This is a genomic window from Staphylococcus sp. HMSC62A08, from assembly GCF_001839105.1.
In the GTDB taxonomy this organism is placed as follows: Bacteria; Bacillota; Bacilli; order Staphylococcales; family Staphylococcaceae; genus Staphylococcus; species Staphylococcus caprae.
In genome coordinates this window covers 186,461-244,131 of the sequence record NZ_KV840027.1, presented here as the reverse complement: position 1 = coordinate 244,131, position 57,671 = coordinate 186,461, and the positions used below count along the sequence as shown (strand labels likewise).

Here is a 57,671-nt window from a genome sequence, read left to right as displayed (position 1 = left end):
TTTTCAGTCGCAACTGTATCACGATGTTCAGTAATATATTTCTTCTCTGCATCACTAACCATCTTATGGTGTTCAGGTAAATCTTTAGCAATAATCGCCCAAAGAATAGCCATGACGATACCAATCGCACCGAAGATATAGAATACCGCTTGCCAGTTAAACGCATTAACGATAGCAATCGTAATGATTGGCGCAAGCACAGGACCAAAGTAAGAACCTGCTAATAATGCACTAGATGCTCTTCCTTTTTCATTTTTAGCAAACCAGAAAGAGTTAAATACGGCATTAGATGGATACATTGGGGCTTCCCCTACGCCAAATAAGAATCTTATAAAGTATAATAATCCATGGTGTTTAATCATTCCCGTTAAAATTGTGAAAGCACTCCACCATACAAGTGCAATCGTAATCATCTTACGAGGTCCAAACTTCTCAGCTAACATCCCTGATGGCACTTGCATAAATGCGTAACCTAGCGAGAAGAATGAGGCAAGTAGTCCGAATTGTGTTTTGGTTAAACCTAAATCTTTCATCATCGGAGCAGCGATATATGAGATATTAGACCTATCCATATATGCAATAACGCCAATGAAGAAGAACCCTATTGCGAAATACCAACGTACATTACTGCGTTTTTCTTTCATATTTGTTTCCTACTTCCTTTAATATTATGTTGTTTCTATTTAAGATGTCGTTAAGTTTCAGAAATTCCCTATGATGTCTGTTGAAACTTTCCTTTTTAGAACAACTTGAGTAAGTTGTAGCGCTACAATTTTTTATAATATAGCATGTTGTGAAAACGGTTACAATAGTTTGAACGAAATTTCTTGAAAAAATGTATATTTTTCGTATATTTCACCACTCGTTTTTGAGTTTGGTTAAATTGATCGTCTTGTATGATTTCATGAAGTTCAAAACTATAATTTTACAGAAAATGAATCGTTTAAAATATAAAGTATATTATTAAATATTCACTATGAGTAAGTGTTTTGCAAATTTATACATTATTAATTCTTTTTATTTTCTTTCAATAGCATTTGATGTATATAGATAAAAATAGTAATATATACATTAAGAAAAACGGTTACATATCTTTGATAAAATTTTATATCAATCCACTGGAAGTGCCTTTGTTTAGGGCTGAGAGTAAAGAATAGACTTTATAATTCCTAGAACCTGATCCAGTTCATACTGGCGTAGGGAAGTGGCGATGCGAAAGTTTTAGGATTTATATACATAATCTAAGCGCTATTTCCCAATTCAGGGAGATAGCGTTTTTTTATTTGTGGATTTGGGGTGATACACATATTTATTGCAGTTACTTACGATAAAGTCCTTACTGCTCAAGATTTAGAACATTATTTAGATATTGCGGAAGGTATTGATGGATTATTATTTCGAACATCAATGCCTCAAAAAGAATTAAAGCAATCGATGATTCACTTAATGAATCAAGGGTTTGCTAAAGAAAAAATCATTGTTCATAGCGATATTGCTTTATTAGAAGATTTAAATCTCAAACGCATTCATTTTAAGGAAAATGATGAAACAGCATTTTCATACAAAAAGACACATCCTGACATACAAGTGAGCATGTCGACCCATGATGCCAAAAGTGTGCGTCAATGTATTGATAGCGGGTTGGATTATGTATTCTTTGGTCATATCTTCCCTACGACGTCGCATCCAAATGAATTACCACGGACAAATGACGAAATTGAAGAGGTGTTGAATCTCCCTATTCCTATCTATGCCATAGGAGGTATTTCTCAACATACAATTGCTCAGGTATCACAAAGATTCGCGGGAATTTGTGCCATTTCATTTTTCATGAATGCGTCACTCGAGGACATAAAAGAATTAAAAAGGAAGTGGTTGAAACATGCATGATGTACTTATTATTGGTTCAGGTGTCATCGGCATGTCGATAGCAAGACAATTAAGTGCAACGCAATACGATGTAGCTATTGTAGATAGAGATGTCCCAGGTAAACATGCGTCATATAAAGCTGGTGGGATGTTAGGTGCGCAAAATGAATTCACCGAAGAAAGTGATTTATTCAAACTAGCGATTGAATCACGAGGAATGTTCCCACTTCTTAGTGAATCATTAATGAACGAAACAGGTATTGATATTCAGTTTCAAGATTCAGGCTTAATTAAAATTGCGCATAGCAAAGAAGATGTTGAATCCTTGCAACGTCAATACAACTTTCTAAAGCAAAACGACCCTAGTGTTAAACAATTATCATCTGAAGACCTCATGCACTTAACGAATGGAAACGTGAAGCCCTCATATGCAGCGATTCATATTCCACATGATGGCCAAATCAACGCTAACGCTTACACCAAAGCATTACTAGAGTCACTCAACATGAGACGCATCTCGCGCTATCATCACACTGAGGTACAGTCTATTGAAAGAAATAATGGTTATTACTCAGTTTATACTGACCAACAACCTCTTATTGAAGCACGTAAAGTTATCGTTGCTGGGGGCGCTTGGTCCTCTCAACTTCTTAAAAATTACAATCTTCATAGAAAAGTGATTGGCGTGAAAGGTGAAGTTCTGTTATTGGAAAATGACGAGCTCAATCTTTCAGAAACATTATTTATGACGAATGGTTGTTACATCGTTCCAAAGCAACCTAATCGGTTCTTAATTGGTGCAACAAGCGAGTTCGATAACTATTCGGTTGGTACTACTAAGAAAGGGTTAAACTGGTTATTCAATCATGCGTGCGAACGCATTCCAGAACTTAAACATAGTCGTATTCTTAAGGAATGGTCAGGCGTTCGTCCATATACAGACAATGAAGTGCCTATGATGGATCAAATCGATGATGGCTTATTTGTAATCACTGGACACTATCGTAACGGTATCTTATTGTCACCTATTATTGGTCGGGATATCGCAAATTGGTTAATTTCAGGTATCAAACCACCTCATTATTCAAGTTTTAGCGTATCAAGGAGGAATAACTATGAAGTGTATCATTAATGGCGACACGTTTAGTTTCGACCACGAACAATCAATACATGATGTACTCACATCACTCGAATTAGATCCAACACGCGTCATCGTTGAATTTAATAAAGAGTTAATCAAACAAGATGCATACCATGAACATACAGTCAGAGAAGATGACCGATTAGAATTATTAGAAATCGTTGGAGGCGGATAATATGTTTAAAATTGGAAATTTAGAATTACACTCTCGTTTATTATTAGGTACTGGTAAATTTGAAAATGAAGACATTCAATCAAAAGCGATTGAAGCATCAGAAACAAATGTGTTAACTTTCGCAGTTCGACGCATGAATCTATATGACCGTAACTTACCTAACCCACTTGCCGATGTTAACCTAAAAGATTTTATTACATTTCCAAATACAGCTGGTGCTAAAACAGCTGAAGAAGCAATTAGAATCGCAGAAATTGCAAATCACGCTGGGGTTTGCGACATGATTAAAGTAGAAGTAATTGGAGACGACGAAACACTACTTCCTGATCCTTTTGAAACATATGAAGCATGTAAAGTACTCTTAGACAAAGGCTATATCGTATGCCCATATATCTCAAACGACCTCGTCCTAGCAAAACGTTTAGAAACACTCGGTGTACATGCAGTGATGCCACTTGCCTCACCTATTGGTACAGGACGTGGCATTAATAACCCACTCAATCTAAGCTATATTATTGAAAATGCAAACGTACCAGTGATTGTAGACGCAGGCATTGGGTCTCCTAAAGATGCTTGTCATGCGATGGAGTTAGGCGCTGATGGAATTCTTCTTAATACAGCAATCTCTGCTGCAAAGGATCCAGTCAAAATGGCTGAAGCAATGAAGCTTGGCATCAATGCTGGAAGATTGTCTTACGAAGCTGGTCGAATTCCAGTGAAATATACAGCACAAGCTTCAAGCCCTACTGAAGGATTAGGATTCTTATAATGTCACGTTATGATCGACAAACACGCTTTCAACCGTTTGGCGAAGACGGACAAACAAAATTATCTAACGCTAACATCCTAGTCTTTGGTGCTGGAGCGTTAGGCACTCATATTATCGATCAACTTGCACGTATGGGTGCCAACCATATTGCCATTATTGATATGGATATCGTAGAGATTTCAAATTTACATCGTCAGACACTTTATGATGAAGAAGATGCGTATCACCTCACTTCTAAAGTCCAAGCTGTGAAAGAAAAAATTAAGAAAATCAATTCAAATATTGTTATATCTACTTACGATGTTGAGGTAAATTCATCAAATATTGAAGATATTATAAATGAAGTGCAACCTGACATGATTATCGACGGTATGGATAACTTTAAAGTTCGCTTTTTAATTAATGAAGTGTGTCATAAGTATCAAATTCCGTGGGTCTATGGTGCTGCTGTAGGTAGTAAAGGAACGATTTATGGTATTGATCATCAAGGTCCTTGTTTGAAATGTCTCATGCAAACGATGCCTGAAACAGGAGAAAGTTGCACTATCAATGGTGTACTTCCTCCTATTATTTCAATCGTAGCGAGTTATGAAGTCGCTGAAGCAATTCGCTATCTTGCTGGAAAAGGCTTTTCCAAACAATTAATTACAGTTGATGCGTTTGATATAAACTATAAGGCGATGAACATAGATATTCTGAAAAACAAAGACTGCCCGGTGTGTGAAAATCAACAATATGACCTACTCAACTTGAAAAAGGACAATCAAATCGAATCTATGTGTGGCCAAACGTTTCTATTTAGATTACCGAAACACGCTTTCGACTATGCTAATCATTTCCCAGGAAATGTTATTAAATCAACTTCATTCGCGAAACTCATTCAATACGAAAATTACGAATTTACGCTATTTAAAGATGGCCGTATGAATGCTTACGGTATCCAAAGTGATGAAGAAGCACAAGGTATTTATCATACATTATTAAAATCAATACGTTAGTTTCATTAGAATTTGATGTATCTTCGTTATTAATTTTAAGCATTTACTGTTAATATTGGTTATAATAAACAAACGATGCTCGACCATTGCTTGATTTAAAGGAGAAACAAATTTTACATGGAACATATTATTACAGAATTTATTAGTAAATGGGGCTACATGGCAATATTTATTTTAATCTTATTAGAGAACGTTTTACCTGTTGTTCCTTCTGAGATTATCTTAACGTTTGCTGGATTATTGTCCGTGAAGTCGCATTTATCTATTTGGACGTTATTAATTATCGCCACAATTGCTTCGTTTATCGGTCTATTGATTTTATATTATATTTGTCGCTTAATATCTGAAGAAAGATTATATCGCTTTGTTGATCGCCACGGAAAATGGATGAAATTAAAAAGTAAAGATTTAAAGCGTGCGAACGACTGGTTTAAAAAATATGGTGCATGGGCCGTGTTCCTATGTCGTTTCGTTCCAGTATTACGTGTACTGATCACTATTCCAGCCGGTATCAACCGCATGAATGTGGTACAATTTACTATTCTTTCATTACTCGGTACGACCATTTGGAACTTCGCACTCATCTTACTTGGACGAGTGTTAAGTGATAGCTTCAGTGCACTAATGAATGGCATTCACACATATTCACGTATTATGTATGTCATCATTATTATCGCAATTATCTATTTCGTCATACGTTACTTCATGAAGCGTCGCAAAAACGTTAAATAAAACTCAAGCTGAGTATGCCATTACTATTTTAATCGGCTCGCTCAGCTTTTTTAGTATGAATTTAAATTCTTAGGACGCATTCATTGAAAAAGTAGCGTATTTTAAAGATAATTTATGTAAGCGCATTATTAAATGCATAAGTGGTGGAAATATTAAACAGAGGTGACTAAGCATGACTCCTATTACTGAAAGTGAAATGAAACAAAAATATTTAGATTTACTCTCTCAAAAGTTTGATAGTGCTGAGAAATTAGCGACGGAAATCATTAATTTAGAATCCATTCTAGAATTACCAAAAGGAACTGAACATTTTGTCAGCGACCTTCATGGTGAATATGAATCTTTCCAACACGTTTTACGTAATGGTTCAGGAAACGTGAGAGCCAAAATTAATGACATCTTCGAAGATAAATTATCTCAACAAGAAATTAATGACTTAGCAGCCTTAGTATATTATCCAGAAGAAAAATTAAAATTAGTAAAAAACAATTTTGATTCAATTGGCAAGCTAAATGTATGGTATATCACAACAATCGAACTTCTCATTGAATTGATTACATATTGTTCATCTAAATATACTCGTTCGAAATTACGTAAGGCCTTACCAGAACAATTCGTATATATTATTGAAGAACTACTTTATAAAAGTAACGAATTCCACAATAAGAAACCTTATTATGAAACACTCGTTAACCAAATTATTGAATTAGAGCAATCAGACGACCTTATTATCGGATTATCATATACGGTTCAACGTCTAGTCGTCGACCACCTTCATGTTGTTGGTGACATTTACGATCGTGGTCCTAAACCAGATAAGATTATGGACACACTTATTAATTATCACTCAGTCGATATTCAGTGGGGAAACCACGATGTATTATGGATAGGCGCTTATGCTGGTTCTAAAGTATGTCTGGCTAATCTACTTCGTATCTGTGCACGTTATGATAACTTAGATATTATTGAAGACGCTTATGGCATTAACTTACGCCCTCTACTTACTTTGGCTGAAAAGTATTACGACGCTGAGAACCCTGCTTTTAAACCTAAGAAACGTCCTGATAAAGAAGCAAGCTTAACAAAACGTGAGGAAAGCCAAATCACTAAGATTCATCAAGCGATTGCGATGATTCAATTCAAGCTTGAAATGCCTATTATTAAGCGTCGTCCTTCTTTCGAAATGGAAGAACGTTTAGTATTAGAAAAAATTGATTATGATAAAAATGAAATTACAGTTTACGGTAAAACATACCCTCTTAAGGACACATGTTTCCAAACTGTAGATCCTAATGACCCTGCAAAACTTTTACCAGAGGAAGAGGAAGTAGTCGATAAGTTACTCCTTTCTTTCCAACAATCTGAGAAATTGAGACGTCATATGTCATTCTTAATGCGTGAAGGTAAACTATACCTTCCATATAACGGAAATCTACTGATTCATGGTTGTATCCCAGTTGATGAAAATGGAGAAATGGAAGCTTTCGAAATCGAAGGTGAAGAATTAAGTGGTCGTGAATTATTAGATGTCTTTGAATATCATGTGCGTAAGGCTTTTGATCATAAAGATATCACAGACGATATTTCTACTGATTTAGTGTGGTATTTATGGACTGGTAAATACTCTTCCCTCTTTGGTAAGCGTGCAATGACAACGTTTGAACGTTACTTTATTGAAGATAAAGCGTCTCATAAAGAGGAAAAGAATCCTTATTATCATTTACGTGAAGATGTTGATATGATTCGCAAGATGCTTAAAGACTTTGGCTTGAATCCTGATGAAGGTCGCATTATTAATGGACATACGCCTGTGAAAGAAATCGATGGTGAAGATCCTATCAAAGCTGACGGTAAGATGTTAGTCATTGATGGTGGCTTCTCTAAAGCCTATCAATCTACAACTGGTATCGCTGGATATACATTGCTTTATAATTCATTCGGAATGCAATTGGTAGCACATCAGGAATTTAATACTAAGGAAAAGGTCTTGTCAGACGGTACTGATGAGTTATCAGTAAAACGTGTGGTAGACGAAGAACTTCAACGTAAGAAAATCAGAGACACCAATGTCGGTAAAGAACTACAAGACCAAATTGATATCTTAAAAATATTAATGCACGACAGATACTTGAAATAAGAAATACTTTGCACTTTAGCGCTTAGTATTTCTTATGCAATGGGCAAAGTCCATTGTCATCCTTCTAAATGTTAAAAAGGTCATCACACTTTCTGTGGATACACTTCCCAGAAAGCAGATGACCTTTTTTATATTCATATTTAATAACGTTTACGCATGATAAGCATTTCTTAAGATACCGTATACACCTGTATCATGTTGCGGTAATTCTCTACTACTACGTTTAAACGTCACTTCTTTATCATCATTAATATAATAAATTAACATGTCATTGTCAGTCAGCTCATGATATTCTTCTGCTGGCACTTCTACGATATTATGCTGCGTAATATAGTTATTAAACCATCGTGGACTATGATTTTCATCAAATAAAATATGATTACGAATCGGTCCACTCAAGTTATTTCTCGCCTGCTCATCATTGAAAGAAACAGGCATCATATCTACATTACTCAAACCAAACTCCGGTACCAGTTCATTAAATGCCAAACTATTGAAAATGAATGACTGCGTCATCAAGATACATTTGTTATAGCGAAGTAAGTCAGAGTATATACGATCATTACTTGATAATAAATTACCTTTAAAGACTTCAAACCCCGCTTCATGTGCTTTTTCAGAAGTATTTTCAAATAGATTAAACATCATAACAGGAATTCCATGATCTCTTAAATTCACTCCTAAATGGAATGAAAACTCACTTTCACCCACAATGATAACACCCGGTGGTTCATTACTCGCAACACCAAATAATTTACTTAGCGGTGTAAAGCTAAATCCGTAAATCACCACAGTAATAAAAACCAATCCGAACGTTACTGGCGTTATATACTTAGCCATGGCTACTTTATCGTCCATAAATAAACTTGAGAAGAATTGCGCTACGGTAAGAACTACAATCCCTCTTGGCGCCATCATTGCAACAATGGCACGTTCTTTTTTAGAAATTTCAGTTCTAAACGTTGAAAATAGTACTGAAATCGGTCTAACTAATACAATCATGACTAAACAGAAAATAATTAATTGCCATGATAATACGTTTAATAATACATCTTTTGAAAGTGAAGATGTAATTAAAATAAAGACTGTACTGACTAAAATCGATGACGCATTATCGATAAAATGGTCAGATTCTTTGAAAATTAAATCATGACGTTTCTTACGCGCCATATTTAATCCAAAGATTGTTACTGCTAATAGACCCGATTCAGAAAGTATTTCATCACAAATACTAAATGTTAATAGAATAAATATGAGTTGAATCGGAGGCATCAAACTTTGTGGAATCATATCGCGACGGATAGACCAATTGAATAAGTATGATGCGCCAAAGCCGATTACGACGACGGCTATCATTTTCAGAACAAAGAGTAGAATAACGACGAAACTAATACCTTGTTCGAGAATTTGGAAGATATAAAACGCTGTTAACGCAAGCATTGGACCGATTGGGTCTAGGATGATACTCTCCCATCGTAATATGGAATCGACATTTTTCTTCACTTTCGCCTGCTTGAGTAAAGGTTGAATCACAGTTGGACCTGTAATTAAAAAGAGTCCCCCCATCACAAATGATACGGATAATGGGAAATTGAGAATGGTATGTAACGCAATAGCGCCTAATATCCATGCGATAATTGCACCAACTGTAATGATTCGAATGACTGCTTTGGAGATGCCCTTCAGTTCCCTAAAGTCCAAATTACTACTACCTTCGAATAGTATAATTGCGACGGCTAAAGAAACAATCGGACTAAACACGTCTGAACCAAGCGCTTCCTTAGGATTAGTCAATCCCAGAATTGGACCGACTAACAATCCAACAATTGCCATAACTACAATGGAAGGCCATTTAATTCTGTCAGCTAACCATTGACTGAAAATCCCTAATGCTAAGAATAAAACAATCGTTAGCATAATGGGTAAATTCAATGACATACAAACACCTTCTTATATTTTTACTTGTATTCTATATTCAATATTGCCTAATACTATCAAAAATGGTGGACTCATGCATTACCATTTGCTTAAAACTTTTGTAAATTTATATCTTTAATTCAACAGTACAAAATTAAACTTAACATAATTTAAAATTTCAAACGTGTGATACACATCAATTATACATGAAACACAAATAATCGTACGTCACATTTAGACAATCGTACATATGTGATGAACTTTACTGTTTATTTTTTTATCTTTATCATCTACAATAGATGAATGTGATTTTTAAACTTTTTAAAAGAAAAGAATACATATAGAATATATCAATTTTGAAGGGATATGCATGTTTAATGAATACTGTTAAAGAATCCATCATCGTGGCATTTGCATTTGTTGGTGTGGTGGTTGGAGCAGGATTTGCGACAGGACAAGAAATATTTCAATTTTTTACAAGTCATGGCGTTTATAGTATTACTGGCATACTGATCACTGGTCTGATTGTGACTTTAGGCGGAATATTTGTTTTAAACACTGGCTACCGTCTTAAATCTCAAAATCATTCTGAATCCATCCACTATTATTTACACCCAGTCATTGCAAAACTATTCGATATCATACTGACTGTGTTTTTATTTTCACTCGCCATCATTATGACTGCAGGTGGCGCTTCAACAATAAATGAAAGTTTTGGTATACCATTCTGGTTAAGTTCTCTCATACTCGTCGTGCTCATTTTGCTTACTCTATTTTTACAATTTGATCGACTTATTGCAGTACTTGGAGGCGTCACGCCATTCCTAGTTGCAATTGTAGTCATGATTGCGATGTATTATTTTATTACAGGACACGTGGATTTTACTGCGGCAAATGAGTACTCCAATCATAATAAATCTATTTCACCCGGTTGGTGGTTCGATGCGATTAACTACGCAAGCTTACAAATTGCTGCTGCGTTTAGCTTTTTAACAGTGATGGGCGGCAAACTGAAGTTCCAGAAGTCGACGATTTATGGCGGTCTGATTGGCGGTATCATCATTACGTTCTTATTATTAATGATCAATTTAGGTCTAGTCACTGAATTTAACAAAATTAAACATGTGGCATTACCATCGCTACTCTTAGCGAAGCAAATCTCACCTTCAATTGGCACAATTATGTCTGTCATTATGGTATTAGTGATTTACAATACGGTTGTCGGCCTGATGTACGCATTTGCTTCTCGTTTTAGCCGACCATTTACGAAACGTTATTATAGTTTAATCATCGTGATGTCTATCATTACGTTCATATGCACATTTATTGGTTTTATCTCATTGATTGGTAAAGTTTTCCCTATTATGGGGTTATTCGGTTTTATCTTACTTATCCCAGTGATTTATAAAGGTATTCTTAGAAAATAAATTTAAGTCAGGCGAGTTCTTTAGAAACTTTGCCTGACTTTTTTTATGAAAATAGATTGTGGCATAAAGCATCATTCTTAAAAGTTAAACTGAGTATTGATGGCGACACGCCTGCAGGAATAGCATGCGTCTTGAGACTACTTAAAGTCAGTTGATTTTTAAAAGACAGGCTACGCAGTAGCTGATTGATATTGAGCTCATAAAATGGCTCAACATCTAATCATCCTTGCGGCAAGGGAGCTTAAGCAATACGAAGTATTGAATAGAAAAATAGTAGTAAGAAGGATCCTAATTGAAATTATTTTCGAGAAGTTATGTCTCAAATTCTTACATATTTTTAGTAGACCTTCATCCAATGTATTTTTTCATTTTCAAAATTAGGATAATCAATTTCGGGAATATAGAGGATGGAGGTGTCTCAAATGACAAATCAATTATTTATTAACAATGAATTTATCGAAAGTAAATCAACTGAAACGATGGATGTCATTAATCCTGCTACAGGAGAAAAATTTGATACAATTACGTTCGCGACTGAAGAAGTCAATGAAGCGATTGAAAAATCTAAACACGCACAACTCGAATGGGAACGTGTCCCTCAACCGACTCGTGCTGAACACGTTAAATTACTTATTCCTCTATTAGAACAAAACCGTGATGAAATTGCACAATTATATGTGAAAGAACAAGGAAAAACACTCGCCGAAGCCTATGGAGAAATCGATAAATCAATCACATTTATCGACTATATGACAAGTTTAAGTATGAGTAACAAAGGCGAAGTGCTACAAAATAGTGTAGAGAATGAAATCATTCAATTAACTAAGAAACCAATTGGTGTCACAGCAGGAATTGTGCCTTGGAATGCACCGATTATGGTCTTGATGCGTAAAGTTATTCCAGCTATCGTGACTGGCTGTTCCGTCGTTATTAAACCAAGTGAAGAAACGACATTATTAACATTACGTTTAGCTGAGCTCTTCCGCGCTTCAACGATTCCCGCTGGTTTAATTCAAATTATTCCAGGTACTGGCGAAACAGTTGGCACTCAACTCGCTACTCATAAGGATATCCAACTTATTTCATTAACGGGTAGTATGCGCGCAGGTAAATCCGTCTATGAGCATGCAGCACAAACAGTTAAGAAATTAAATCTTGAATTAGGTGGTAACGCTCCTGTACTCGTCACACCACATGCTGATCTAGACAAAGCTGTTGACTATATCGTTACTGCTCGTATTAATAATGCAGGTCAAGTGTGTACTTGTCCAGAACGTATCTTTGTTCATAAAGATGTCCATGATGCATTTTTAGAAAAAGTAAAAGACAAAATGGGTCAACTGACTGTTGGAGATCCTTTAGATGAAAATACAGATTATGGCGCAATCATTAACCAAAAACAACTGGATAGTATTCATGAAAAAGTGGAATCTGCTGTGAATAATGGCGCAACATTAGTCATGGGTGGTCATCAATTAGACCGTGCTGGTTTCTTCTATGAACCAACGATCCTAGACCATGTAAATACTGAAGATAGTGTATTTAAAGAGGAAATATTTGGTCCTGTATTAGCGATTACCACTTATGAAGACTTTGACCAAGTCATTGAAGATGCTAATGATACAAATGCTGGTTTATCTTCATACATCTTCTCTGAAAACTTACAAGAAGTGATGACCGCTTCAGAGCGTTTAAAATTCGGTGAAGTATACGCAAATTGTGAAGCCGAAGAAGTCGTTAACGGTTATCATGCCGGTTGGCGTGAATCAGGCTTAGGTGGTGCAGACGGCATCCATGGTTTCGAAGAATATTACAACACTACCGTGAGCTACTTGCGCTATAAATAAATATTAAAGCAGAAACGTATTATTGGTCCCTCATTTTAAATTAAATTGGAGGGGCTATTTTATTTGGGAAAATATAATTTATCACTTATGTTTATCTTTTCCCTTGTTGATTGATAAATAAAAAAGCATTACACATATACTTCAAATCGAAGTTCAATGTGTAATGCTAGGTATTTTTAATGATTTAATGCTTTATCTAGAGATTGGATATCTTTTTTCATTAATGATTGATAAGTGATGGCGTCATCATTTTGTTCTTTTTTCGTGAGTACTGCTAAATTATGAAAACTTAAAGGTTGGGTGTCAGTTTCCTTTTTAATCACATCTGTAATTTTAGAAGTGATGTTCTGTTCATATAGTACATATGGAGATTTTGACTTTTTAATCTCCTTCACAATGCTTAATATCTTCTTCTGACTCGGTTCTTCGTCATTCATTCCATTCACACCTTCTTGTTTAAAATGATATCGATGTGCGAGGTAACCTAATGAGTCATGTGAAATGATTACTTTATCACGTTTCGGATTTTTAGTGATCCTTTTCATTTTATTATCAATATCTTTGATTTCTTTATCTAACTTTTTGTAGTTCTTTTCATAATAAGACTTATGCTTAGGGTCTTGTTGAATTAATTTATCTTTGATTTCCTTTGCAAATACACGGTCTAATACTGGATCTAACCATATATGAGGATCATTACTTGATTCATGGTGGTGTTGATGTCCCTCATCCTCATCATGATCATCAGAGTGAATCAAGTCTTTTTGTTTCAAACCATTTGCAAGAGCTAATTTCATGTTTTTATTTTCCATAGATTTGGTGATTTTCGCAGAAACTGGGTCTAAGTCATCATTTGAATAAATAAACAAATCACTTTTAGCAATATTAATCATATCTTTTTGCGTTGAAAAATAAGAATGTAAATATGCACCTGGAGGATAGATAGATTCAACATCTACGTACTTTCCGTCGATTTGTTGAGTAAAACTTTGAAACGCAAACACAGTTGTGTATATTTTCATTTTATTTTGACTACTAATATTGTCTTTTTTATGATTCATACTTTTACTACATCCACTCAGTATTAATATAATGGATAAAGTCATCCAGATGATTGCCTTTCTTTTCAAAATGAGACCCCCATAAAGCGTAATTATTTCGTTTATCACTATATCGGTTACTTATCAAAAAAGCAATAGCTAACGATATATTAATCATGTGGCGTATTCAAAATGTTTCAAAAATCATGAAAAGTGATATTTATATGTATATACATTTTTAAAGGAGTGAACGTAAATGGCTGAAGAAATCAAACAAGGTGACCATAAATTTTATGTTGGAGAAGATGAAAATAACCCACAAGCAGTTATCACTTTCAAAGAAGTAGACAACAACGAAATTGATATTGATCATACAGGTGTATCAGATGAATTAGGTGGACAAGGTTTAGGTAAAAAATTAGTCAATCGCGTGGTTGAATATGCACGTGACAACAACTTAAAAATCATTGCATCTTGCCCATTCGCTAAAGACGTTTTAGAAAAAGATGACCATGCACAAGATGTGTATTTAGGTTAATAAAAGTAACAAATAAATAGTAATTCAGTTTCCAAGAAGTGTATTCACCTTCTTGGAATTTTTTATAGATATTAAAGCTTGCGTATTAAATGTTTTGGTAGTATATTAATTATACTAGATATAAATATTAAACAATGATGACTTTTCATCATAGGAGGTAAGACGAAATGACTACATTCCATTCTACTGAAGCAACTCAAGTTACAAATATTACTTTAAACGTTAAAGATTTAAATAAAATGACTGAATTTTACTCTACTGTGCTAGGATTTACAATTAAAGCACAACATGCGCAACAAACTATATTGAATGTAGGTGCTAATGGGCACACCCTTACTCTTCAAGAATTACATGACGGCCGCCAACCTGGCTTTAGAGAAGCAGGTTTATTCCATATTGCTTTTCTTTTACCTACACGTAGAGACTTGGCAAATTTCTTATATCACGCAATTCAATTAAATATTGCCGTGGGTGGAGGTGATCACCTTGTAAGTGAAGCTTTATACTTTGCTGATCCAGAAGGAAATGGAATTGAAGTTTATCAAGATCGGCCTACTGATGAATGGCAATGGCGTGATGGTTTCGTGAAGATGGATACGCTAGAAGTTGATGCTAACGATTTAATTGAACAACGTTCGACTGATGGATGGCAAGGATGGCCAAAAGATGGAAAAATCGGTCACTTACATCTTAAAACACATAATTTAGGACAAGCACGTGCATTTTATATCGATGAACTAGGATTAGAACATATTTCTAACTTCCCACAAGCGCTCTTTATGTCTACACAAAAATATCATCACCATATTGCAGCCAATACATGGCAGTCAAATCAAAAAAGAGAAGCGAACGAAAGCACTTATGGTTTAACACATATTGACATATATATACCAAATTCAGAAGAAACACAAGTTACTTCACCCGAAGGATTTGATATTACAATTCATGGTGATACAAACGTGGTTCCTGAATAGATTTTTTATAATTATGTATAAATAAAACTGCCTACAAAGTTCAATCTTTGCAGACAGTATAAAAAGAGGGCATTGCGCCCTCTTTTTTATTTGAAGTTTTCATCTTAATTAATACATACCATTGGGTTGGTCACTTGTATCGATGAAGATATTTTTAACTTGTTGATAGTTTTTAATAGCATCTTTATATACTTCTCGACCGATACCAGATTTTTTATAACCGCCGAATGGTGCACCTGCTGGGATTTGATTGTAAGTGTTAATCCAGATACGTCCTGTTCTCATTGCTTTAGAAACATTTAACGCACGGTTGATATTTGTAGTAAAGATACCACCTGCTAGACCGTATTCTGAATCATTTGCAATATCAATTGCTTGTTGTTCATCATCGAATTTTTCAACAACTAATACTGGACCGAAGATTTCTTCTTGAGCAAGTTTATGTCCATTATCTTTTAATTCAATGATTGTAGGTTCAAAATAATAACCTTTATCTAGTTCATTATCAGTAATTCGATGACCGCCAGTGAGGATATTCGCTTTATCATCTTCTTCAGCAATTTTTACATAACTTTGAATTTTTTCTAATTGGTCTGGACCAGTTTGAGCACTCATTTTCACATCTTCATCAAATGGATCGCCCACTTTGATATTTTCGAATGCTTCTTTTAATTTAGGTAATAATTTATCATATATTGAAGATTGTACGAGTAATCTTGAACCGGCGCTACATACTTCACCTTGGTTAAATAGAATACCTAATTGTACGCCTTCAACCACTTGATCTAAGTTTGCATCATCAAATATGATGTTCGCACTTTTACCACCTAGCTCTAATGTTGTAGGTACAATGCGTTCAGCTCCAGCTTTAGCTACGCCATAACCTACATCTGTTGAACCTGTGAATGATAATTTATCTACACCTTCATGGTTAAAGATTGCGTCACCTGATTCAGATCCTTTACCAGTTAATACGTTAACTACACCTTTAGGTAGTACTTCTTGGAAGATTTTTGCAAGTTCAATTAAAGATAACGGTGTAGAAGATGATGGTTGAATAACAACTGTATTACCTGCAGCTAGTGCTGGACCTAATTTCCAAGATGCTAATAAGATTGGGAAGTTCCATGCTACAACTGCACCTACCACACCAACAGGTTCATTGACTACTAAACTCATTGTATTTTCATCAATTTCATTAACTGTGCCTTCATCAGTAGTTAATACACTTGCGAAATATTTAAATTGTTCAGCTGCTTGAGGCACATCAATAGTAGAAGTTTCACGGTAAGGTTTACCATTTTGTAATGATTCTACTGTTGCTAAGTGTTCAGCTTTTTCATGAATGCGACGACCAATTTCTGATAAATAGTCTGCGCGTTCTGCTTTAGAAATTTTACTCCAACTGTCAAATGCATCATGCGCAGCTTGAACTGCTTTATCTACGTCTTCTTTACCTGCGCGAGCAACTTTAGCTAAATCTTCACCATTCGCAGGATTTGTTACTGTGATTGTTTCACCACTACCACTTGCTTGGAATTCGTTATTTATAAACAAGCCATAATTTTCGTCGATATAATCTCTAACGTTAATATTTGCCATTTTAATCCATCCTTTATAGTGATAATTAATTTATTGAAACTATCTTTCGTAAATTTTGAATCTATGAAAAAATGTAAACGTTTACTTTTCGTATTTTTAATTCTAACCTCTTTTAATCCATTTTCAAAATGATGTGTTTATACTATTTCTAAAAGAAGTCACATATGTGATATACCCACTTAGCAATGTGTTATTCACTACACAAAATTTTTATATTTTATTGAAAAAGAAAAATAGATTCTAGAAGTTTGAGTTCTAGAATCTAAAGATAAATATAGCATTTTATTCTATCCAACTAATGACATCATCTTTACTTTGACGGACTTTACCGTGCGCGGGCTCTTCAGCTCTATAGCCAAAACCAACCATGACTGAAATACCAAAATGTTCAGTATCAAGAATTCCTTCTTCTGATAAAATTTCAGTAACTTTATCTAAATCAAATCCTTCCATTGGGCATGAATCTACACCTAATAGCGCCGCTGTAGTCATCATATTTCCTAAAGCGATGTATGTTTGTTTACTTGCCCAATCATATAATGTACGCTCATTGTCATTAATATGGAAGTTTGTTTGGAAGTTATCAAATTTTTCCTCTACTGCTGGAATGGTACTTTCTTCATATTCTTTAACGCCTCGGATAAGATTTTGAACATAATCTGAGTGAGATGTTACATTTTTACGTGCAAAAATTAATACAAAGTGACTTGCGGTATCTAATTGCTTTTGAGCACCCCAACTATAAGGCTTTAATTTATCTCTCAATGTTTCACTTTGAACTACTACAAAATGCCAAGGTTCTAAACCTAAAGAACTTGGTGACAATCTACCTGATTCCAATATTGTTTCAAAGTCTTCATCGCTAACCTTTTTAGATGGATCAAATTGTTTCGTTGCATGTCTAAATTCAAACGCATCAATAATCTTTTGATTCATACTGCTCATTTAAATGTTCATCCTCCTACTAATCGATTCTTTTCATAAAGAAAGTATAAATGACTTTTATACACAACAAAAGTAATTGGTTTCTTTCTTAAAAAGTGACACGTTTATTATTAATGTGAATATTTTCACATTTTTCTTTCTCGACTAATAGTTCTTTCTTGATTTGTGAAAACTTTCACAATATAATAGGTTTGTAAGTTTTAGTCTTACTTAATTATTTTTTATCTAGATAACTTATTGTTATTATTGTTTTTTTTATTTTTTAGAAATGGGGTTATTTTTAATGACAAGAATTATGTTTTTCGGTACACGCGAATATGAGAAAGAAATGGCATTAAATTGGGGTAAAAAAAAATAATATTGAAGTGACAACTTCTACTGACCTTTTAAGTAAAGATACTGTAGATCAACTTAAAGACTACGACGGTGTCACTACAATGCAATTTGGTAAATTGGAAGATGAAGTTTACCCTAAATTAGAAGCTTACGGCATCAAACAAATCGCTCAACGTACTGCAGGATTTGATATGTATGATTTAGATCTTGCTAAAAAACATGGTATTGTTATTTCTAACATTCCTAGTTATTCACCTGAGACAATCGCCGAATATTCAGTTTCTATTGCTTTACAACTTGTGCGTAAATTCCCAGCTATTGAAAGACGCGTACAAGATCATAACTTCACTTGGGCTGCACCTATAATGTCTAAACCTGTTAAAAATATGACCGTTGCGATTATTGGTACAGGCCGTATTGGAGCTGCAACTGGTAAAATCTATGCAGGTTTCGGTGCAAAAGTTGTTGGCTACGATGCATATCCAAATGATTCTCTAGATTTCTTAGAGTATAAGGATTCAGTTGAAGAAGCGATTAAAGATGCAGATATTATCTCACTTCACGTTCCTGCTAATAAAGAAAGCTTCCATCTATTTGATAAAGAAATGTTTGCGAAAGTTAAGAAAGGTGCTGTGCTAGTCAATGCTGCTCGTGGCGCTGTTATTAACACACCTGACCTTATCGAAGCTGTGAACAATGGTACTTTATATGGTGCTGCCATCGATACTTATGAAAATGAAGCCGACTACTTCACATTCGATTGGACAAATAAAACAATTGAAGACCAAACATTGTTAGAACTCATTAGACATGAAAACATTTTAGTGACACCTCACATCGCGTTCTTCTCAGACGAAGCAGTACAAAACTTAGTTGAAGGTGGCTTGAACGCAGCATTATCTGTGATTCAAACAGGCACTTGTGATACACGTTTAAATTAATATATTAAAAAAGGTGAGATATAGCATTAATATCGCTGTCTCACCTTTTCATATGCTTATAAATGCTTTAACACTTTTTCTTCAATCGTAGTTAAAACGCCTTGTTCATCATTTGATGGCGCTACACTATTCGCAATTTCAAAAAGTGAGGCATCACTACTATTGGCCATTACGTAACTGTGTTTGGCTAGTTCTAACATGTCTTTATCATTATTTGCATCACCAAATGCCATTAATTCATCTGATGACATTTCCCACTCATTAAGTAATCGTGTTAATGCTTGTCCTTTTGTCATATTTGGCATAATCACGTCTATACTGTCATGACCACTAGATACAAGTTGAATGGTATCTTTAAAAGTCTCGTTCAATGCTTCATCAACATGAGGATGCGTTCTACGATTAATATTAAATGCTATCTTCACATAATCATCTTGAGGTAAATCTTGCAATGAATCAATTTCTTCCAACTGATGATAATAAAAATGAGCGTCTTCTTTAAACGTGTCGGAAGTGTTCCTTAAAATATATGCGCTTTTTATACCACATACTATTAACTCTTTCATGTTGTGATCAATATTTAGATAATCGACCACATTTTGAAATTCTTTACGATTAAAGCTACGGTAATTATATAATTGATCCCCTTTATAAATGACTGCTCCATTTTCAGAAATAAAAAACATATCTCTAACACCAAAGATTGACTTTAACTTAGCATATTGATTGCCGCTAGCCGCTATAAATTGAATATGGTTGTCCCTTAATTTCTTAAAGATACGCTCAAAGCGTGTTTCATCAAATTGCTTGTTTGAATCTAAAAATGTGCCGTCCATATCTACTGCAATTGCACTTATCATATTTCTTGCATCCCCTTTATGTGAACAACTTTATCCTCATTATATCTTTGAGATTAAGAGTAATGAAGTTCATGACAAGACACTGAAACTATATTCAACTTTTGAAAGACATTTCACATCATAAAAAACAAACACGTGGTGAGACAGACATGTCATTTAGTCAAATGATTTTCGTTGCTCCACACCCAACTTGCATGGTTTGCAGAATTTCATAAAAAGCTGAGATACCAAATGATATCCCAGCCTCGTACGTCTCGTTCAACATTAATTCACTTGTGTTGCTACAAATATTTTACGTTTTTCCCAGACACCTGTTTGTTCATTATAATCATCGCAAGTGATTAATGTTAATTGATTCTTCTTACCTTTATGTTCATCTAATACTTTCACTTCTGTAGGATCGACATCATGGATTTTCGTCATTTTATACTTTCTAACTTCGTTACCTACTTTGAAATATACTTTACTCCCTTTCTTAGCAGCCTTTAAATTTGTAAATTGATAATGTGGGCGGTCAGTAAATGTATGACCAGCGATTGCAATGTTTTGTTGATCAAGTGATTCATCACCTTCTGCAAAGCTTACACCTCTATTGAGTTGCTCAGGCGTGGCAGGGCCTGGATATACAGGTTCTTTAATTTCAGCGTCTGGCACTTCAATGTAACCTGCCATTTTAGATTTATCTTTTGGAATTGTAGGCTTTTTATGTTTTGTTGAGACATCCTTTTTTTCATCTTTATCATATTGTTCGATTTTATTATTATTATCTTTATCATGGAAATAATTATCAATATGTGGCTTTGCGAACAAATAAATTGCTAGGATGATTAACAATATGCCTATGAACGTCATTAAATGACTCATCCATTTTTTCATTTCAGTAACTCCTTTAAATTATATTTCTCAATGAATAAATATGATTTTAAATTTAGTATAGCATTATTTTTCAACACCAACATGAGTGACTTAGTTTAACTTGCTGATAAACATTTTCTTTTTAAACATAATGTAATAAAACTTAACAAGTTATTGATTACTCATGTAAATTGGTTTTTAATGAAAAGAAATATGAAAAGAGAGATGTAAATGATACGATTTGCTAGAAAAGAGGATTTACCTGATATTTTAAATATTTATAACGATGCCATCATCAATACTACTGCTATATACACTTATGATCCTAAAGAATTAGAAGAACGCGTACAGTGGTTTGAAGCGAAGGCAATGGCCGATGAGCCCATATGGGTCTATGTTAAGGATAACCATATTGTAGGATATGCAACATATGGTTCCTTTAGAGATTGGCCTGCGTACCTTTATTCGATTGAACATTCTATATATGTAGATCCCAAATATCGTGGTCAAGGTATCGCTTCACAATTATTAACCACACTCATTCAACACGCTAAAGACAACAATTATCGCACGATTGTAGCTGGTATTGATGCTTCAAATGAAGGAAGTATTCAATTACACAAGAAATTTAATTTCACTCACGCTGGAACAATCACGAATGTAGGATACAAATTTGAAAGATGGTTAGATTTAGCATTTTATCAGCTAGATTTATACAAATAAAAAGAATGAAGTTGAGCTATAATAAACTACTTAGTTCAACTTCATTCTTTATTTCTATTTTCAATAACAAAACGAATATAGTAGAACATAAATACAAGAATCATACTTAGCGATAACGATTTAAATAATAAGTTAACCCATGTTCCCTCCGTAGTTCCCAAATAAGTTATCGTCGTGTTAATGATGAATGCAATAAAGATAAGAAACAATCTTAGCATTGCATCAGCCCCTTTTAAGTTATTTTAGATTGGGGCCCTTGTTTTGTAAAGAAGCGTTTACTGAATTTATTCATTCGCGATTTATAAAGGAGTGCGAGGGACTTATCCTTGTTGATACTAAAAAAGCACTTAAGCTTTGTTTTTTCAAACAAAACCTAAGTGCTTTAAATTTCAATTTATCATTTATTTATTATTCACCATATTGTCAGCTTCACCGAAAATTTTACGTTTAATTTCTTCGCCAGTTGGTGTACCTGCTAAGCCACCTAAACCAGTTTCACGAAGAGATGCTGGCAAGTTACGGCCAACTCTGTCCATTGCACCAATTACTTCGTCCACTGGAATACGACTTTCTACACCAGCTAATGCAAGGTCTGCTGAAATTAATGCGTTACCTGAACCAATTGCGTTTCTCATTACGCAAGGAATTTCAACTAATCCTGCTACTGGGTCACAAACTAAACCTAATAGGTTACTTATTGCAAGTGCCATCGCATGACCAGATTGTTCTGGTGTACCTTTGAAGATAGCCACTGAAGCTGCAGCTGCCATTGCTGATGCAGAACCTACTTCTGCTTGGCAACCACCTGTTGCACCTGCAACACTTGCATTATTCGCTACAACACGTCCAAATAATGCTGAAGTGAAAAGGAAGTCTACCATTTGATCTTCTGTTAAATCGTGTGTTTTTTCTAGTTTGAAAAGTACGCCGGGAATAGTTCCCGATGAACCAGCTGTAGGTGTAGCACAGATAATACCCATTGCTGCGTTAACTTCATTAGTAGCAACAGCGCCTTTCACAGCCTCAATCATTTCTCGGCCAGATAGCGCATGATTCTTTTCATTGTAGTCACGAAGTTTAGCTGCATCGTGTCCTGTATAACCTGTAACACTTTCTACACCTTCACCTGTTGTTCCTTTTTCAACAGCGTCACGCATAACTTCAAGATTTTGTTTCATGCGTTCACGTACTTCATCGCGTGATATGCCTTCTCTTTCCATTTCTTCGTTGATCATAATATCAGCGAATGTAATGTTATTTTCAACCGAATAATCTATTGTCTCTCTAATTGAATCAAACATTTTAATCCCCCTCTAATTGATATAGGAAACGTTTAAGTCACTGTATTTATCTCTAATTTTATTTAATGTTGATTCTGAGATTGCTTTGTTTAAAGGTAATACGACTAAACAATTATTGTCGCTCGTTTTGACTGTTTCATCACCAAAATCAACTTCCATATCTGTAATATCATTAATTAGGTGATTGACTTGTGCTTTATCTATTTCGCCATCGATTTCTAGCATTGGAAGCCCGTTATTAATTTCCACTTCTAAACCATTCACATTAATACCTTTGAGTTTGATTGTACCACCGCCAATTGAAATACCAATGACTTCAATATGACGACCATCCTTAGTGTCAGCTTTAATATAAGCACAGTTAGGATGTTGCCCAATACTTTCCCCGTCTTCTTCGATAATATCTACATCTATATGATCTTCTTTAGCAATATCTAAAGCTGATTTAATTCGATTATCAAATGTGCTATAGCCCATAGCACCACCTACTACAGCAACGTCTGTTCCATGTCCTTGATGCGTTTTAGCAAATGATTCATAATAATGAATTTCTAAGCTTTTAGGCACATCTCCTAAAACAGCTCGTGCTGAGTTACCTATCTTTACTGCACCAGCAGTATGCGAACTTGATGGTCCCATCATAACTGGTCCAATAATGTCAAAAGCGCTTTGGTAATCATAGCTTTTAGCCATTATTAAACACTCTCCTTAACTCGATTCTTTTTCCCTGGCAATTTAAAACTAATATTCATTAAATCAAATTTCTTGATAAGTGAACTTAGAACAAATGCAAGTACTACACTTACTATACCCACTGCAACAATTGTTATAACTGAAGTTACTGCATTATTAAAACCAAATAATACAATCGCACCTGCGATAGGCGTTGCCATACCTTTTACGTTAATAACTAAGCCGCTAAATGTAACGATACAAGCATTTACAACTCCGATAATTGCATTTGAACCGAAGAGTTGCAATGGATAACGTGCAATTAAATCTATTTGAGTTAATGGTTCAATAAATACTGCGAATGCATTTGTTTTCTTACCAATGTGTAGTCTGCTGAATAAAACTGCATTGGCAAATGAAGCACCTGTACATGTTAAGGCACCGATTGCCATTGGTATACCTGTTAAACCTAATAAACTTGTTAAAACCATTGAACTTAATGGTGTCATACCTGTAACTGGGATAACTAGTCCTAATATAACTGCTAATGCGTATGGATTGTCATTACCTACAGAAGAAATAGCTGAACCAATTTGTTTAAGAACAGCGATGACCCCTGGTGAAATCAGATTTGCTAAACCAAATGTAATTGCTGGAGCCAATAAAATAACAACAATTAAATCTAGTCCTTCTGGAACTTTCTTCTCAATGAATTTAATTCCAAAAGCAACAATATATGCAGCTATGAATGCTGGTAATAATTTCTGATCATGTAATACTAAACCAACGATAACAGCAAATACTGGAGATACGCGTAAGTTTAAACATGTTAGAATACCTACTGCAATTCCGCTTAAACTTCCTGCTAAATCACCAATTTCTTGAAAAAATTTAATATGAAATACGCCACCAATAGCGTAACTTAAAAACGCTTGTGGTAAATATGTTGCACAAGCTGCCCCTGATAAAGCTTGTAAACCTTGTTTACCGTATGGCGCAAAATTTAAGAACAATGTCATAATAATAAGTACAAGTACTAGAGTCCCTACTCCTAGGATTATATTCATTTCCCCAAAACCTTCTTTCTGTTTTTTTAGGCCATAGCTATCGTACACCCTTAAGAAAGCGATTTCAATAATTTTTTGTATAATAATTTAGTCCATATTGTGAAATTATTCACTAATTGCAATTATTATCACTTTAAAAAGTTTAAAATAGAATATATTTTGTTATTTGATTCTATTTAATACATTTTACACCATAACCCAAATAAATGTAAACGCTTTATATAATTATCCCCTCAAATTTCAAAACATATTAATTATGTCTTATTACAATGTATAAAGTAACTAGTATACAACATTTAGGCGACTTTATTATTTTAACGCTTCAACTCTATTTATGTAACAAATTGCTCACAATTTTTAAGGGCTTCTTGCAAATTTCTTGTGCAATACGCCCTTAAATATGAATGTTTATTTTATATATAACTTTTTACATCGATATTCATTGAATAAAAAGCAGAATTTTATCTTAACTTCTCTCTTACCTATCACAATAAAAATATTTTTGACCATTTGGAGGTCCCCTAACCCGATAGCTGCACATTACATTAACCTTTATTTATATTTTTTAGATAGTTTCTCAGCTAAAGTGTGGTTCCTTTGACTAAGAGAATACTCCAGTCTAGTAAGTATCTCAGGCAATTGAAATATTAATAATAACAATTTACTCATACTCGATAATAGTTCTTTTGAAGAAACGATAGATAGTGACTCTATTTGTTCAATAAAAGGTGCATGTCTACAATGTGCACTAATAAATATTTGTAAAGGAAATATCACTTTACTATTTTTATGAAGGTTAAAAAATGCTTTAATGATGTGGTTTGAATATTTAATTTCTAAAATATTTTCGTGGACTGAGAATTTTAAGTCACATCTTTTCATTTCAGAGAGTAGCTTTTGTAGTACATATAAAAAGATAGGAGCACTTTCGTTATTTTGTGGTATATTCATTTCTTTTACCAATGTATCTTGATCAAGGGGGAATGGTAATTTTAGTGGTCGTTTCGTTTCTTTTATATTTAATTTTGTCATTCTTGAATAGGCGTTTATCATCTCATGCATTTGATGAGAGGGATAAAATTGAAGAAAATTCAACCTCTCCTCTTCATTCATTTTTAGCGTTTCATCTTTTATTTTGATAAAAATCTCTTCATTTTTCTTGTTAAGATCTTGAGTATGAGTCAGGGGATAGTGTCCGAATTGTATTGCTTTTTGAAGTTGATTTGAAGTAGGAAGTGAAATATCGTAGCGCTCAATTGTTAATAATAAATCAGGGTATTCGAGTTCATTCATATATGCAAATGTTCTTGGTGACATGCGATATAAAGACTCACATAATTCTCGTTTTGAAATTAACATTTAATCATCCTCTCGGTGTCTTATTATCGTGCTGCTATTTTATTTTCAAAATTATATTTTTATTAAACTTTTTAATTTATTTAATGTCAACGTTCATTTTCAAGGAAATATTTATTCTCTTAAGTCACATCAACAAAAAATCATTTTTGGTCTATTAACTTTTTAAAAGTCTATTTTCTACACGATTTTAATCAACGGTTTTCCATATTTAGCAATCACATAAATCAAAAATTAAAAAACCATCGAATCCTCAAATCCGATGGTTTCCACCCTTTTATTTAGAAATTTTTAATAAATCCTCTGTTAAGTGCTTAGTTTGGTGATAAATTCGTTGATAGATATCATTTTTTTTTTTTTATTGCTTTTGCTTTTCTTTATTAGGTTTAAATATTTCTTCAACTTTAATAAAGGATGCCACACATGCTTCTATACTCTCATACCATCCCAATCCATATGCTGCTAACATTGCGGCACCCATACTTGGTCCTTCTTCATGTTTCAATTTCTTAACTTCCATATTGAAAATGTCGGCTTGCAGTTGTAACCAAAACTTACTTTTAGCGCCTCCTCCAATAGATGTAATCGAGTTAATCTCATGTCCCGCTTCTCGCATTAATTTTATAGAGTCATATAGTGAATATGTAATACCTTCAACTACTGCACGTGCAAAATCGGCTTTAGTATGTTGTCCACTTATTCCTATAAAACTCCCTCTAATCTGCGCATCACCATGGGGTGTCCGCTCACCTGCTAAATATGGCGCAAATAATAGCCCATTGGCACCTAGTTTTGATGTTTCTGCATTTTTTAAAATTGTCTCGAAAGAATCATTTTCAAAGAAGGTCTTCTTTAACCAATTTAAACTATAGCCAGCAGCTAATGTGACTCCCATCGCATAATACGTATCTGGAATACTATGATTGAAGAAATGAAGGTTATGATCATAAGCAGTGACATGATTATATTCGACATTTAACACTACGCCAGATGTTCCAACACTACATAAAGCTTCCTTATCATTAATGACTCCAGCGCCTATCGCACCGCAAGCATTATCGCCACCACCTGCATAAACTGCAACATCACTCTCAAACCCAAGTTCTTTCGCAAGCGATGATTTAATATATCCAACACATTCGTGTGAATGAACTAATGGTGGATAGATATCATGAATGTTAAATCGTGCGCCAACTTCTTTCGTCCATTGATTCGTTTGTGGGTTTAAAAGTAATGTACTCGCAGCGTCACTGTATTCCATATGTATTTGATCAGTAAGACAATATCTTAAGTAATCTTTAGGTAGCATAAATACATGCACTTGTTCCCAAATATCAGGTTCGTGCTGTTGAACCCACAACATTTTAGGTAACGTAAAGCCTTCTAAAATAGGATTATAATTGAGTCGCTCTCCGTATATTTCTTTAATTTGGCGACATTGTTCTGAGTTTCTCGTATCATTCCACAGGATTGCTCTTCGTAACGGCTTGCCTTGTTTGTCCAATATGATTAAGCCATGCATTTGTCCTGAAAAAGAAAGACCTTTAACTATCTTATTCTTTAACATTTGGGAGCTTGTTATACGTTGGATGCCACGTTTCGTGGACTCGTACCAATCGTCAGGATTTTGTTCGCTATATCCAGGTTGGTCTTGGAATAATTCTAATGGTTCGCTGACTGTATCTAATACTTCTCCTTGATGATTGACTGCAATAATTTTAATTGCGCTTGTTCCTAAATCAATGCCTAATACAACTTCTTCCATCTTTTGTTCACCTTCTCATTCAAGCAATTATGTATAAGCGTTTTCTTTATATCTCTATCATAAACGCTCTGTCACAGTATGAAAACGTTATATTAAAAAAGTAGGCACATTTGTGCCTACTTTTATTGGAATAAATACTAATGATATTGAGCTGTTACTTCTTTGTAGGTTGGGATTGATGCTTGAGCGCCTTTTCGTTGAACTGTAAGAGAAGATGCCTGGTTAGCAAATTGAATCGCATCTTCAAGGTTGCTCAAATCCGTTTCCAATCGACTCACAAAAGCACCAATAAATGTATCTCCTGCTGCAGTCGTATCAATGGCTTTAACTTGATATGCCGGAACAATGTGAGATTCATGTTGCGTAGCAAAGTACGTACCTTGTTCACCTAGCGTGATAAGTACTGTTGAAATACCGCACTCAAAGAAGTAATCTACCGTTTGTTGCATATCGGCTTCATTTTTTATAGAAATTCCAGATAATCGTTCTGCTTCAGTTTCGTTCGGGATAATGATGTCAGTGAGCGAAAGTAGTGAATCTGGCAAATCAATTGCAGGCGCAGGATTAAGTATCGTTGTTACACCATGTGCTTTAGCTATTTTGAACGCTTGTTCAATGGCTTCAATTGGAATTTCTAATTGAGCAACAACAAAATCTGCTTCTCTAATCGCTTGCTCACCATGATTGACATCTTCAGCATTTAAAGTCATGTTCGCTCCACCATAAACCAGAATTGTATTCTGTCCTTCATCAGTCACAGTTATAAATGCTTGTCCTGTTTCTTCATTTTCAGAAGTTAAGATGTAGTCAGTATTGATAGAAGCTTCTTTAAAATCATCGATGATAAAATCTGCGTTTCCTTCTTTACCCACTTTGGTTATAAATGTCGTATCTGCTTCTAACCGTCCAGCAGCAATGGCTTGGTTCGCACCTTTGCCTCCACCAAATTCTTGTTGCGATTGGTCAATATGTAACGTTTCTCCCGGTTTAGGAAAACGTTCGACATTAATAAATTTATCGACATTTGTAGATCCTACGATTACCACTTTATTCTTACTCATTCGAATGGCACCTTCTTTATATATATTATGATTTTTAAATTTTTGAATACTTTAAAACGTTACGTTAGATTCCAATATAATATTTGAAAAAGGTGTCGTTTCACCTGTTCGTATATTTCCTTTATTCAAAGGCGATTGTAGCATTTCTTTCATTTTAGAATGCGGTATAAATTCAATGATTACATGTTCATTGATTAACTGCTTAATTGCTTTTAATTGTTTCGAATTATGCGTCTTTATCTCTTCGGCTAAATATATTTTTTGAATTTCTACTTCAGTTAGCACATTTTCTAACACATCAATGAAACGAGGCAAACCTTTCGTGACAGCTATGTCTATACGCTTATCATCGTTTGGTATGGGCATACCTGCATCATTAATTGTTAATAAATCATAATGACCTAACGTTGAAATTGCTTGTGAAATATGACTATTTAATACTTCTGTCTTTTTCATAAATATCAATCCTTCACTATATTATTTAATAAATACTGTCACAGATGCTGCGATAAGTATTAAGACTAACCCGACAATGGTAATCATCAATTCTTTTGGCGTTTTCTTCTGATTTAAAAAGAAAATTCCAGTTAATGTAGCTAAAACTACAGATGTTTGTGAAAGTACGAAGCCAGTAGCAAGACCATTCATATTGGGTTGAGCTGAAATTAAATATGTTAAAGCTGCAAATGCAAAGAAGAAACCAGAGATAATCTGTTTCCAACTTACCGCTTCTTTAAAGGCATTGCCTTTTTGCATATTCATCAATGCATATATTACAGCGACAAGTACCATTCCAATGGCTTGTGGTAAAAATGCTTTTAGCCCACCAATATCAGTTGCTTGTGGTGCTGCTGAATAAACCCAGTAACCAATTTCTCCAATCAGTAATAAAATCACTGCTTTTCTAAGATTCTGACTATATTCTTGTTCACTTTTTTCAGTCCAAACCGTCATTCGTGCACCAATTAAAATGACAATCAGTGCAACAAAACCTACCACTTTATTCGCTACGCCGGGCCAATTTCCTAATGCGAAAACGCCCCATAATGAAGCACCTAATAATTGAAAAGCAGTTGTGATTGGCATTGCTCTAGAAGAACCTACTAACTCGAATGCTTTAAATGTAATGATTTGTCCAAATGCCCATCCAGCACCTGAAATAATTGAAAATACGAGCGCCATTCCTCCAGGTATGCCAATTCCTTTTACTAAGGCTAATACAATAGCAAAAATGAGCGTACCCACTGTCGCCCCGAAGATTTGGTTAACTGGACGTCCACCAAATTTAGAGGCAATTGTTGGGAACAGCCCCCAACCTAATAATGGTCCTAATCCTATTAATAACGCTATGAAATCCATAAGCCACCTCTTAGTCATCAAATTTATGTATGTAAAACTTTTACTCAATCATCATACTATTTCTATATTTGACTGTACACGCTTACAAAAGATGTCATAAAAAATTCGCAGATGATTTGAAAATTTGTTTATAAAAGGCTATTTAAGCTTGCAATCAGAAATAAGTCACTTTAAAATTAAATGTTTTTATCAGAGAATTTCATTTCATAAAAAATACACCTTCAAAGTGAATTCAATTTCATCTTTAAAGGTGTATTTCGATACACTATATTCAATTTTAACGGTTACCTACGTCAGAACCTACATCAACCGTTTTTTTGTTCTTATCATAAACCGCACCTTGGACACTACCAAAGTTAGGGTCATTACGTTTTTCTTCAACACCATAGCCGAGACTCTTGAAGATATTAATATCTTCATCGCTCATAGCATTTTCATAGAAGATTGTTCCACCATCATTATAAAATCGTGGTTTATCAATCGATTCTTGAAGTGTACCATTACCATTTAAATAATCCACAATTGTTTCGTCTAATATAGTTGGGATTTTGTTACCACCTGGCGTACCAATACCCATGTAGAAATTAGGTCCTACTACAATTGAAGGTGAAATAAATGATCTTGGTGCTTTATGTGGCTCCCCATAGTTAGGGCTAGATGAATCTTTTGAGAAGTCTCCTAATGAGTTATTCATATAGAATCCTTCTTTCATGAAATCACCTGAACCAAAGTAACTTGAGAGCGTATTCGTTGTACTTGCTAACTTGCCGTTTTTATCGATAACAACAAAGTGAGTCGTACTTGTATTATCAGTTCTAATTTGGTTGAAATCACTACTATTCTCAGTATTACCGCCTACATTAACTTTATTTAATTGGCCTAGTAAATATTCATCAGAAAGACTTTCTTCATTACTTGCCTCTGAACCGTTTACGATATCACGGTTTTGATACATCAAGTCACGTGATTTAATCATAGCTGTGATAAAATTCGTGCGGTCTGCATTATTTTGATTTTCTTTTTCATCTACTTTAAGACCTTGTAATGTTAATGTACCACCTAATGGATTAGATGCTGAGTAAACTTTGTTATTTTTATATGTCGTGCTAACGGGTTCTTTAGATTCTGTTTTAAAGGTCGTAAAATCTTTTTCAGTCAATTCATTTTTCAACTGTTTAGATACACTTTTACCGACATCTTCATAGAAATAATCTGGACCTTTATCGCGAATTTTCTTCAAAGTGTCAGCAAGCTTATTTTGTTTAACAACGTCACCTTCACGCACCGTTTTACTACCTTTGAAGAAAGGAGAAATACGGTCAATTTTAGATCCATAAATTTTCAAACTACGTTCTAACTCTGAATCTACCTCGAATCCATCTTCTGCTAGAGGAATAACATAGTCGAAGATTTTCTTCTCGTCCATCTTACCTTCTTTTTCATGCATATCATGCATTCCTCTTACAAATCCTGGCGTACCAATTTTGTCACCTTGCTTGAAATTATATGAAGACATTGTTTTGTATTCATATAGTTTAGGCACTTCACCATCTTTACCGTTATATGATAGCGTCGCACCCCCACCACCTAAACCTGAGGAATGAGGTTCAGTGACAGCAAGTGCATACGCAACACCTTCAGCCGCGTCAATGGCATTACCGCCATCTTCAATAATTTTATTACCTACTTTAGTGGCAATAGCGTTATTAGAGGCAACACCATATTTCTTTTGGTTACCAGATTGTTTATGGTTCGCTATTTTATTTTCATACAACGTGTCTTTATCCACTTTCTTTTCAGTCGTAATGAAATAAAAGAGGAATGAAATCACAATCGTTATAACTAAAATGACGCTTAAGGTCACTTTATTATATATATTCATATTTAGCTTGCCCCTTTTGAAAGATATTGCTGTTCTCCAGTTTTTAATTCATCTTGCTCGTATTTATCTAAACCTTCATTTGCTTTGGCAAATGTCACTAATAAAAAGATGACAATGACTAAAACGACAACAACGATTGGTAACCAATGTTTTTTAATATTCAAAAGTATAACCTCCACTATTATCAGATTTTAAGTTAATTGATTTATCTTTGATATTGTTATGGAAACGAATATGATCCATTTTGCTCATATCATCTTTAGAGATTCTACCGTCTTTAGACTGTATTGGAGTGATATGGAATTTGTTATTTTTTCCGTTCCAATCTTGTTGTACAATCATACCTTTTTGATTTTTAGATAAGAAGTCATCTGAAGTTGTATTACCTAAGCTGTAGAAGATAGGTGTTTTCTTATACTTTTCCACCTTTTGAACTACTGAATTATGACCGATAATGACATCCGCACCTGTATCAGATAATGCGTGTGCATATTGTCTTTGTCTATCCGTCACGTTACGTTCATTAGGAATTCCCCAATCAACATTCACAACGACATAATCATTATTCTCTTTCAATTTTTTAATCAATGGATAAAAAATTTCAGGATCTAAACTAATTGATGTCGTGTTTTTTAAAGGCTTCGTATAATTAGATTCAATATCAGTAAATGATACATTTGCAATTTTCTTACCTTTAATCTCTTGTTGAACGGTTTTACTATTGATTGGGTTCGAACCATTACCTGTTAAGAAGTTATAACCTGCTTGAGATTCTACTCGTCTCATCAACTCTGTCGCTTGAATATTATCAATGGATTGGTTGATGAGGTTCACACTCTTGATATTTTGCTTACGTAAGAACATGATGTTTTCTAAGTTTTTATTAAGTTCTTCTTTTTGATCTTTTGAAAATTCATTAACCAATAGAGAAGCAGTAGAAAAATCACTATTCTTCAAAGTGTCTTGAATACCTGAGAAAACTTCATTGAGATTATTTTGGCGAATGTGTTTATTTAACGTAATGTTACCTAAATATGTAATTCGAATACTATTGCCACTTTTAGCATCACTTTTAACAGGATTGACATGTATTGCTTTTATAGCAAATACCAATAAAACTAAAGCTATTAAAAGGACAATCGCCGTGTAAAGCGTGTTTCTTCTTTTATGTCGTTTCGACTGTTTAAGTAACCACTCACTGGGCGATAATCGTTTTTTCTTTTTCATTATTACGCGCTCCTTGTTCGTGATTAGTTGATAAAGCTATATAAGAATAAGATGACATAAGTAATACATGTTAATAACATCGTTGATGATAATGTGATTACGACACCTTGTTTTTGAATTGTATTTGCAATGATACCTGGGATAACAACACCAATACCTGATACTTCTACCATTTCAAATGGTGTCAGAGGATAAAGGAGGTCAAATATAAATTTCAGTACCATACCTGTCAAAATCATGGCAGCGAATTTTCTTCTACCATATAAAATCACCCATTGACTAATACCGTTATTAACAATAAAGAATGTTAAACAACTAATAATTAATACCGATAATAACATTATGGGCTGATCAAAAATTAAAGCTAAATAACCAGGAACAACAAGTCCTGCCGGGTTAATCCCGAATTTCTCAGCAAAAATCAAACTGAGAACTACACCTACGAATAAGGAGAAATATAACTCTGAACCTATCATTTTATTCTATCCCTTCTATGAATTCCGCTATTCTTCCACCCGGGCCGTGGATATTTCCGACACAAAAGACAAGTGCATTTTCAGATTCATGCATAATTCCTTTTTCAATTTCTGAGAATTCTTGTCCTTCGTAATTTAAATATTTCTTTTCTGGCATTTTTTGCATAAGGTTTGAAACCAATTGCGTACTTTTACCAGTACAAATTAATACATCATAATCAACATCTTCTAAGAAATTCTCAACAAATAATTGTGTTCTATCTATTCTATCCGAACGACAATTAAGAATAATGATTTTCTTATTGTATGGATAATTATATGATTCCACTTTGTTCAAAATTGCCTTTGTAGATTTGGGTTCGTTTGCTGCAAAAGCATTAACAAACACATTTTTTGTGTTATTTGCATGGAAATATTTAATACGCACCGCGCCTGGATCCGCTGGGGCATTTAACATACCTTGAAGTGCTGTCTCATGATCGATACCAACAGCTTCTGCAATACCTAAGACAATGGCAACATTATCAGGGAAGACTAAGTAGTCAAATTTTCTTAAGTATGATTCAGGTATTTCATCTTTATCTACGACGATTAATTCCGAATTCCGCTTTTTAGCTTCTTTCGCAAAGAAATCAGTATATTCATCTTTCATTACAACTAATTTACCGTTGTAAGGAATAGTTGCAGTAAAGGCTTGAGCCACATCTTGAAGTGTAGGACCTAGTACGTCCATATGGTCCTCCATAACATTTACGATGACGCCAATATTCGCCTTTACCAAGTCTTTTTGGAACGTTATTTGGTAGTCAGGGTTTACAGCCATACACTCATTAACAAGTGCGTTTGCTTTTTGCTTAACAACCTTACGAATAATATCACGCTGTTCACCGATATTAGCACCTTGAGGTTTCCTAATTACATCGTATTCTTTCTGTGTGAACCAGTACATCATTCTTGCATCTGTTCCTGTCGTTTTACCAATTACTCTGTAATGGTCTTCTCGAAGGATACTGTAAGCCATCCGAGTAATTGTTGATTTCCCACGAATACCATTGATATTAATTCGTATAGGAATTTTATTAAGTCGATTCGCATGACGTCTTTTCTCTTTATACCGAGCCATAGAATCAACAGGACACACACTATAATGAGAATCAATCCATCTTACCTCGCTTTTCTGTGTAATATTAAATTGTTAATGGAAATGATAAACAACTGATTTTAAATTAATTAACTCACAATCTTTACAAAAATTTAAAACGTTTCCATCAAGTTAAAGTCTAAAGAAAAATTTAATCAAAAGTCAATATAATATATATAATTCATCTAAATTTGTTACAAATTTTTTATTCTCTAACTAATAGTAGACTATCATGTAGGTATTGACTCAGTTTTAACTCCTTTAATGCAAGATTAAGATAATGTAAAGAAATGTAAATTTTTATGCATGTTTTCTATGGTTTTTGCTTATTAAATATTAATTTTCGTATTTAAATTGTACAAATCTTAAATTTTCATCATTATTTTTTGTAAAGTAATAAGAACTTTACTTTGAATTTACATTAGATTAAAGATTAGATGTTAAGTTGAATATGAAAGTTACTACGACCTTAGGAGGATATGGATGGATAAACCAGTAAAACTCGCTGTTGGCATCTATCTTGCAATCATTTTAGTCATTTGTAGTTGTTATCTTGCTTTTATACTAATCGGTAGTTTACAAGGTAAAGATATGAGTAACTCTGTGTTAGATAGTGATCACTCTCGTATCAACAACACATCTAGAAATAGTGATGAAGACGTAAGTTCAACATCAAGTAGCTCAGATTCATCTCATTCACATTCATTCACGAATACTAATTACCAAACAGTAGATTCAAATAAATCTCAAACAAATAATCACACTCAAAAAAATGCGAATTCAAGTTATCAGGTATATTGATAACTGAATTCGCATATTTTTGAGTGTAATAATTGAAATTGTTTAGGTGTCACGTGATACTTTTCTTTAAAGACTTGTATAAAATAACTTGTAGTTGAAAAACCACAACCCATAGCAACTTCAGTGACATTGTTAGAAGTAAGTGTGAGTTGCTTTGCGGCTTTTTCCAAACGATAGTGGAGTAAATATTGGAAAGGCGTGAGGCCTACATATTTTTTAAATAATTTAATCGTTTCAGAGTTGCTGATTTTCGATATTTCACTTAAGTCACGCATACCTATTTTATGTTCATAGTGCTCTTGAATATAATTAATGCAGTCTTTGACTCTTGGGTCGAAGAAATAATCATTAATACTCTGGTCTCGATCAATGAGCGTGATCAGTTGTTTTAAACATAAATAATACTCACTTAAAATATTGAGTTGATAGTGTGCTCCCCTCTCTTCAAATAATGCCCCCACGTGTTTAACCTTTTCAATTAAAATTCTCTCATCTTGAATTTCTGTAGTTAATTTCATAAAAGGATGGAAGTCTATTTGATTTATAATTTCATTTACATATTTAAAGTTGACGTAATCAGTTGCATCGGGCAAACCAATATTCCAACAATAAAATGACGCATCCTCTTCTTTATCTTCGATTTCATGTACGATATTCGTATTGATAAATAATCCTTCATTCTCCTTCAATATCACGTTTTGCCCAGCAATTTTGATATTGATCTTTCCGTGAGTTACCACCGTCAATTGCAAATCATTATGCCAGTGTAACGGTATATAACCTAAAATCGTTTGATTAAGTTTTGTATGTAAGATTACATGTTGCCATAATACATCTGGATATTGAATGACTTCTTCTAAATTGTCTTTCAACTTAATATTTATTGTCATGGTTAACAACCTCAATATATTGATACTTTTCATCGAAATAGATATATATTTTTTATTATATACCATATATGATGTGATTAATCATCGTTTTGGAGGTGACAATTTGCTAAGTCACACGGAATCTAGAATAAAAGGTATTTGCTTTGCAGTGATAGGCGCAAGTTTATGGGGCTTAGGCGGCACTGTTTCCGACTATTTATTTAAATATGAAGGCATTCAAATAGACTGGTACGTGACTGCGCGCTTAATCATCAGCGGGTTATTTTTATTAATGATATTTAAGATTATGAATCCTAAACAATCTGTATTTATTATTTTTAAGCACCTCTCCCGTGTAGTGACGCTACTTATTTATAGCTTATTTGGAATGCTAATTGTTCAATATGCCTATATGTCTTCAATCAATACTGGTAACGCAGCTGTTGCCACACTACTTCAATATATTGCGCCTGTTTATATCATATTGTGGTTTGTATTTAGAGGAAAAGAGCAGTTAAAAATATTTGATGTCTTGGCAATGATTTTAACACTTGTTGGTACTTTCTTACTGCTAACGAATGGTTCTGTATCGAAGTTAGTCGTTGCACCTTCAAGTTTATTTTGGGGCATTTTAGCTGGACTTGCTTTAGCATTTTATACTATTTATGCGAATCAATTATTGAATAAATATGCATCTATTCTCGTTGTCGGATGGGCAATGATTATTTCTGGCCTTGTGATGAATCTACGTCATCCCATTTGGCACGCTCATTTTTCACAATGGCATAGTTCTACTATCACGTTTTTAATTTTTGGTATTATTGGAGGCACTGCATTAGCCTTTTATCTTTTTATTGATAGTTTGAAATACCTTTCAGCGAAAGAAACGACATTGTTTGGAACAATCGAACCTGTCGTAGCCGTTCTCGCCAGTAGTCTTTGGCTAAATATCACATTTAAACCCCTACAAATTTTAGGAATGCTATTGATTATGTTACTCATTCTCATCCTTTCTTTGAAAAAGCAACCCGAAGGTACATAATGAGCCACATACACATTCATAGTCCGTCATAATTAAATATGTAAAAGCTCACAAGAAACATATTCAAATGTCTATTGTGAGCTTTTCTTTATCATTTGTCTTTATTAATAATACTTTTCAGTTGTTCTAAGAAACGTTGGCGTTCAGGTATTGGGAACATCGGATAAATATGAAACAGATTATACCCTTGAATAAACTCGTGACTGATACCTTTTTCATTCAACATATGTGAAAGCTTTACTGCATCAGGGTACAACGTTTCTTTCGTACCAATTGCAATTGTAATATGCCCTAAACCGTCTAAATCTCCATTGATTGGAGAGATTTTATAATCATCTAGCGACGTGTTACCAGCCCATAACTCTACTAAATATTTACTTCCTTCTATACCTAACATTGGGTCTTCTTTTTCATATTTTTGAGCTTCAGGATTGCTAAATGTCGCATCTAATACCGGTGAAATTAATACAATATGACTAGGTTGTGGCATGTTATCTTTTTTAAGTTTCTGAGCAAAGGCCAACGCAATTTGACCACCTGCTGAATCTCCCATGATCGTCATTTGGTTTGGATCATCTACTTTATTAAGTAAATGAGGATAAAGTTTGTTTAATAATTCAAATGTTGTACGATGATCTCTGTGCGGAACCTTTGGATAAATAGGCATGACAACCTTTGCATCTAAAATATCTGCCATTAAATCAATATATTCAAAGTGAGAATCTAAAGGATCTTGAAACCATGCCCCACCGTGAATATAAAGAATCGTACGTTGATCACGATTGCCTTTGTCATTGATGATATAAACTAATGAACCGTAATAGTCCTTAATTTGGACTTTATGTCTAAATTCATAATCTGTACCATTATACTTTCCAGCCGTTACATATTTGGTTTCCTCTAAAGCAGCTTTGGCATCTTCAACATTTTCAAATGTCTTCTTCATTCCTGACATACGTATCATTTTTTCCTGTAAAAAGCTCTTATAGCTTCTTTTTTCTTTTACTCTTGCGAATAAAATTGTGCCCATAATCGTAGAACCTATAATAGTAACTAATTTTTTAAACATGGGCTTTCTACCTCCTCGTTTTCTATTTAATTTAATTTTAAATCAAAAATAGAAAAACGTTGAGCAATTGGCTTCATCTTAAATCTGTTTGGCTATTTAAGATTGATAAAGCCATTACCTAATACGTCACGTACATCGTGGATGACGAGAAAGGCGCTCTCATCATAAGAATTGACGATTTTTTTCACTGTACCAATTTGACTTTGAGAGACCACCGCATATAGGACATCTGTGTTATTTTGTTGATAAGCGCCTTTACCACTAAGCAATGTGGCGCCTCTTCCAGTTGCTTGGAAAATGTCAGAGCTAATTTCTCTATTGTATTTTGAAATCACGGTTACAGCCTTTTTAGGATTGAAACCTTCAACTACAAATGCCATTGCTTTTTCCACTATGAAAAGCATGACTATCGTATAGAGTACATTTGTAACTGGCAATACAAGAAGGAAAGATAACACAACTAAAGCATCTAGTATCAATAATGCTTGAGAGGTTTTAACTTCAGAATATTTACTGATAATTCTCGCGATGACAGAAGTACCGCCTAATGTGCTTTGTGCAGCAATCACTAGGCCTGAACCAATTCCTATAAGTAGACCGGCGAATACAGAATTAATAAAGTTTTCATGAATACCTAGTCCAAAATGTTCTGTTAAATCAAGAAAGATAGAACTTGCTGTGATCGTTATCGCTGTATAAATAGCTGTTGTACGACTTAAAAATTTCCAACCCACAACAATGAGTATGGCATTAATGATGAATGAACTAAGCGCAGGTGAAATTCCTAATGTATAGTTTAAAATAAGTGAAAGTCCGATAGCGCCACCCTCACCTAAATTACCAGGAATAACAAACATATTAACGCCAAGCGCTATAATAAGCGTACCGAGTAGACAGAATATAATATTTTTCAAGTGTTCTTGACGGCGTTTTTCTCCATTTGAGCCTCCTCCATGTCAACTAAGATTTTATTTGTTTGATTTTTCTTATTCTTGAAAAGTCACACGTATTTAATAGTAACACGAAGTGTTTGACTGCCCAATCAATTAGGGTTGAGCGCAAATTCATATAAGCGCACTTTCACCTCATACATATAATACCAACACGTCAAACAAGGCTGAGATAAACAATAATATCCCAGCCTCGTATTATAAGAAGTGAAGTCTACTCTTACGCCTCCCTATACTTATTTTTATTCAATTGCGTCGTACATTAATTGAAGTTGATGTTCAAAGGTTTGCATATCAATAAAACGACCTTGTCTATGCATCTCTTTACCATTCATAAAAATCAAGTCAACAGGAACTGTGAAAATAGAAAGCTCTCCAGCAATATCTTGAACTTGCGATTGGTTAATAACCCCTAGTTTTGCATGCGGATATTCATTTAACAAATCTTGAATTTGAGGGAGTACTGCATGGCAAACACTACAATGCTCTCTCATGACATGAATGACCACAAGAGGATACGTTTGAATCAGTTGATGAAATTCTTCTATGCTTTGTATGTTTTGAACCATGGTAAACACCTTCAATCCTATAAATTTATTAACTATAGTAGTACGAGTTACTTTTATCTCTTACTGAATTTATTCGCTTTTTAGAATATCTTGAAATACTTGCGGCATTTTTGTAATTTTTTGTTGCTCAAGATGATAGAATCCACCCATTTGAGATCCTACGCAATGAATTTTGTCACCTGAAGAAATTTCAAATTTAAAGATCCATTTCAATTTACTCGCTTGCACTAACCAACAACGACCGATGGGACGATCATGTATCGTAACAGGCACTTTATACTCTATTTCAGTCTTCATCAATATTGGAGAGATGTGATTTTTCAACATCTCTGAATAATTCATATGTTGATTGATAAATACTGTTCGTAAATCTTCAAACCATCTGACATACACAATGTTACTGACAATCCCCATTGCATCAATATCATAATTATTCACTTCTATTTCTTTCTCAGCTACTAATTTACCTTCTTCACTCATGATGATTACTCCTTATCTATATATTCACTTCTATTTTAAATGTTTAGATATTTATTTTCATTAAAAGTGCTAACGAAATGTTTATGACATCATTTGAAGAAGCTTTGTCATAAAAATAACTCAACTTTATTCTTTTATATCATGGTATAATTATTGTGAAATAATTCACAATAATAGGAGGTTTTACTATGAAAGCGTATAACTATGTTAAACCTGGCGTTGCGGAACTCATCGATAAAGAGAAGCCTGAAATTAAAGAGAGCACTGACGCTATTATTAGAATGGTAAAGACAACCATTTGCGGAACAGACTTACACATTATTAAAGGTGATACACCTGAAGTAACTGCAAATACGACCTTAGGACACGAAGGTATCGGTATTGTTGAATCAGTAGGTAATAATGTAAATAACTTTAAGGTTGGAGACAAAGTTATCGTCTCTGCAGTTTCATCTTGTGGTAAATGTTATTACTGTAAAAAAGGGATTTACGCACATTGTGAAAATGATGGTGGCTGGATTTTAGGACATTTAATCAATGGTACCCAAGCTGAATATGTTAAAGTTCCTTTTGCAGATAATTCTTTATATCACGCACCCGCTTCTTTACCTGACGAAGCACTCGTCATGTTATCAGATATTCTACCAACTGGTTATGAAATTGGCGTATTAAAAGGTAAAGTAAAACCTGGTAGCACTGTCGCTATCGTCGGCGCTGGTCCAGTCGGATTGGCCACTTTATTAACTGCTCAGTTCTTCTCTCCTTCTAAAATTATTATGATTGATTTGGATGATAATCGTTTAGAAACAGCTCAATCACTAGGTGCAACACACGTTGTTAATTCCAAAAATGCTGAAGAAGCTATTCAAAAAGTAAAAGAACTCAACCCTCGTGGCGTGGATGTCGCTATTGAAGCTGTAGGTATTCCACAAACATTTGATTTATGTCAAAAACTTATAGGTGTAGATGGAACCATTGCTAATGTCGGCGTTCATGGTCTACCAGTTCAATTCGATATTGATAAACTTTGGATTAAAAATATCAATGTCACAACAGGTTTAGTTTCAGGTAATACGACTGAAGAATTATTAGAAGCTTTAAAAAGTAAGATTATTCAACCTGAACAACTCGTCACACATTATAGTAAGTTAAGTGACATTGAAAATGCATATGATTTATTCAGAAATGCTACAGATCACAAAGCAATTAAATTATTAATTGAAAATGATATTACCCCAGCATAGGGCGAACTCTTTTTTACAACATTAAAAATAAGCATTTAATTCTTACTCAATCATTTTGTTAAAGATGACCAAGTTTGAATTAAATGCTTTTTATTTAGTTAAATTTCTCAATGTTACTTAAAGTAGAAGTACAAGTAACCAATAAAAATAGGAATTGTTGTCAGAGAGTTATTTAGCATATGTACCATCATACTATCCTTCAAATTTCGCCTTCTATTATAAGTAATATAGAGGGCGCATCCCATTAAAAAATATAATCCGTAGGAGAATATATTTGATGATAGATGTTGTGAACTGAATACCATTGATGAGATGATTAAAGGCAACCAGAAGCGACTTTTCATAAATAAAGTTTCTTTGAAAATTCCTCTAAACACAAGCTCTTCAAGATAAGGTCCTATGAAACAAATACATAATACTGTTACAAGTACAATAGTAGGATGAGGTAAATGACTTTTATCTACAAGTGAGCTAAGACTTTCATCTATTGTTTTTTCATTCTCTGTGTTTGTATCACCTGTAAAATAGAGCATTAAAAGGTTAGCACTAATACTACACATAATCACTAGGAGAAAGAAACCTAAATTAATTAAAATGTCTCTTGCTCTCATTTTATAGTGTTGATATTCATATGTACGATGTAAATAATATGACCGCACACCCCATACAATAAGTAATGCTATCCCTAGAGTAAGCATACTTATGGCAATCGTATACCAATCATTTAGACGCAATGATAAGGGAAGCGCAACTAATGATATGCCTACTGGTATTTGTATAGCAATTGACATGACAAAGATGATTAAAACATTGAGGATTTTATTACCTTTGTGCCTTTCATTCGACTTTTTGTCTAACTTGGAATCAATCATGCCCCATATCCACCCTTCAACTTGTTATGACATACATGTGACTTATACCTCTACATTGCAATTTATCAATGCTTATGTCAATAAAGATGTAAAAAAACAAGCTAAGACATCAATACTCAGCTTGTTTTTCCAAATTGACAGTACACTTATATTAAGTGCTTCCAATCCTAGCCATCTTACAGCGGGCTTACAACACGGGTCTATCCCACTTCCAATTAGCTATTATTATTTAATTGTCATAATGACCTTTCCAGGATCAACGTCTTTAACATCTTCAACATTTAAAGTACGCGCTCCTAGATTTGTAATAATCACTGGCGTAATGATACTTGGAGCATTTTCTTTCAAGTAAGCTAGGTCAATCTTCATTAGTGGTTGACCTTGTGTCACTGTTTCATCGGCATGGACTAGACTTTCAAAACCTTTGCCATTTAATTTTACAGTATCAATACCAATATGAATCAATACTTCCACGCCTGAATCTGATTCTAGACCAATTGCATGTTTCGTAGGGAAAACGGTTTTCACTGTACCATCGAAAGGTGCGACGATTTCACTCTTTTCCGGAATAAATCCTACACCATCACCCATCATCTTTTCAGAGAACACCTTATCAGGAACCTCAGAAAGTGGGATGATGTGACCATGGCCAGGCGCAAAGAGTTCTGTTTCACTCACATCTTCGACATGAATCGGTTCATCAGAAACATCTTCAGTCACTGTCGTTTCACTAGGTTTAGTAATTTCACCACTCATAATTTTAGCCATGTCATGCTTAATCTGGTCTGATTTAGGTCCGAAAATGGCTTGCATATTATTACCAACTTCTAGAACACCTGAAGCACCTAAAGCTTTTAGACCTTGTACATCTACTTTAGATTTATCTTCTACTTCAACTCTTAAACGCGTGATACAAGCGTCTAAATGTTTAATATTCTCTTTGCCACCCATAGCTTCTAAAACGGCAAATGGAAGTTCACTTGTTGAGGTACTCTTGGTAGCAGTTTGTTTATCTTCACGGCCAGGGGTCTTAAAGTTAAATTTAGTGATAAGGAATCTAAATACAAAATAGTAAATGACTGCATACACTAAACCGACTGGAATCACTAACCACCAAGACGTTTTATTAGGTAAGATGCCTAGTAAAACATAATCAATAAATCCTCCTGAGAAAGTATAACCTAAATGAACATCTAATAAATATAGAGTTAAGAATGCTAAACCATCAAGTACAGCATGTATAAAGAATAACAATGGCGCAACGAATAAGAATGAGAATTCTAAAGGCTCTGTAATCCCTGTTAAGAATGAAGTTAATGCTGCTGAACCCATTAAACCGGCAACTATCTTTTTATTTTCTGGCTTCGCTGTGTGATAAATCGCTAATGCTGCTGCAGGTAAACCAAACATCATAACTGGGAACTCACCTTGCATGAATTTACCAGATGTTAAGTGTGCGCCTTCACGAATTTGTTCTATAAAGATACGTTGATCCCCTCTGATAATGTCTCCTGCTGCATTTTTCCAAGAACCGAATTCAAACCAGAACGGCGCATGGAAGATATGATGCAATCCAAAAGGAATAAGTAATCTCTTAATAAAACCAAATAAAAATACCGCTAAACCTGTATTAGAATCGAGCAATCCTTCACTAAATGAATTTAGGCCCGTTTGAATATAAGGCCAAATGATTGCCATTGGAAAAGCTAATATAAACGAAGTCGTAGCCATCATAATAGGTACAAAGCGTTTACCTGCAAAGAAACCTAAATATGATGGTAATGAAATATTGTAAAACTTATTGTAACACCAAGCGGCGAGCGCCCCTACGATGATACCGCCAAACACACCTGTTTGTAATGTTGGTATACCAAGTACATTAGCATAACCTTTAGAAGGATCACCAAGTTGCTCAGATGTAATATGTAAAAATGCTCCCATTGTCTTATTCATAATGATAAATCCTACAAACGCTGCTATAGCTGCTACACCATCACCGCTCGCAAGACCAATGGCTACACCTAATGCGAATATGATTGGTAGATTATCAAAAATAATTCCACCAGCACCTGTCATCATCGTAGCAACTTGTTGGACAATGCCATTCTTTATGAATGGTAAATAGTGTTGAAGTGAATCACCTTGTAAAGCTGTACCTATTGCTAAAAGTAAACCGGCAGCAGGTAGAATCGCAACTGGAAGCATTAATGCTTTACCAATACGTTGTAACTGCCCAAATAACTTTTTAAACATGTTAAACATTCCTCTCTATCTATAGTAAAAGCGTACATTGGCATAAAAAAAGACATGAACAAACAAGACCATCACCTTCTAGTTATCTCGAAGAATGGTAACTCTCATTTGCTCATGCCTGCATGACCAGTAACACGCAATGTTTACTATTTATTTACAATTAGTATACACACTTGATTAAGCGTTTACAAGACAATTCTTTATTTTTTCAAATAAAAAGAACCCGACGCATAAGTCGAGTTCTTTAAGAAGCAACTATTATAAGAAACGTTTAGCTGCTACAGAGATTGGTGGGATTTGATCGAAGTCTAAGTTTTTATCTTCAGTGATTGATCTGTAAGCCCATCTACCGTAACCAAGCGCTTCTTCGTTAACGATTTTACCTGGTAATGGCGCAGCGTTAGGATCAACGTGAACGTCAACGATAGTTGGAACGTCTTGAGCCATAGCTTCTTCTACGATATCGTCTAGACGGCTAGCGTCTCTAACAACATAACCTTTACCACCAGCAGCTTCAGCGAATTTAGCGTGATCCATGTCAGAGAAATCAATCGCATATTCTAATTCACCAGCAGCTTGTTGTTCATATTTAATGAATGATAATTGTTTATTGTTTAATACGAAAATTGTCATTGGTAAATCATATTGAACTGCAGTTGCGAAGTCTTGCATTACCATTTGGAATGCACCGTCACCAGCAATAGCTACAGCTTGACGATTAGGGTATGCAATTTTAGCTGCCATAGCACCTGGAAGACCGCAACCCATTGTACCTAACCAACTTGAGATGATGAATTTATTGTTTACTGATAAGTTTAGGTAACGTGTTGACCAAACTGTTGCAGTACCAACATCTGCTGAGATAATTGCATCATCTTTTAAGTTAGCATTGATTGCTTTCATTAAGCGTTCTGGACGTAATGGTGATTTATTATTGTTCTTATCTTGTTCCATCCATTTATCCCAAACAGCTTTACGTTCTAATGTTTTATCTAAGAAAGCACGTTTAGCTACGTGTTTAATATTTTCAGTTAGTTGATGGAAAGCAACTTTACTGTCGCCTAAGATACCAACATTGATATTGAAACGGTGACCTAAATTAGCTTCGTTTGTGTCAATTTGGATTGCTTTAATATTTTTCTTAGGTAGGTAATCTACGTAAGGGTAGTTTGTACCAGCCATGATTAATAAGTCAGCATCTTGAATTGTTTGATAAGATGTTTTTGTACCAATTTTACCTAAGTTACCAATGCTGAATGGATGGTCATCAGGTAAGATTGTTTTAGCTGGTAGTGTGTGAATTACTGGAATTTTTGCTGCTTCAACAAATTCACGTAATTCGTCTTTAGCATGTTGTGTACCAACACCAATAATCATTACTGGTTTTTTAGCTTTATCGATTAATTTCGCAGCTTTTTGATGCTCTTGAATTTTGGTGATACAGGTTTTGGTTTAGTTGTATCAACCGCTCTGTTAGTTGTGTCTTTAATTTTTTGAGTTAATAAGTCATTTGGACAAATAACTACTGCTACACCTTTTTTCTCATAAGCAGTGCGGATTGCTTCGTTAATGATTTCGAATACGTTGTCACCTTTTTGAATTTGGTGATTGTATACTGAAACATCTTCACATAATTTAGAAAGATTTGTTTCTTGGAATGCTTTAGTTCCTAATAAAGTACTGTTTGTTTGACCAGATAAAATTAATTGAGGAACGTTATCCATTTTAGCATCGTACATACCATTTAATAAGTGAACTAAACCAGGTCCACCGATACTTAATGCTACACCGATTTTACCTGTCATTTTAGTGTAACTAGCAGCTGCTAAGCTTGCTACTTCTTCGTGACGTACATGGTAGAATTTAAATTGATCTCTTACCGTACGTAAACTATCAACTACTGCGTCGATTGAGTCACCTGGAATACCATATAAATGGTCGATGTCCCAAGCTTGTAACGCTTTAACTAATGCTTCGTTTGCTTTAATTTTTGCCATTTTTACAAATAGCCTCCCTTTCTAATATATGAGTACATCTTTCCCTTTAGTAAAACATTAAAATCAGTATTGGTATTAAGACTGAGCTAATGACAGCCGTAAGAATCATACCAATAGAACTAAATGCTCCTGATTCTATATCTAATTCCAATGCCTTTGCTGTACCGAAGGCGTGAGAAGCATTCCCATATGTTAATCCTCTAGCTATAGAGGACTTAAAGCCTCCCATACGCAATAACATTGAACCTAAAATACTGCCGATTAAACCTGTAGTTATAATAAAGAGTACAGTCATCGTATCTGTGCCTCCCAATTCATGGGATACTTCGATACCAACTGCAGCAGTGATTGATCTTGGTAATAGGGTGACAATCGTGTCCTTAGAATAACCAAAGATTTTCAACGTTGTAAATACTAACACAAAATTGAGCAGTACACCAGTCAACACGCTTGCAAATATAACAGATATATATTGCTTTATTTTCTGTCTATTTTCGTATAACGGATAAGCAAGACAAACGACTGTAGCGTTTAAAACGTGGTTAATCCAATTACCACCTTTCATATACCCTTTATAACTCACTCCAAAAACCAATAATACAACTATTATCCCTATTGAAGCTATCAGTGCGGGATTTAGAAATGGATTTTTATATTTATCTTGAAGTCTCTTCGAACCATAGTACAAAACGACTGTTAATAATATCATGAGAACGGCTTGTAAGTAATCATTCATGACTGATCTGTCCCTTTTGTTATTTTGTCTTTTCCTACCATTTTTTCAGCGATGAAACCTGAAGATAAAGCGACTAAGCATGTGCCAATAATAATAACGATGAAGAACAATACGTAATTCAATGTAATATTAGAAGCAACATCCATAATCCCTACTACTGATGGGATAAAGAAAAATACCATTGTCTTGAGTAAGAAATTAGCCCCTACATCAATCCAACTTTCTGGAATAATCTTAAACTGTAAAAGAAAGAAGAACAATATTAAACCAACGATACTACCTGCAAGTGGGATGTGTAATAGTTTCTGCACTTCTGTACCTATAAAAGTAATGAGTAAGATGAGTGCAAGTTGAAGTATTAATTTAACCAAAAATCGAGCCCTCTCCATCATCAACATCCCTTTCTATCAAATTGTGTCTAAATTGTTACTAACTTTTTTCAGTGTTACTATCTATTATAATGCTCGCGATTCTATAGTGAAAATATCTATTCAGAATGTTTTCTATTCCTCTAATCTATGAAACCGTTTGCACAATCCGATAAAAAAACTGTCGAATAATGATGTACACTATCGACAGTTTTTCTTAATCTCATAATGAAGTGATTCAATTTATTCTGTTAAGTTTTCCTTTAAAAATTCTATCCATTTATTTGTTGCATGACTTAAACGTTTATCTTTCTTCCACACAACGCCAAGTTCCCAATCTGTATTAGCATTTTCTAGTTTAATCATTTTTACGTCATCGTTAAGTAATTCAGAAATTGTTGCTGGTAAGATGGTAATACCTAATTTATTTATAATGAGATTTTCTATTACGTTCCATTGAGATATTTGAGATGCCATGTTGGGAACAAACCCAGCATTTTTAGCATTTTCAATAATTTTATCATTCAAATAAAAATCTTCATTAAATAATATAAAATTTTCTTCTGCTAATTCTTCCATATTAATATATGATTTGTGTGCTAACGGATGTTCTCTGTGTAACACCACTCTTAAATCTTCTTTATTAAGTGAAATAGATTCGAATAAATGATGGTCAACTGGCAAAGTCGTAACACCGATATCAACTTCATCGTTTAAGATGAGGTGCTCTGTAGTTTTCCCTCCACTTTCAATGAGATTATATGTAATATTCGGATACAATTGGTGAAATTCCCCTAATATACCTATAAATTTACGCATACTCATGACTGCTGACATACTAATATTAATATGTCCTGATTCTAAACCATACATGCTATTAATTTCGGTAGGTAAATTATCATATAAGGCGATAATTTCCTTACATTTATTGAAGAAAATCTTTCCCGCATCTGTAAGGACTAAATTTCTCTTACTTCTATCGAATAAAGGGACAGCCATTTCCGCTTCAATATCCTTAATCGCCTTACTAATGGTAGGCTGTGCGATGTATAGTGATTTAGAAGCGTTTGTCATTCCACCTTGTTTGACGACTTCAACAAAGTACTTCATATGTTTAATATCCAAGCATATCCCCTCTTTTATAAAAATAAATATTAACTACAATTAATTATACAATAAGATTGACCTTTCTAGTGATTAAAATTTTTTTGAATACAATTCAGTATAATCATTCTTATTTAGTAAGTATTTTTAACAAATGAAAATATGTTATAATCGTTTTTGGCTCAGATTACATTTTTTGAGGTGAGGAATTGAGCTTTTACGAATTTATGCAAAATTTCCTTGGTGATGACACACCATTAGGTGAATTGGTTGATTGGATTAATCAAGATATCAATTTTCCTAAAGAAGTGAAGAGCCATAGTGAAATATTGACATATTTTCGAAATAATCCATGTCCTGAAAACATACCAGTGACGAGTATCAAACGTGCACTTGCTGTTTTCAACCAATTCACCGGTATATAATTGATGTTGGAACAATGCTTTTAACATTTATCATATACAAGAATACATGGGGTTTATCATCTCGCAAGGCGTCCTCCTATGGGCGCCTTTTTCTATTATAAATTGCATACAATATTAACTTTATTACAAAATCTGCCACAATATTTCATGAGGATTACATTTACTTGTATAATTCATTTCTTATATTGTATTACGTATTTTTAAATATTATTATGAGTGAGGTTAATAAATAAATACATTTTTTGGGGAGAAGAAATGAAACTTAAAAAATTATTATCACGTATTATTATCGCTACTGGAATAATGTTCACTGGAACTTTGACATATCAAACAATGGAACAAACGCACGTATCTCACGCTGCTTCATATAATTATTACAACAAACACCAATGTACTTGGTGGGCCTATAAACGTCGTGTACAATTAGAAAAACCTGTTTCTAACAGATGGGGAAATGCTAAAAACTGGTACTATAATGCACGTCGATCAGGTTATTCAACAGGTCACAAACCAAGAAAATATGCTGTGATGCAATCAACTGCAGGTTATTATGGCCATGTTGCTGTCGTTGAGAGAGTATATAAAAGTGGTAGCATCAAAATTTCGGAATATAACTATAACGTGCCTTTAGGTTATGGCACACGTATTATCAGTAAATCATCCGCACGTCACTACAATTACATTTATTAATATGTATAAAGCCATCAAACGGGTATGTTCTCCATATTTATGATTACATATGGAGAACATACCCGTTTGATGGCTTTTTAATTATGATTGGCGTATATTTTCTAAAATTTCTTTAGCTTTAGCTGTATTGGCGCGAGGTTCCTGTTTTAATGCCTCTGCAACTTTTGCAATTTCTTCCCCTTCGGCACCAACTACAATGGCTAAGGATTTGTATTGTAGGCTCATATGTCCTTGTTGAATGCCTTCAGAAACAAGCGCTCTACATGCAGAGAAGTTTTGGGCTAATCCCACTGCAGCTACAACATGCCCTAATTCTTGAGCTGTTTCCACATTTAATAAATCAAGAGAAGCTTTAGCAATTGGTAATACTTTCGTTCCGCCTCCAACAATTGCTAATGTCATTGGCACTTCAATCGTACCAATCAATTTACCACGATCTTTATCATATTCCCATGTTGCGATACCTCTATAGTGTCCATCACGACTTGCGTAGGCGTGTGCACTGGCCTCTGCGCCTCTAGTATCGTTACCTGTGGCTAGAACTACTGCATGAATACCGTTCATTACTCCTTTATTGTGAGTAGCAGCACGATGAATATCAACTTGTGCTAGTACCGATGCACGTTCCATTCGATAAGCTACGTCTTCGCCACTTCTCTCTCCTCTATTTAAGTCTTTAACATCTATTTCACCTTGTACTTTTACAACGGAAGCTGTCGCGTGATTTGATAAGATGCTCATTAATACTTCTTTGTCTGGGAATTCATTTTTAAGGTGAGCTGTAATAGCTTCAAGTATCGTATTTAACATATTGGCACCCATCGCGTCCTTCGTATCCACGAATACTTTCAGTGACAATAAATTCTGTTCTGGAAATGTATCAATTTCGATACGTTGATAACCGCCACCACGTTCTTTGATAGATGGGTATGCTTCATCAGCAATTTGATGAATTTGAGACTCAAGACGTTCAATATCTGAAGATAATTGTTCAGTGTCATCCACATCATCAAAGACGATTTGTCCTATCATTAGACGTTGACTAGAAATCGTTTTGAATCCTCCACTTTGATTCACTAATTTCGCCCCGTAACTCGCAGCTGCCACGACTGAAGGTTCTTCTACCATCATTGGCACTACATATTCTTTATCATCCACCACAATCTTCGGTAATAGTCCTACTGGTAAAGCGCCTTGTCCAATGACATTCTCTATTAAACTGTTCGCAACTTCTTCATTTATAAGTGGTTGATTGAGTAATGATTCATAATTATCAGTATGAAGCCAACCATATTCGACTAATTGTTTTAATTTGTCTTCTCGCGATAAATGTCTAAATCCCTTTTCTAAACTTTTCATGAGTATACTCCTTTATATATGTCTATCTATTTATTTTAAACTTGTTAATAATTATTTTCCTGAAAATTAAAGATCCTAAAACTTCGCATATGCGATTGATTACATGGTAGCAAATTATCGTGTAAAACGCTTACATTTCTGTTATACTTTGATGAATTATTCTGTTATATTTCATTGTATAATAATGTATCGTTCTGATATGATACTAATGCTACTTTTAAAAATGAAAGGATGATTCGCCTTATGAACATAGGTATCGATAGAATAAACTTTTACGTACCAAAGTATTATGTAGACATGGCAAAACTCGCCGAAGCACGCCAAGTTGATCCAAATAAATTTCTCATTGGAATCGGTCAAACAGAGATGGCCGTAAGCCCAGTAAACCAAGATATAGTATCTATGGGAGCAAATGCTGCTAAGGATATTATAACAGACGAAGATAAAAAGAATATTGGAATGGTTATCGTCGCAACTGAATCTGCCATCGATAATGCAAAGGCAGCTGCCGTTCAGATACATCATTTGTTAGGTATCCAACCCTTCGCGCGTTGCTTTGAAATGAAAGAAGCATGTTATGCCGCAACACCAGCTATACAACTTGCTAAAGATTACCTCGCACAACGTCCTAATGAAAAGGTATTAGTCATCGCAAGCGACACTGCACGTTATGGTATTAACTCTGGCGGTGAACCTACACAAGGTGCCGGCGCTGTAGCAATGATGATTTCACATGAACCAAGTATTTTAAAATTAAACGATGACGCTGTTGCATACACTGAAGATGTATATGATTTCTGGAGACCAACTGGGCATAAATACCCACTAGTTGCCGGAGCATTGTCTAAAGATGCTTATATCAAATCTTTCCAAGAAAGCTGGAATGAATACGCACGTCGCCAAGGAAAATCATTATCTGACTTTGAATCACTTTGTTTCCATGTTCCATTTACTAAAATGGGCAAAAAAGCATTAGATTCGATTATTGATAATGCTGATGAAACGACTCAAGAACGTTTGAAATCAGGTTATGAAGATGCAGTGTATTATAATCGCTACGTCGGTAATATTTATACTGGATCATCATACTTAAGCTTAATTTCATTACTAGAGACACGTGACCTTAAAGGCGATCAAACAATCGGATTATTTAGTTATGGTTCCGGTTCTGTAGGCGAATTCTTCAGTGCAACACTTGTTGATGGCTTCGACAAACATTTAGATATCGAAGGTCATAAATCATTATTAAACAATCGTACAGAAGTATCTGTTGAAGAATATGAATCATTCTTTAAACGTTTTGACGACTTAGACTTTAACCATGAGATTGAACAATCTAATGAAGACAAAGATATTTATTACTTAAAAGACATTCAAGAAGATATCCGTGAATATCATATTCCAGAATAAAAAATAATAAAGTGCAAGGGAGTAGGCCAGCGAAAATGATTTCGCTAGCCTACTCCCTTTCTATTATCTTACGGTTTTGTACTATGTTTAGGACGATAAAGTTTTGTCATATCGACATTTTCAATTTCTAACAATTTAATTTTGTTATCAATTGTACCTCCATATCCTGTTAAACTGCCATCTTTCCCAACAACACGATGACACGGTATGATGATTGAAATAGGATTGCTTCCTACAGCACCTCCAACGGCTTGCGCTGACATCTTTGATTTATTTAATTTCCGACCTACTATTTTCGCAATATCTCCATATGTTTTTAAATCTCCATACTTAATTGTCGTTAATTCATTCCAAACCTCTTGTTGAAAATTACTTCCCTGTGGCAATAATTGAAAATCTATCATTGGATCGTCACCATTAAAATAATGATCTAACCATCGTTTAGCGCTAGTGAAAATAGGTAAATCATCTTTCATATCAATATTTTTTTCATATTGATGTGGATATAAAAGATGAGTCAGCGAAGTACCATCGCTAATTAACTGTAATTGGCCTAGTGGTGATTGATATGTCGTTTGATATTGCATTGTAACAACTCCTTTTATTTATCTCATACGCGTTGAGTTTAAGTAGAAATGGAAATGGGAATGCTTTACACATCAAATAATGTGGGGGAATATCTATGATTCATCATAAAAACGATGTTGATCTTCATTTTAATAAAAATAATTTAAGTTCTGAAAGTCAAAATCGTGCCAATCAAATTACCACTTTCTACAAAGCTTTATATCAAATTAATGATATTGTATTAGGTTTAATCTTTCTAGTGGGAAGCTTTTTCTTCTTTAGTGACCAAACAATGGTTGCTGGCACTATACTCTTTGTCATAGGCAGTCTGCAGATGACAGCACGACCAGTGATTTCATTTATTCACGATCTCAAGTTATCTAAATTTTATAAACGTAAATATCAAGAAGAATTACAACATCAATCTAAACTTTAAGACGCAACATAGTCATAAATTCTAAAATAATAGCTCTAAGAGATTGGGACATCATTTATTACTACTGCCCCGCTCTCTTAGAGCGTATTTTATATCGATACTTCAATGAATGATTAAGGATTACGTGTTGTGACCTGCATCTGTATCTTTTTGTTTACTTATTCAAAATTATACAGCTGATAACCTTTGTCTTTCGCATATTCTAAAGCTAAAAGTTCTAAAATATTAATAAAAGTTGGTTCATCTTTCACTTTAATGTATTGGAACGTTAAACTATGTTGTTCTGCAGTGATACTTTTTAAATCAGAAGTATCTAGATTGTTGCTTTGCGCAAACCCTTTTCTAAATTTCGTCGTACCACTATCAGACTGTGAATTATATTGACCTAACTTAGTATATAAATCTTTAGAAATAGGCTTATATGTTGTTGAGTAACCACCTGTTTGCCCTACAAATACTGGTTTCTTTTGATCAAAAATAACATAGACCCCAAACTTATCTTTGACTTTTTCTCTATCTTCTTTCGTGAATGATAACGCTTCTTTCTTATCATACTTAAATAATTTCTTTAATTTTTTCTTATTATCTTCTAATAAGTTATCAAGCTTCTTGCTACCTTTCATAAGTTAAATCCTCCATGTTTACTGCAAAATAATTAAATACTACTATTTATAGTTACATATAATATATCACTTTTTAAAATTATTAATCATTATTTTTGTAAATTAATAATTACTCAACTTTTTCTTAATAATAAAAACTTCTTCATTAACGAGGCGTACTCGAAAACGAAGAAGTTTATATGAATAGCTTTAAATTTTAGAATGCGTCGGTTTTACTTTTTCTGAGGCGGAATGGTCACACTGGCAACCTGTTTTACAACCGCCACATTGCCCTGACTTAGACCGTTTAAAGAACTTATAAAGCGACATGACTGTATAACCAAATATCGCTAAACAAATGATTATATTAATAGCGATGTACATATTATCACTTCCTTATATAAATAATTTACTTATTTGATAAAATGCTAGCGTTAATCCATATGCAGTAATAATCGGATAAATGAGTGCGAATAATGTCCATTTCCATGAACATGTTTCTTTACGAATCGTTGCAACTGTAGAGATACATGGTACATAGAGTAATATGAATATCATAAAGGCATATGCAGATAATGGTGTGAATTGCTGTTGGATAACTTGAACCAAACCATCTTCACTGGATGAATAGAGAATTGCCATTGAACTAATAATCACTTCTTTAGCTAAAAATCCAGGAATTAATGTTGCACCAGCTTGCCATGTACCAAAACCTAGTGGTGCAATAATTGGTGACACTGCCTCTCCTAAAATGTGTATAAAACTTTGGTTTATTTTCACATTCACGCCATGAGGGCCGATGTAAGTCAAAGCCCAAATTACTACTGAACCACCAAAAATAAATGTACCAGCTTTTCTTACGAATCCTTTAGCCTTTTCCCAAGTACTTCTCCAGAGTGTTTTAAAGGATGGCACGCGATAAGTAGGTAGCTCAACAATAAAAACCGAGTCTGAATTTTTTAAAATACAGCGATTTAAAATCGTGCTGACAATCAACGCGACTAAAATTCCTAATAAATATAGACTTAGCACCACTAGAGATTGATAAGCTTTAAAGAATACGCCCACAAATAAAGCATAGACAGGTAAACGCGCTGAACAAGACATGAAAGGTGCGATGAGTATTGTAATCAAACGTTCTTTTTCATTTTCAATACTGCGTGCAGCCATAATACTTGGCACATTACACCCAAATCCTATAATCATTGGAATAAATGATTTACCACTGAGTCCAATGGTTTCCATTGTTCTATCCATTAAGACGGCAATCCTTGCCATATAACCCGAATCTTCTAATAAAGAAATAAAGAAGAACAGCACGACGATTTGAGGTACAAAGACAAGTACTGAACCTACGCCAGCGATGATGCCGTCCGTAATTAAATCTTGAAGAAATGGCAAAACGTGCAAATCATTCATGAGTAACTTTACCCAATCTGTAAATGGCCCTCCAATGAAGCTATCCATCTGGTCAGATAATGGGGTGCCTATCCATGTGAATGTCGTTTGAAAAATAAGCCACATAATACCTAGAAAAATAGGGATCCCTAAATACTTGTTAATAAGAAGTTTATCTATAGTGGCAGTGAGGAATTGTTTTTCTTCTTCAGGATATTCAACTGCACCTTCTAATATTTCATTGATATAGTTATTGCGTATCTTTTCAATATGTTCACGAGCATATAAATCTGATTGATGGTTTAATTCTTGTTTAATGGGTGCGATTTGTTCTAAAATTGCATCACTTAATTTTTGAGAAATTTGTACGTTATCGAGTAAATATTGTATTGCTATAAAACGAATGCGTTCTTTGGGAAAGTTTGAATTTGTTTTTATAATTAAACTCATGCGTTCAATTGCATCTTCAATTTCTTTACCATAATCAATTTTAAATACTTGTCTGTCATCGGGCTTTAAAAACTCTAACTCATGTAATATGTCATTAGTCCCTTTAGATTTTCTAGCCACGATTGGGAACATAGGTATTTTTAACCTTTTCATTAATTGATCAAATTGAATCTTGATACCTCTTTGTGTCGCTACATCGACCATATTTAATCCAATAATTAATGGCACATTTAATTCCATTAGTTGAATAGTGAGTTGCATATTTCTCTTAAGTTGACTAGCGTCAATAATATTGATTGCGCCTGTGAAATTCGTCGTCAATAAATAATCAGTGACAACTGTTTCATCTTTAGATATCGGTGACAAGTCATAAATACCGGGTAAATCAATTAAACTACCTAAACTCCCTTTCAATTTACCAATCTTTTTTTCTACTGTTACCCCACTCCAATTCCCTACGTATTCGTACGAACCGGTTAAAGCATTGAATAAAGAGGTTTTACCTACATTTGGATTACCTAATATACAGAAAGTCTCACTCATCGAAATTAGTCCTCCAATGCAATAAGGCGTGCATCAGATTGTCTTATACTGAGATATTGCCCATTTATTTCAACGATACTTGGTCCATTTAACAAACATTGTTGCTTAATACTGATTTCGCTACCTTTAGTTACACCCATAGCACCTAAACGATATAGCATTTTTTTATTTGTAATTCCTATATGCTTGATTCTATATTTTTTGTCTTTTAATCCATTCTTTACATTCAACATCATACTCACCTTTTTATCTCTAATTAAGAATCATTATCATTAAGAAAAGGATATGCCTCTACGTGATTTTT

General features: G+C 34.2%; 54 protein-coding genes, 4 pseudogenes and 1 riboswitch (1 of these 59 cut by a window edge). Of the genes and pseudogenes, 20 read left to right on the top strand and 38 right to left on the bottom strand.

Translation table 11 applies throughout. The features are described 5' to 3' along the window. Positions 1 to 644, bottom strand: partial view of a pyruvate MFS transporter gene (locus HMPREF3264_RS01930; protein ID WP_002444245.1) — the 5' portion only. The gene continues 622 nt to the left of window position 1, outside the view; 644 of the gene's 1,266 nt are visible here — the first part of the coding sequence; the start codon lies at positions 642 to 644; its stop codon lies beyond the left edge, outside the window. 466 nt (positions 645 to 1,110) lie between these two features. Next, a riboswitch (TPP riboswitch) is annotated at positions 1,111 to 1,220 on the top strand. A gap of 79 nt (positions 1,221 to 1,299) precedes the next feature. Between HMPREF3264_RS01930 and HMPREF3264_RS01925 the strand changes: the two genes are divergently transcribed. The 7 genes from HMPREF3264_RS01925 (at position 1,300) to HMPREF3264_RS01895 (ending at position 7,821) form a co-directional block, all read left to right on the top strand. Next, on the top strand, positions 1,300 to 1,890 hold the full coding sequence (locus HMPREF3264_RS01925; protein WP_070871932.1) for a thiamine phosphate synthase: 591 nt from the start codon (positions 1,300 to 1,302) through the stop codon (positions 1,888 to 1,890). Further along, positions 1,883 to 3,001: a glycine oxidase ThiO gene (thiO, locus tag HMPREF3264_RS01920; protein WP_070871747.1), complete on the top strand. Its 1,119-nt coding sequence runs from the start codon at positions 1,883 to 1,885 to the stop codon at positions 2,999 to 3,001. The genes HMPREF3264_RS01925 and thiO overlap by 8 nt, the downstream gene beginning before the upstream one ends. Next, a complete protein-coding gene (thiS, locus tag HMPREF3264_RS01915) occupies positions 2,985 to 3,185 on the top strand; it encodes a sulfur carrier protein ThiS (protein ID WP_070830179.1) in 201 nt (66 codons plus the stop codon). The genes thiO and thiS overlap by 17 nt, the downstream gene beginning before the upstream one ends. 1 nt (position 3,186) lies before the next feature. Then, positions 3,187 to 3,954 carry a thiazole synthase gene (locus tag HMPREF3264_RS01910; RefSeq protein WP_070871746.1) on the top strand — a complete coding sequence of 256 codons (768 nt, stop codon included), beginning with the start codon at positions 3,187 to 3,189 and terminating at the stop codon, positions 3,952 to 3,954. Continuing rightward, positions 3,954 to 4,952 (top strand): ThiF family adenylyltransferase, encoded by a 999-nt coding sequence (locus HMPREF3264_RS01905; RefSeq protein WP_070871745.1) that lies wholly within the window; start codon positions 3,954 to 3,956, stop codon positions 4,950 to 4,952. Before HMPREF3264_RS01910 ends, HMPREF3264_RS01905 begins: the two co-directional genes overlap by 1 nt. Before the next feature lie 117 nt (positions 4,953 to 5,069). After that, a complete protein-coding gene (locus HMPREF3264_RS01900) occupies positions 5,070 to 5,684 on the top strand; it encodes an undecaprenyl phosphate transporter UptA (protein ID WP_044466776.1) in 615 nt (204 codons plus the stop codon). Between the two features lie 172 nt (positions 5,685 to 5,856). Then, on the top strand, positions 5,857 to 7,821 hold the full coding sequence (locus tag HMPREF3264_RS01895; RefSeq protein WP_070871744.1) for a fructose-bisphosphatase class III: 1,965 nt from the start codon (positions 5,857 to 5,859) through the stop codon (positions 7,819 to 7,821). 150 nt (positions 7,822 to 7,971) lie between these two features. Here HMPREF3264_RS01895 and HMPREF3264_RS01890 read toward each other — a convergent pair whose 3' ends face one another. Then, the gene (locus HMPREF3264_RS01890) at positions 7,972 to 9,759 is read right to left on the bottom strand and encodes a cation:proton antiporter (RefSeq protein ID WP_070871743.1); all 1,788 of its coding nucleotides are present in this window, start codon (positions 9,757 to 9,759) and stop codon (positions 7,972 to 7,974) included. A gap of 356 nt (positions 9,760 to 10,115) precedes the next feature. On the opposite strand from HMPREF3264_RS01890, the gene HMPREF3264_RS01885 reads away from it, so the two are divergent. Further along, complete coding sequence (locus HMPREF3264_RS01885) at positions 10,116 to 11,165, top strand: YkvI family membrane protein (RefSeq protein WP_070871742.1); 1,050 nt, start codon at positions 10,116 to 10,118, stop codon at positions 11,163 to 11,165. Positions 11,166 to 11,587: 422 nt separating this feature from the next. Then, positions 11,588 to 13,012: an aldehyde dehydrogenase gene (locus HMPREF3264_RS01880; protein ID WP_070871741.1), complete on the top strand. Its 1,425-nt coding sequence runs from the start codon at positions 11,588 to 11,590 to the stop codon at positions 13,010 to 13,012. A gap of 176 nt (positions 13,013 to 13,188) precedes the next feature. Here HMPREF3264_RS01880 and HMPREF3264_RS01875 read toward each other — a convergent pair whose 3' ends face one another. After that, positions 13,189 to 14,118, bottom strand: a complete 930-nt coding sequence (locus HMPREF3264_RS01875) for a metal ABC transporter solute-binding protein, Zn/Mn family (protein WP_176746806.1) — start codon at positions 14,116 to 14,118, stop codon at positions 13,189 to 13,191. A gap of 190 nt (positions 14,119 to 14,308) precedes the next feature. Here HMPREF3264_RS01875 and HMPREF3264_RS01870 point away from each other — a divergent pair, with 190 nt between their 5' ends. Both HMPREF3264_RS01870 and HMPREF3264_RS01865 read left to right on the top strand, forming a co-directional pair. Then, complete coding sequence (locus HMPREF3264_RS01870; RefSeq protein WP_044466775.1) at positions 14,309 to 14,590, top strand: GNAT family N-acetyltransferase; 282 nt, start codon at positions 14,309 to 14,311, stop codon at positions 14,588 to 14,590. Between the two features lie 167 nt (positions 14,591 to 14,757). Continuing rightward, on the top strand, positions 14,758 to 15,564 hold the full coding sequence (locus tag HMPREF3264_RS01865) for a VOC family protein (RefSeq protein WP_070871739.1): 807 nt from the start codon (positions 14,758 to 14,760) through the stop codon (positions 15,562 to 15,564). 108 nt (positions 15,565 to 15,672) lie between these two features. Here HMPREF3264_RS01865 and HMPREF3264_RS01860 read toward each other — a convergent pair whose 3' ends face one another. Beyond that, the gene (locus HMPREF3264_RS01860; protein ID WP_070871738.1) at positions 15,673 to 17,166 is read right to left on the bottom strand and encodes an aldehyde dehydrogenase family protein; all 1,494 of its coding nucleotides are present in this window, start codon (positions 17,164 to 17,166) and stop codon (positions 15,673 to 15,675) included. Positions 17,167 to 17,448: 282 nt separating this feature from the next. Beyond that, a complete protein-coding gene (locus tag HMPREF3264_RS01855; protein WP_070830167.1) occupies positions 17,449 to 18,111 on the bottom strand; it encodes an NAD(P)H-dependent oxidoreductase in 663 nt (220 codons plus the stop codon). A 283-nt stretch (positions 18,112 to 18,394) separates the two neighbouring features. Between HMPREF3264_RS01855 and HMPREF3264_RS01850 the strand changes: the two are divergent. Then, positions 18,395 to 19,388, top strand: a pseudogene (locus tag HMPREF3264_RS01850) (D-lactate dehydrogenase). 56 nt (positions 19,389 to 19,444) lie between these two features. Here the strand turns inward: HMPREF3264_RS01850 and HMPREF3264_RS01845 are convergent. Together HMPREF3264_RS01845 and srtA are read right to left on the bottom strand one after the other, a co-directional pair. After that, the gene (locus HMPREF3264_RS01845) at positions 19,445 to 20,248 is read right to left on the bottom strand and encodes a Cof-type HAD-IIB family hydrolase (RefSeq protein ID WP_070871737.1); all 804 of its coding nucleotides are present in this window, start codon (positions 20,246 to 20,248) and stop codon (positions 19,445 to 19,447) included. Between the two features lie 264 nt (positions 20,249 to 20,512). Then, positions 20,513 to 21,124: a class A sortase SrtA gene (gene srtA / locus HMPREF3264_RS01840; protein ID WP_070871736.1), complete on the bottom strand. Its 612-nt coding sequence runs from the start codon at positions 21,122 to 21,124 to the stop codon at positions 20,513 to 20,515. A 210-nt stretch (positions 21,125 to 21,334) separates the two neighbouring features. On the opposite strand from srtA, the gene HMPREF3264_RS01835 reads away from it, so the two are divergent. Beyond that, positions 21,335 to 21,826, top strand: a complete 492-nt coding sequence (locus HMPREF3264_RS01835; RefSeq protein WP_002444278.1) for a GNAT family N-acetyltransferase — start codon at positions 21,335 to 21,337, stop codon at positions 21,824 to 21,826. Between the two features lie 41 nt (positions 21,827 to 21,867). Here HMPREF3264_RS01835 and HMPREF3264_RS12570 read toward each other — a convergent pair whose 3' ends face one another. The 14 genes and pseudogenes from HMPREF3264_RS12570 to pgsB all read right to left on the bottom strand — a co-directional run bounded on the left by HMPREF3264_RS12570 (position 21,868) and on the right by pgsB (position 35,150). Beyond that, complete coding sequence (locus HMPREF3264_RS12570) at positions 21,868 to 22,044, bottom strand: hypothetical protein (RefSeq protein WP_002444280.1); 177 nt, start codon at positions 22,042 to 22,044, stop codon at positions 21,868 to 21,870. 183 nt (positions 22,045 to 22,227) lie between these two features. Continuing rightward, entirely contained in the window at positions 22,228 to 23,127 is a 900-nt protein-coding gene (gene sdaAA, locus HMPREF3264_RS01830; protein WP_002444283.1) for an L-serine ammonia-lyase, iron-sulfur-dependent, subunit alpha, read from the bottom strand. A gap of 12 nt (positions 23,128 to 23,139) precedes the next feature. Next, positions 23,140 to 23,820, bottom strand: a complete 681-nt coding sequence (sdaAB, locus tag HMPREF3264_RS01825; protein ID WP_002444284.1) for an L-serine ammonia-lyase, iron-sulfur-dependent subunit beta — start codon at positions 23,818 to 23,820, stop codon at positions 23,140 to 23,142. Positions 23,821 to 23,822: 2 nt separating this feature from the next. Then, positions 23,823 to 24,866, bottom strand: a complete 1,044-nt coding sequence (locus tag HMPREF3264_RS01820; RefSeq protein WP_037541661.1) for a PTS sugar transporter subunit IIC — start codon at positions 24,864 to 24,866, stop codon at positions 23,823 to 23,825. A 552-nt stretch (positions 24,867 to 25,418) separates the two neighbouring features. Next, entirely contained in the window at positions 25,419 to 26,225 is an 807-nt protein-coding gene (locus HMPREF3264_RS01815) for a hypothetical protein (protein WP_070871735.1), read from the bottom strand. A 274-nt stretch (positions 26,226 to 26,499) separates the two neighbouring features. Next, positions 26,500 to 27,987 (bottom strand): annotated as a pseudogene (gene xylB, locus HMPREF3264_RS01810) (xylulokinase). Between the two features lie 137 nt (positions 27,988 to 28,124). Beyond that, a complete protein-coding gene (gene rbsK, locus HMPREF3264_RS01805; protein ID WP_070871734.1) occupies positions 28,125 to 29,048 on the bottom strand; it encodes a ribokinase in 924 nt (307 codons plus the stop codon). Between the two features lie 51 nt (positions 29,049 to 29,099). Then, positions 29,100 to 29,504: a D-ribose pyranase gene (gene rbsD / locus HMPREF3264_RS01800; RefSeq protein WP_070830161.1), complete on the bottom strand. Its 405-nt coding sequence runs from the start codon at positions 29,502 to 29,504 to the stop codon at positions 29,100 to 29,102. A 21-nt stretch (positions 29,505 to 29,525) separates the two neighbouring features. Then, a complete protein-coding gene (rbsU, locus tag HMPREF3264_RS01795) occupies positions 29,526 to 30,407 on the bottom strand; it encodes a ribose/proton symporter RbsU (protein ID WP_037541662.1) in 882 nt (293 codons plus the stop codon). A 277-nt stretch (positions 30,408 to 30,684) separates the two neighbouring features. Continuing rightward, positions 30,685 to 32,289, bottom strand: a complete 1,605-nt coding sequence (locus HMPREF3264_RS01790; RefSeq protein ID WP_070871733.1) for a gamma-glutamyltransferase — start codon at positions 32,287 to 32,289, stop codon at positions 30,685 to 30,687. A 2-nt stretch (positions 32,290 to 32,291) separates the two neighbouring features. Further along, on the bottom strand, positions 32,292 to 32,453 hold the full coding sequence (locus HMPREF3264_RS12565) for a hypothetical protein (protein WP_002444294.1): 162 nt from the start codon (positions 32,451 to 32,453) through the stop codon (positions 32,292 to 32,294). Then, a complete protein-coding gene (locus tag HMPREF3264_RS01785; protein ID WP_070871732.1) occupies positions 32,443 to 33,516 on the bottom strand; it encodes a CapA family protein in 1,074 nt (357 codons plus the stop codon). Before HMPREF3264_RS01785 ends, HMPREF3264_RS12565 begins: the two co-directional genes overlap by 11 nt. Before the next feature lie 23 nt (positions 33,517 to 33,539). Beyond that, positions 33,540 to 33,992, bottom strand: coding sequence for a poly-gamma-glutamate biosynthesis protein PgsC (gene pgsC, locus HMPREF3264_RS01780; RefSeq protein ID WP_002444299.1), 453 nt, complete (start codon positions 33,990 to 33,992; stop codon positions 33,540 to 33,542). A gap of 1 nt (position 33,993) precedes the next feature. Continuing rightward, positions 33,994 to 35,150, bottom strand: a pseudogene (gene pgsB, locus HMPREF3264_RS01775) (poly-gamma-glutamate synthase PgsB). Positions 35,151 to 35,616: 466 nt separating this feature from the next. Here pgsB and HMPREF3264_RS01770 point away from each other — a divergent pair. Then, entirely contained in the window at positions 35,617 to 35,934 is a 318-nt protein-coding gene (locus tag HMPREF3264_RS01770; protein WP_070871731.1) for a hypothetical protein, read from the top strand. Here the strand turns inward: HMPREF3264_RS01770 and HMPREF3264_RS01765 are convergent. Beyond that, positions 35,922 to 36,824: an AraC family transcriptional regulator gene (locus tag HMPREF3264_RS01765; protein ID WP_070871730.1), complete on the bottom strand. Its 903-nt coding sequence runs from the start codon at positions 36,822 to 36,824 to the stop codon at positions 35,922 to 35,924. The genes HMPREF3264_RS01770 and HMPREF3264_RS01765 overlap by 13 nt on opposite strands. 19 nt (positions 36,825 to 36,843) lie before the next feature. Here HMPREF3264_RS01765 and HMPREF3264_RS01760 point away from each other — a divergent pair, with 19 nt between their 5' ends. Beyond that, positions 36,844 to 37,845, top strand: a complete 1,002-nt coding sequence (locus HMPREF3264_RS01760; protein WP_371106819.1) for an EamA family transporter — start codon at positions 36,844 to 36,846, stop codon at positions 37,843 to 37,845. 91 nt (positions 37,846 to 37,936) lie between these two features. On the opposite strand, the gene HMPREF3264_RS01755 is transcribed toward HMPREF3264_RS01760, so the two are convergent. The 4 genes from HMPREF3264_RS01755 to HMPREF3264_RS01740 all read right to left on the bottom strand — a co-directional run bounded on the left by HMPREF3264_RS01755 (position 37,937) and on the right by HMPREF3264_RS01740 (position 40,913). Next, positions 37,937 to 38,914 (bottom strand): alpha/beta hydrolase fold domain-containing protein, encoded by a 978-nt coding sequence (locus HMPREF3264_RS01755; RefSeq protein ID WP_070871728.1) that lies wholly within the window; start codon positions 38,912 to 38,914, stop codon positions 37,937 to 37,939. 92 nt (positions 38,915 to 39,006) lie between these two features. Further along, positions 39,007 to 39,828, bottom strand: a complete 822-nt coding sequence (locus tag HMPREF3264_RS01750; protein ID WP_070871727.1) for a YitT family protein — start codon at positions 39,826 to 39,828, stop codon at positions 39,007 to 39,009. 278 nt (positions 39,829 to 40,106) lie between these two features. Then, on the bottom strand, positions 40,107 to 40,433 hold the full coding sequence (locus HMPREF3264_RS01745; protein ID WP_002444312.1) for a thioredoxin family protein: 327 nt from the start codon (positions 40,431 to 40,433) through the stop codon (positions 40,107 to 40,109). Positions 40,434 to 40,502: 69 nt separating this feature from the next. Further along, entirely contained in the window at positions 40,503 to 40,913 is a 411-nt protein-coding gene (locus HMPREF3264_RS01740) for an acyl-CoA thioesterase (RefSeq protein WP_002444314.1), read from the bottom strand. Positions 40,914 to 41,101: 188 nt separating this feature from the next. On the opposite strand from HMPREF3264_RS01740, the gene HMPREF3264_RS01735 reads away from it, so the two are divergent. Next, complete coding sequence (locus HMPREF3264_RS01735; RefSeq protein ID WP_070871726.1) at positions 41,102 to 42,157, top strand: zinc-dependent alcohol dehydrogenase family protein; 1,056 nt, start codon at positions 41,102 to 41,104, stop codon at positions 42,155 to 42,157. A 113-nt stretch (positions 42,158 to 42,270) separates the two neighbouring features. Here HMPREF3264_RS01735 and HMPREF3264_RS01730 read toward each other — a convergent pair whose 3' ends face one another. The 6 genes and pseudogenes from HMPREF3264_RS01730 to HMPREF3264_RS01705 form a co-directional block, all read right to left on the bottom strand. Beyond that, a complete protein-coding gene (locus HMPREF3264_RS01730; protein WP_002444317.1) occupies positions 42,271 to 43,029 on the bottom strand; it encodes a CPBP family intramembrane glutamic endopeptidase in 759 nt (252 codons plus the stop codon). A 225-nt stretch (positions 43,030 to 43,254) separates the two neighbouring features. After that, the gene (gene ptsG / locus HMPREF3264_RS01725; protein WP_070871725.1) at positions 43,255 to 45,282 is read right to left on the bottom strand and encodes a glucose-specific PTS transporter subunit IIBC; all 2,028 of its coding nucleotides are present in this window, start codon (positions 45,280 to 45,282) and stop codon (positions 43,255 to 43,257) included. A gap of 258 nt (positions 45,283 to 45,540) precedes the next feature. Beyond that, a pseudogene (locus HMPREF3264_RS01720) lies at positions 45,541 to 47,279 on the bottom strand (pyruvate oxidase). A gap of 46 nt (positions 47,280 to 47,325) precedes the next feature. Further along, a complete protein-coding gene (locus HMPREF3264_RS01715) occupies positions 47,326 to 48,015 on the bottom strand; it encodes an LrgB family protein (RefSeq protein WP_002444324.1) in 690 nt (229 codons plus the stop codon). Continuing rightward, positions 48,012 to 48,404 (bottom strand): CidA/LrgA family protein, encoded by a 393-nt coding sequence (locus tag HMPREF3264_RS01710; protein ID WP_037541672.1) that lies wholly within the window; start codon positions 48,402 to 48,404, stop codon positions 48,012 to 48,014. Before HMPREF3264_RS01710 ends, HMPREF3264_RS01715 begins: the two co-directional genes overlap by 4 nt. A 222-nt stretch (positions 48,405 to 48,626) precedes the next feature. Then, positions 48,627 to 49,508, bottom strand: coding sequence for a cidABC operon transcriptional activator CidR (locus HMPREF3264_RS01705; RefSeq protein WP_070871724.1), 882 nt, complete (start codon positions 49,506 to 49,508; stop codon positions 48,627 to 48,629). 188 nt (positions 49,509 to 49,696) lie between these two features. Between HMPREF3264_RS01705 and HMPREF3264_RS01700 the strand changes: the two genes are divergently transcribed. Both HMPREF3264_RS01700 and HMPREF3264_RS01695 read left to right on the top strand, forming a co-directional pair. Next, positions 49,697 to 49,912: a sterile alpha motif-like domain-containing protein gene (locus HMPREF3264_RS01700; protein WP_037541673.1), complete on the top strand. Its 216-nt coding sequence runs from the start codon at positions 49,697 to 49,699 to the stop codon at positions 49,910 to 49,912. 255 nt (positions 49,913 to 50,167) lie between these two features. Further along, positions 50,168 to 50,602 carry a CHAP domain-containing protein gene (locus HMPREF3264_RS01695; protein ID WP_070871723.1) on the top strand — a complete coding sequence of 145 codons (435 nt, stop codon included), beginning with the start codon at positions 50,168 to 50,170 and terminating at the stop codon, positions 50,600 to 50,602. A gap of 81 nt (positions 50,603 to 50,683) precedes the next feature. On the opposite strand, the gene HMPREF3264_RS01690 is transcribed toward HMPREF3264_RS01695, so the two are convergent. After that, positions 50,684 to 51,961: a hydroxymethylglutaryl-CoA reductase, degradative gene (locus HMPREF3264_RS01690; protein WP_070871722.1), complete on the bottom strand. Its 1,278-nt coding sequence runs from the start codon at positions 51,959 to 51,961 to the stop codon at positions 50,684 to 50,686. A gap of 243 nt (positions 51,962 to 52,204) precedes the next feature. Here HMPREF3264_RS01690 and HMPREF3264_RS01685 point away from each other — a divergent pair, with 243 nt between their 5' ends. Next, on the top strand, positions 52,205 to 53,371 hold the full coding sequence (locus HMPREF3264_RS01685; RefSeq protein WP_070871721.1) for a hydroxymethylglutaryl-CoA synthase: 1,167 nt from the start codon (positions 52,205 to 52,207) through the stop codon (positions 53,369 to 53,371). 68 nt (positions 53,372 to 53,439) lie between these two features. On the opposite strand, the gene HMPREF3264_RS01680 is transcribed toward HMPREF3264_RS01685, so the two are convergent. Continuing rightward, positions 53,440 to 53,958, bottom strand: coding sequence for a methylated-DNA--[protein]-cysteine S-methyltransferase (locus HMPREF3264_RS01680; protein WP_070871720.1), 519 nt, complete (start codon positions 53,956 to 53,958; stop codon positions 53,440 to 53,442). 95 nt (positions 53,959 to 54,053) lie between these two features. Here HMPREF3264_RS01680 and HMPREF3264_RS01675 point away from each other — a divergent pair, with 95 nt between their 5' ends. Then, complete coding sequence (locus HMPREF3264_RS01675; protein ID WP_002444336.1) at positions 54,054 to 54,374, top strand: YrhK family protein; 321 nt, start codon at positions 54,054 to 54,056, stop codon at positions 54,372 to 54,374. A gap of 158 nt (positions 54,375 to 54,532) precedes the next feature. Here HMPREF3264_RS01675 and HMPREF3264_RS01670 read toward each other — a convergent pair whose 3' ends face one another. The 4 genes from HMPREF3264_RS01670 to HMPREF3264_RS01660 all read right to left on the bottom strand — a co-directional run bounded on the left by HMPREF3264_RS01670 (position 54,533) and on the right by HMPREF3264_RS01660 (position 57,600). Continuing rightward, positions 54,533 to 54,997 (bottom strand): hypothetical protein, encoded by a 465-nt coding sequence (locus tag HMPREF3264_RS01670; RefSeq protein ID WP_070871719.1) that lies wholly within the window; start codon positions 54,995 to 54,997, stop codon positions 54,533 to 54,535. 189 nt (positions 54,998 to 55,186) lie between these two features. Continuing rightward, positions 55,187 to 55,360, bottom strand: coding sequence for a FeoB-associated Cys-rich membrane protein (locus HMPREF3264_RS12350; RefSeq protein ID WP_083327769.1), 174 nt, complete (start codon positions 55,358 to 55,360; stop codon positions 55,187 to 55,189). Between the two features lie 12 nt (positions 55,361 to 55,372). After that, positions 55,373 to 57,367, bottom strand: coding sequence for a ferrous iron transport protein B (gene feoB, locus HMPREF3264_RS01665; RefSeq protein WP_070871718.1), 1,995 nt, complete (start codon positions 57,365 to 57,367; stop codon positions 55,373 to 55,375). Between the two features lie 5 nt (positions 57,368 to 57,372). Continuing rightward, entirely contained in the window at positions 57,373 to 57,600 is a 228-nt protein-coding gene (locus tag HMPREF3264_RS01660; protein WP_037541676.1) for a FeoA family protein, read from the bottom strand. Positions 57,601 to 57,671: the final 71 nt, after the last annotated feature.

Bases quoted from the DNA above. Each gene is read 5' to 3' on its own strand.
- HMPREF3264_RS01710 (WP_037541672.1), bottom strand. From the start codon at position 48,404: ATGGAGAGGGCTCGATTTTTGGTTAAATTAATACTTCAACTTGCACTC.
- HMPREF3264_RS01745 (WP_002444312.1), bottom strand. From the start codon at position 40,433: ATGGTTCAAAACATACAAAGCATAGAAGAATTTCATCAACTGATTCAA.
- HMPREF3264_RS01770 (WP_070871731.1), top strand. From the start codon at position 35,617: ATGGATAAACCAGTAAAACTCGCTGTTGGCATCTATCTTGCAATCATT.
- HMPREF3264_RS01860 (WP_070871738.1), bottom strand. From the start codon at position 17,166: ATGGCAAATATTAACGTTAGAGATTATATCGACGAAAATTATGGCTTG.
- HMPREF3264_RS01675 (WP_002444336.1), top strand. From the start codon at position 54,054: ATGATTCATCATAAAAACGATGTTGATCTTCATTTTAATAAAAATAAT.
- HMPREF3264_RS01730 (WP_002444317.1), bottom strand. From the start codon at position 43,029: ATGATTGATTCCAAGTTAGACAAAAAGTCGAATGAAAGGCACAAAGGT.
- HMPREF3264_RS01820 (WP_037541661.1), bottom strand. From the start codon at position 24,866: ATGAATATAATCCTAGGAGTAGGGACTCTAGTACTTGTACTTATTATT.
- HMPREF3264_RS01865 (WP_070871739.1), top strand. From the start codon at position 14,758: ATGACTACATTCCATTCTACTGAAGCAACTCAAGTTACAAATATTACT.
- HMPREF3264_RS01740 (WP_002444314.1), bottom strand. From the start codon at position 40,913: ATGAGTGAAGAAGGTAAATTAGTAGCTGAGAAAGAAATAGAAGTGAAT.
- sdaAA (WP_002444283.1), bottom strand. From the start codon at position 23,127: ATGTTTGATTCAATTAGAGAGACAATAGATTATTCGGTTGAAAATAAC.
- srtA (WP_070871736.1), bottom strand. From the start codon at position 21,124: ATGAAAAAATGGATGAGTCATTTAATGACGTTCATAGGCATATTGTTA.
- pgsC (WP_002444299.1), bottom strand. From the start codon at position 33,992: ATGATAGGTTCAGAGTTATATTTCTCCTTATTCGTAGGTGTAGTTCTC.
- HMPREF3264_RS01790 (WP_070871733.1), bottom strand. From the start codon at position 32,289: ATGAATATATATAATAAAGTGACCTTAAGCGTCATTTTAGTTATAACG.
- HMPREF3264_RS01680 (WP_070871720.1), bottom strand. From the start codon at position 53,958: ATGCAATATCAAACGACATATCAATCACCACTAGGCCAATTACAGTTA.
- ptsG (WP_070871725.1), bottom strand. From the start codon at position 45,282: ATGTTTAAAAAGTTATTTGGGCAGTTACAACGTATTGGTAAAGCATTA.
- feoB (WP_070871718.1), bottom strand. From the start codon at position 57,367: ATGAGTGAGACTTTCTGTATATTAGGTAATCCAAATGTAGGTAAAACC.
- HMPREF3264_RS01875 (WP_176746806.1), bottom strand. From the start codon at position 14,118: ATGACTTTATCCATTATATTAATACTGAGTGGATGTAGTAAAAGTATG.
- HMPREF3264_RS01880 (WP_070871741.1), top strand. From the start codon at position 11,588: ATGACAAATCAATTATTTATTAACAATGAATTTATCGAAAGTAAATCA.
- HMPREF3264_RS12350 (WP_083327769.1), bottom strand. From the start codon at position 55,360: ATGTACATCGCTATTAATATAATCATTTGTTTAGCGATATTTGGTTAT.
- HMPREF3264_RS01855 (WP_070830167.1), bottom strand. From the start codon at position 18,111: ATGAGCAGTATGAATCAAAAGATTATTGATGCGTTTGAATTTAGACAT.
- HMPREF3264_RS01685 (WP_070871721.1), top strand. From the start codon at position 52,205: ATGAACATAGGTATCGATAGAATAAACTTTTACGTACCAAAGTATTAT.
- HMPREF3264_RS01895 (WP_070871744.1), top strand. From the start codon at position 5,857: ATGACTCCTATTACTGAAAGTGAAATGAAACAAAAATATTTAGATTTA.
- HMPREF3264_RS01890 (WP_070871743.1), bottom strand. From the start codon at position 9,759: ATGTCATTGAATTTACCCATTATGCTAACGATTGTTTTATTCTTAGCA.
- HMPREF3264_RS01660 (WP_037541676.1), bottom strand. From the start codon at position 57,600: ATGTTGAATGTAAAGAATGGATTAAAAGACAAAAAATATAGAATCAAG.
- HMPREF3264_RS01695 (WP_070871723.1), top strand. From the start codon at position 50,168: ATGAAACTTAAAAAATTATTATCACGTATTATTATCGCTACTGGAATA.
- thiO (WP_070871747.1), top strand. From the start codon at position 1,883: ATGCATGATGTACTTATTATTGGTTCAGGTGTCATCGGCATGTCGATA.
- HMPREF3264_RS01815 (WP_070871735.1), bottom strand. From the start codon at position 26,225: ATGTTAATTTCAAAACGAGAATTATGTGAGTCTTTATATCGCATGTCA.
- rbsK (WP_070871734.1), bottom strand. From the start codon at position 29,048: ATGAGTAAGAATAAAGTGGTAATCGTAGGATCTACAAATGTCGATAAA.
- HMPREF3264_RS01690 (WP_070871722.1), bottom strand. From the start codon at position 51,961: ATGAAAAGTTTAGAAAAGGGATTTAGACATTTATCGCGAGAAGACAAA.
- HMPREF3264_RS01900 (WP_044466776.1), top strand. From the start codon at position 5,070: ATGGAACATATTATTACAGAATTTATTAGTAAATGGGGCTACATGGCA.
- sdaAB (WP_002444284.1), bottom strand. From the start codon at position 23,820: ATGGCTAAAAGCTATGATTACCAAAGCGCTTTTGACATTATTGGACCA.
- HMPREF3264_RS01785 (WP_070871732.1), bottom strand. From the start codon at position 33,516: ATGAAAAAGAAAAAACGATTATCGCCCAGTGAGTGGTTACTTAAACAG.
- HMPREF3264_RS01765 (WP_070871730.1), bottom strand. From the start codon at position 36,824: ATGACAATAAATATTAAGTTGAAAGACAATTTAGAAGAAGTCATTCAA.
- thiS (WP_070830179.1), top strand. From the start codon at position 2,985: ATGAAGTGTATCATTAATGGCGACACGTTTAGTTTCGACCACGAACAA.
- rbsD (WP_070830161.1), bottom strand. From the start codon at position 29,504: ATGAAAAAGACAGAAGTATTAAATAGTCATATTTCACAAGCAATTTCA.
- HMPREF3264_RS12570 (WP_002444280.1), bottom strand. From the start codon at position 22,044: ATGCTAAGATTGTTTCTTATCTTTATTGCATTCATCATTAACACGACG.
- HMPREF3264_RS01735 (WP_070871726.1), top strand. From the start codon at position 41,102: ATGAAAGCGTATAACTATGTTAAACCTGGCGTTGCGGAACTCATCGAT.
- HMPREF3264_RS01910 (WP_070871746.1), top strand. From the start codon at position 3,187: ATGTTTAAAATTGGAAATTTAGAATTACACTCTCGTTTATTATTAGGT.
- HMPREF3264_RS01755 (WP_070871728.1), bottom strand. From the start codon at position 38,914: ATGTTTAAAAAATTAGTTACTATTATAGGTTCTACGATTATGGGCACA.
- HMPREF3264_RS01885 (WP_070871742.1), top strand. From the start codon at position 10,116: ATGAATACTGTTAAAGAATCCATCATCGTGGCATTTGCATTTGTTGGT.
- HMPREF3264_RS01835 (WP_002444278.1), top strand. From the start codon at position 21,335: ATGATACGATTTGCTAGAAAAGAGGATTTACCTGATATTTTAAATATT.
- rbsU (WP_037541662.1), bottom strand. From the start codon at position 30,407: ATGGATTTCATAGCGTTATTAATAGGATTAGGACCATTATTAGGTTGG.
- HMPREF3264_RS01670 (WP_070871719.1), bottom strand. From the start codon at position 54,997: ATGAAAGGTAGCAAGAAGCTTGATAACTTATTAGAAGATAATAAGAAA.
- HMPREF3264_RS01715 (WP_002444324.1), bottom strand. From the start codon at position 48,015: ATGAATGATTACTTACAAGCCGTTCTCATGATATTATTAACAGTCGTT.
- HMPREF3264_RS01905 (WP_070871745.1), top strand. From the start codon at position 3,954: ATGTCACGTTATGATCGACAAACACGCTTTCAACCGTTTGGCGAAGAC.
- HMPREF3264_RS01870 (WP_044466775.1), top strand. From the start codon at position 14,309: ATGGCTGAAGAAATCAAACAAGGTGACCATAAATTTTATGTTGGAGAA.
- HMPREF3264_RS01845 (WP_070871737.1), bottom strand. From the start codon at position 20,248: ATGATAAGTGCAATTGCAGTAGATATGGACGGCACATTTTTAGATTCA.